This window comes from Streptomyces galbus, assembly GCF_005280195.1.
In the GTDB taxonomy this organism is placed as follows: domain Bacteria; phylum Actinomycetota; class Actinomycetes; order Streptomycetales; family Streptomycetaceae; genus Streptomyces; species Streptomyces galbus.
The window spans coordinates 227,071-272,797 of sequence record NZ_SZPR01000012.1 but is presented as its reverse complement, the minus strand read 5'-3'; the positions used below and the strand labels follow the sequence as shown (position 1 = coordinate 272,797).

Genomic DNA, 45,727 nt, shown 5'->3' with positions numbered 1-45,727 from the left:
CGGCGTTCCGAAAGTCCCCCGGCCCCCGCCGCGGTCACGTGACGGTGCACGGGGCGCCGTTCAGGGTGAACGAGGTGGGGGCGGAGGTGTTGCCGGTGTGGGTGGCCTGGAAGCCGATGCCGACGGACACGCCGGGGGCCAGGAGCGCGTTGTGCGAGGCGTTGCGGGCCGTCACCCGGCCGGAGGCGGGCGCGTAGGTGGCGTTCCAGCCCGAGGTGATGGTCTGGCCGCCGGGCAGGTCGAAGACCAGGGACCAGCCGTCGACGGGAGCGGTGCCGGTGTTGGTGACGGTGATGTTCGAGGTCAGGCCGGTGTTCCAGGCACTGACGGCGTCGGAGACCCGGCAGCTCGACGTCTGCGGCGGTGGGTCGGAGGTCTGGAACTGCGTGAAGAACGTCCACACCAGTTGCGGCACCCAGGTCCTGCCGCTGTCCCCCGGGGCCCCGTCCTGCGGAGCGGCGATGTGTCCCTCGTCGAACGCGGCCCAGGCGACCGGGTGTCCGGCCGAGCAGCCCGCGTAGGAGGTGACCCGGTGGGTCAGGCTGCCCTGCGCCGGCTCCGGCGGGTTCTGGGGGGTGCAGCCGTTGTTCCGGACGAACCGGTCGCGCATCGCCCGTCCGCCGGAGATCCCGAGGACGGTGTCCCTGAGGCCGTGCACGCCGAGGTAGGCGACGGGCTGGGTGCCGCCGCTGCAGCCGCTGAGCTCGCCTCCGCTCTGGACGGCGACCGCGCGGAACACGGTCGCCCGTGAGCAGGCGAGCGCGTACGACATGGCGGCGCCGTAGCTGAAGCCCAGGGCGAAGCGCTGGGTGGTGTCGACGCACAGGTCGGCCTCGATGCGCCGGATCAGGTCGTCGACGAACGTGACGTCCTCGCCGCCGGTGTTGGCCCAGCCGTTGTCGAGGCCCTGGGGCGCCACGAAGATCGTGCTGTCGCCGGCCAGCCGCTGGAGACCGTAGTAGGCCCAGGTGCCCGTCTCCACGGTGCGGCCGGTGGCGACGTCGGTGGAGGTGCCGCCCCACCAGTGGAACCCGAGGACCAGCCGGTGGGCGCGGTCGCGGTCGTAGCCGTCCGGGATGCGCAGGATGAAGGTGCGGTTCCTGCCGCCGCTCTGGATGGTCTGCGTGCCGCTCGTCAGCGTGGGCGCCTTGCCGCACCCCGAACTGGCGGCCGCGGTGGAGGCGGACGCCGCCGTGGTGCGGGCGGCGGTCGTGGGCGGGGCGGCGTCCCGGCCTTGGCCCAGTGCCGTGCCGGCCATGCTCAGGACGGCCAGTACCGCGACCAGGGCGGGCCACAAGAGGCGTTTCGGCCTTGTCATCGCACTTCCCTTCGGGAGGGTGGAGGGTCAGGTGACGGCGCGGGTGAACCGCCACCAGTCGACGTTGAGCAGGTAGCCGCTGCCGCCGGCGAACCGCAGGTACAGGTCCTGGGTGCCCGTCGCCCCGCTGACCGGGCAGGTCACCGTCGTCCAGCTCTGCCACCCGCCGGTGCCCGGCACGGCGCAACGGCCCACGAGGGTCCCGGTCGGGGAGCCCAGGCGCAGTTCCACGGTGCCGCCGGCGCTGCCCGAGGCCACGCGCGCGGTGAAGGAGGTCGCGCCCGCGTTGAAGGCGACGCCCTTGACCTTGACGTGGTCGCCGTTGTCGATCCAGCCGACGTCCCTGCCGCCTTCGCTCGCCGGCTCGGTCTCGATTCCCGACTCCCAGGCCATCGTCTCGGCCTCCTGGCGGACGTACGGGTCGAGCGTGCCGACCTGGGGGGCGCCGCCGCTGGTCATGGTGATCAGCGGGAGCGTGCCGTCGGCGTTGTAGGAGAACCTCTCCACCGCCACCGAGCGGGTGAAGCCGCTGCCGCCCGGCAGGGCGCCGTTGTGGTAGAAGAAGTAGGAACCGCCCTTGAAGTCGACGACCCCGGGGTGGTTGGTGAAGCTGCTGCCCTGGGTGGGCATGACGGTGCCGCGGTAGGTCCAGGGGCCGGTCGGGCCGGGTGCCGTGGAGTAGGCGATGAACTCCGAGCAGCACCTGGCCGCGAACACCAGGTAGTAGAGGCCGTTGCGCTTGTAGACCCAGGGGCCTTCCTCGTACAGCGTGGGGCGGTCGGGGTCGCCGGTGCGGGTGCCGAACCCCGCGGTGGTGAGCGGGATCCGGTTGACGCCGCCCGAGTAGGAGGTCATGTCGGTGTTCAGCCGGACGTACGACAGGTTGGGGTTGCCCCAGTACAGGTAGGCCTGCCCGTCGTCGTCGATGAAGACCGTCGGGTCGATCTCGCCGTTCTCCACGAGCGGGTGGCCGAGGGCGTCGCGGAACGGGCCGGTGGGGCTGTCCGACACCGCCACGCCGATGGCCATCCGGCCGGTCGCGCGGTTCTTCACCGGTACGTACCAGTAGAACCGGCCGCCGCGCTCCACGGCCTGTCCGGCCCAGGCGTCGGCGGACGCCCAGCCGAAGGTGGCCAGGCTCAACGGCGAGCCGTGGTCGGTCCAGTTCACCATGTCGGCGGACGACCACACCCGCCAGTCCTTCATGGTGAACCAGGTGGAGCCGTCCTCGTCGTGCCCGGTGTAGAGGTAGACCCGCCCGTCGTGGACCAGGGGCGCGGGGTCGGCGGTGTAGACGTGCTGCACCACGGGGTTGTCCGCTCGCGCCGCGGTGGGCTGCAGTGCGGCCGGCACGACGGCGCACGCCAGCAGCAAGCCGGCGGTCCACGCGACCGCGCGGCGCACGCGCCTCACGCCCGGATCCTTCTGTCGTCTGCCTGATCGTCGGTGCACGGCGGCTCCCAGGGCTGCTCGAAAGTTTCGTTCGGAATTCCGAACACTGTTCGCACTGCCAGGCTCCACGGATGATTGGGGAGCGGAGTGGGCATGTCAACACCCCGCGACGACACGGCACTTGACGGTGCCTGCGCCACCGGCGCGCGAGGTCACCTCGTCCACCCCACTCCCCCGCCCGGAACTTCTCGGTGTGAACGGCGAATCATGCGCGGGTCATTGACGGGCTCCCCGGTTCGCCTACGATCCGAAATGCTCGACGCACCGATCGCCGTTCGGCATATCGAACTTCCGGTCACTCAGCGACCGGGTCGGTCTTCCAAGGAGACGACGCTCATGGGCATGTCATGGCCTCATCACCAGCCGAACCGCCGTCAGGCGCTGGCCGCCGCGTCCGGCCTGGTCACCGGCGCCCTGCTCCCGCTGGACGGAGCCGGCCGCGCCACCGCCGCGCCCGCCACCGCCGAGGGGGCGGCGCTCGCGGCGCAGTACACCAACCCCGTGATCTGGCAGGACTTCGCGGACATCGACGTGATCCGCGTGGGCGCGACCTACTACGCCTCGGCCTCGACGATGCACTACTCGCCGGGCGCCCCCGTCCTGCGCTCCTACGACCTGGTGAACTGGGAGATCGCGGGTCACTCGGTGCCCGTCCTGGACTTTGGGGCCAAGTACGACCTGAACGGTGCCCGGGGTTACGTCCGGGGCATCTGGGCGTCGTCGCTGGCGTACCGCCCCAGCAACCGGACCTTCTACTGGCTCGGGCAGATCGACTTCGCCAGGACGTACGTCTACACCGCCACCGCGGCCGAGGGGCCGTGGAGCAGGCTCACGACGATCGGCACCCCCTACTACGACGCCGGGCTGCTCGTCGACAGCGACGACAGCCTGTACGTGGCGTACGGCAACACGACCATCAGCGTGGCCCAGCTCTCGCCCGACGGCCGCACCCAGGTCCGTACGCAGCAGGTGTTCACCACGCCGTCGAGCATCGGCACCCTGGAGGGCTCGCGCTTCTACCGGATCAACGGGCAGTACTACATCTTCCTCACCCGCCCCGCGAACGGGCAGTACGTCCTGAAGTCGTCCGGCGGGCCGTTCGGTCCCTACACGCTGCGCCAGGTCCTGCTCGACCTGCGCGGACCGGTCGCCGGCGGTGGCGTCCCGCACCAGGGAGGGCTGGTGCAGACCCAGGGCGGCGCCTGGTACTACCTGGCGTTCGTGGACGCGTACCCCGGTGGGCGGGTGCCCGTCCTGGCACCGGTCAGCTGGACCGCGGACGGCTGGCCCGTGGTGCAGCTCGTGAACGGCGCCTGGGGGACGTCCTACCCGAGCCCGGCCGTGCCCGCCCCGCCCCGCCAGGTCACCCCCATGGTCGGGACCGACACCTTCGACGGTACGACCCTGAAGCCGCGGTGGGAGTGGAACCACAACCCGGACAACACCAGGTGGTCGGTCGGCAACGGCCTGACGCTGCGGACCGCGACCGTCACCGACGACCTGTACTGGGCCCGCAACACGCTCACCCACCGCATCCAGGGACCCACCTCCACCGCCACCGCCCAGCTCGACCACTCGGCGATGCGCAACGGGGACCGGGCCGGACTGGCGCTCCTGCGCGACTCCTCCGCGTGGATCGGGGTCCGGCGCGACGGGGACACGACCCGCGTGGTGATGACCAACGGGCTGACCATGGACAGCAGTTGGAACACGACGGGGAAGGGTACGGAGGTCGCGAGCGCAAGCGTGTCGGGCAGCAGCGTCTGGCTGCGGGCGACCGCGGACATCCGGCCCGGCGCGGTACGGTCCGCGGCCTTCTCCTACAGCGTCGACGGCACCACGTTCACCCGCCTGGGACCGGCGTTCCCGCTGGGCAACGACTGGCGGTTCTTCATGGGGTACCGCTTCGCCCTCTTCACCTACGCCACCCAGGCGCTCGGCGGCGCGGTCCGCGTCACGCGGTTCGACCTGTCGACGCCCTGACCCGCCGCCGCCCCGTCATCCGTTCACTTGCCGAGGAGTCCCGAGGGGAGCAAGGTCTGCGGCGAGGTGGCCGGGTGGCCGATCTCCAGCGATCCCAGCAGGTTGTTGAGGAGGGCGGCCCCCGGGGCCCCGGCGGACGGACGGGGCAGCGGGGCCGCCTGAGCGGCGGAGACGGCGGGAGCGGCGAGGACGGCGGTGGCCATGACGGAGACGCAAGCGATGTTCCTGATCATGTCCGCCCTAACGACAGCCGGCCCGGCAGGACACGCTCACCGTCCCACCGGCGGTGCCACGCCCTCCGTGACGGCCCGGCTTCTGGCTGCCTGCGACGGACCCCACCATGGTTCTGGTGGAAGAGGTCGCCGACGGCGGCTGGGGCATCTCCGGCAACGTGCTGACCCTGGCCATCCTCGGCGAGGCGACACCGTCCGACACCAGCGGCGCCTGACCCCTCCTCCGGACGTGGCCGCGATCGCGGCCGGAGGGCCTGCTTGCCGTCGGGCGTCCTTCGCCCGAAGATCCGCGACGCCATCCGCGCCGGCGCCTCACCCCGCCACGTCCCCGACGACATCCTGGAGGCGCCGGGGATTCCGCACACCCGCACCGGCAAGAAGCTGGAGGTCCCGGTCAAACGCCTGCTGCAGGGCGCCCCGGTGGAGCAGGTCGTCAACGCCGCGGCGGTGGACGCGCCCGGCCTCATCGACTACTACGCCCGTCTGGGCGCCGAACGCCGGGACCGGTCGGCATGACGACCGCACCGACCACCCCCGGCGTCCCACGGCCTCAGCCGCGCAGAGTCGTCACCGCGCTGTTGTACGCCTGCGCGGTCAGGACCGGGCGCCGTGACGTCGAGGCCGTCGACGGCCAGGACACGGTGACGCGGCGGGATTCGCCGGGCAGCAGCCACAGGTAGTTGTCGCTGTACAGCGTCGGCAGCACCCGGCGGCCGCCGTCCCCCTCCAGCAGGGACAGCCGGACCATGGCGGCCACCGACGAGCCGCGGTTGTGCACCGTGGCCGTCAGCTCGTGCCGGTCGCCGGAGCGCGACACCCTGGCGATGTCCCCGGTCAGCTGAACCTTCCTGACCTTGTTCAGCGCGCGCAGGGCCGAGGCGTCGCGGTAGCGCCAGTAGGTGTTCCGTGACACCTCCCGGCCCCCGGCGTCCGTCAGCGTGAGCCGCAGGAGGTGCAGGTCCGGGAGGTCGTCCGTCCAGCCCGCGGTGAACGCCTTCGCGGTGGCCGCGCGCGCGACGTTCACCCGCGCCGTCCTGGTGGAGCCGAGGTGCCGGCCGTCCAGGTCGAAGAGCCGGGCCGTGACGGTGGCCGCGCGCAGGTCGCCCGACGTGTGATTGACGGCCAGGACCTGCCAGTTCACCGGGTCGGCCTGGACGTGCAGCGGTTCGCAGGCCGAACGGGCCCCGTAGTAGGTGCCGTTGACGTCGAAGTCGTAGTCGTAGGTCTGCCAGACCGTACTGTGCCAGGCCGGGTGGGACATCCACAGCATCAGGCCGGAGGCGTTGTCCCACAGGTTGGCGTTCCACGCCTCGAACATGGCGCGGGTGTTCTCGTAGTTGACGAACTGCGCCTTGCCCGCGAAGTCGTCGAGGTCGGTGGCCTCGCCGAGGCGGGCCTCGATGGCCGCCTTGTAGTTCTGCGGCGCCTGGTTGCCGCGTTCGCTCCAGTCGTGGTGGTACCAGGCCGCTCCGATGGGCCACGCCGGCTCGTCGCCCGTCATGGCGCGGACACTGGCCGCGGTGGAGACCACGGGCATACCGATCTCGGTGTGGAAGCCGAAGTCCCTGCTGCCGTACGTCATGGGGTCGAAGTACTTCTCCGGCTCCACCCAGCCGTAGGGGCCGCCGCCGGTGACGATCCCCCCGGCCGAGTTGTTCTGGTACAGCAGGCCGGGCGCCTGGCCCTGCACCGCCTCGCGCATGCCCTGGTCGACGGCGGCCGGGGGGTTGCCCTCGTTGGCGCCGCACCAGACGACCACGCTCGGGTGGATGCGGTAGCGGAGCACGGTGTCCCGGGCGAGCGAGAGGAACGCCTCGTGGTCCGGCGGGTCCATGCCCCACGCGTTGGGGAAGTCGTTCCACACCAGGATGCCGTGCCGGTCGCAGGCGGCGAAGAACTCCTCCCGGTCGCTGCTGCCGACCCAGTTGCGGATCATGGTGAAGTTCATGTCGCGGTGCATGCGCACGGCCGCGTCCATGCGCTCGGGGGGCATCCGGCGCAGCAGTTCGTCCCAGCCCCAGTTGCCGCCGCGGGCCAGCACGCGGACACCGTTGACGCTGATCTTCAGGGGGTCGGGGGCGTTGGACACCGACTTCACGTCGGTCCAGTTCTCGCCGTCGTCGGAGACCTGGATGACGTACGTCTTCGGGTACGCGCTCTCCCAGACGACCGCGACACGGTCGAAGGACCGGGGGGATCCGAGGTCGACCCGGATCCACTGGTGGTCCTCGTACGCGGAGGACCAGCGGGTGCCCGCATCGCCGTCGGTGGCGTGGGACGCGGGGTGCCCGGACTCCTCGGTGGAGGCGGTGGCCGTGCGGTGCAACGCGAGGTCGGTGCCCGGGTCACTGCTGTCGATGACGCTGAAGGTCCACAGGGAGTTGCCCCAACTGGTGTTGCGCAGGCCGCAGTCGAGACGGACCCAGCGGGCCGTGCGCCGGTCGAAGTCCTCGACCCGGAGACTGGCGTTGCCGTTGGTGAACGGCAGCGGCACGGCCCCGTTGTCCACCGACCGCACGTCCGTCCAGTCCGAGCCGTCCGCCGAGACCTGGACCACGAAGGTTCTGGCGTACGCCTGCTCCCAGGTCAGGTCGACGCGGTCGAAGGACTGGGTGGAGCCCAGGTCGACGCGTATCCACTGGTCGTCCTCGTACGCGGAGGACCAGCGGGTGCCGGCGTCGCCGTCGGTGACGTTGCCCGCCGCGTGGTCGGCCTGGTCCGTGCTGGACGCCTCGGCGGGGGCGTGCAGGGCCAGGTCGAGGCCCGGCCGGGCGCTGTCGCCGACGGTGAGGGTCCACAGCGAGCTGCCCCAGGAGGTCGCGCGGGTCAGGCAGCGGATCCGGACGTGCCGAGCCTGCTGCCGGTCGAAGGTCACGGTCTGCGTGCAGGCGTCACCGGACGCGGTGAACGGCAGGGGCGTGTCGTACTCGTAGCCGAACTGCCGGAGTCCGCAGCGCGTGGTGCGCCGGTCGCTCTCCCGGCCGTCGACCGACGCCGTGAGGGTGAGGTCGTACAGGTGGGGTTCGCCCAGGCCGTTGGGCCACCACAACTTGGGGTCGCGCACCCTCAACTGCCTGTGTGCGCCAGGCTCGAAGACGACGTCGACGCTGTCGCCCGCCTTCACGGTGACGCTCCGGGAGACCCGCACGCCGCCGAAGGCCGCGGTGACCGTGGCCCGGTGGTCGGTGTCATCGGCATTGCGCACCGGTACGACGACGGTCACCTCGGCGACCGAGACGTCGGGCAGGTCCGGCAGCACGGTGTCCACCCGGGGGTCGCCGAGGACGACGTGCCCGGTCGACCGGAGCCGGACGTGGTTCCAGATGCCGGCGGCGCGGTCGCGCACGGCGGGCATCCAGTCCCAGCCCGACGAGGCCAGGTAGGTCGGGGAGTTGAGGTTCATCTGCTGTGCGCCGGCGTCGACCCAGGATTCGCCCGCGGGGCCCTTGTCCCCCGGGCTGCCGGGCACCGGCATCGGTGTGATCCGCACGGCGAGCGCGTTCTCGCCCTGCGTGTCGAGGTGCTCGGTGACGTCGACGGCGGCGCGGGCGAACGGGTAGGTGAGGTCGCCGGCCCGTCGGCCGTTGAGCCAGATGTCGGCCTTGTGGTTGACGCCGTCGAACTCCAGCCAGACATGCCGGCCGGCGCCGGTCCGCAGGCCCTTGGGCAGAGTGAAGTCCCGCTTGTACCACCACGAGTGGCGGGACAGGGCCTCCGGGATGTGGAGGTTGTTCAGGCCGGCCACGGGGTCGGGCAGGCGGCCCTGGTCCACGAGGGAGCCGAGGACGGTGCCGGGCACCGTCGCGGGCAGCCAGGTGCTGGTGTCCACCGAGGTCCTCGACAGGCCGGCGCCGTCGTCGCCGGCCCAGTCGTCCATGGTCAGGCGCCAGCCCGATTCCACCGGCACCGTCCCGTCGTCGGCGACCTTCAGGTTCGGCGCCTCGGCGGGGTGGGAGCCCCAGTCCGTCCAGCCGGTCGCCGCGGGGCGGCGGCCCTCGGCGGTGCCGTACACCTCGAAGCCGTTCAGGCCGAGGGGCAGGGGGCTGGAGCGCTGGTGGGAGGTCATGCGCACCCAGCGGGCCCGGGCCGGGCGCGGGAGCGGGACGTCCACCACGCCGCCGGTGCCCGCCGTGGTGCGGTACGCGGTGGTCCAGGACTTGTTGTCGAGGGAGGTCTCCACCACGAAGGCGACGGAATAGCTGGACTGGATCTCCTCCCCGGTGGTGCCGCTGTGCACGTTGCCGCTGGTGGGGGGCGTGTACACCGGGTCGGAGGCAGCGGCCTCGAAGGTCAGCCGGACATGGGTGACCTGGCACGCCGCCTGCAGGTCGATGGCAATCCACTGCGGGTCACCCCCCTCGGCGCGCCAGCCGCTGCCCCGGACGCCCGGCGAGGCGAGGCGGTCGACGACGAAGGAGCCCGGCGTGGCGGCGTAGGCGGTGGAGGAGACCGTGACGGGCCGGTGGAGGGCCAGTTCGCCCGGTGTGGCGGGCGCGGCCGGAGTGCCGGTGGGGGCGGCAGCAGCATGCGACGGGGGAAGCAGGGAGCCGAGGCCGAACCCGGCCAGCAGCGTGGTTCCCGAGGTGACAACGGTCCGTCGCGACGGAAGGCGCGACGGACCCGGCAGATCGGTCATGAGCGTGACGTCCCATCAGAAAGCGCAGGCCGAGCCGGCTCCGCACGCCGACGCGCCGAACCGGATGACAACGTTGCCAAAGGCTGTGCCGCGGAGCGTCCACTGTCAACCCCTGGGGCGCGTCTGACTGTCCCGGCGGCCTGGCGGGTGTTCGCGGATGTTGCTGCAGCGAAGGTCGCGGGCGTTGTCCGGGGGCTCGGGGGTACGGGCTTCTCCCTCTTGCGTGGGCGCGCCCTCAACGCCTTGATCACCGGTCGCAGGCGCGCCAATCGAGCGGACCGTGCAACAGTGTTGCGTGTTACTGGATCCGTTCGATGTGCGGGTGGTCCGGGGAGTTCGGGCAGATGTGGAGCTGGAGCCCGTAGCCGCTGGCGATCACCAGCATGGTGAAGTTGGCCGGGGGCTGGCCGGACAGGGTCGGTGTCGGGTTCGTCTGTTCCTCTTCCGGGATCCAGCTCTCGGTGCCGCCGTCCCATTCGGTGCTGGCGATCGTCAGCAGGGGCACCGCTTCGGCGCCGCACTCCGTGCAGGTGCGGGGCACGGGGTCGGTCAGGCCCCAGCTGGTCCAGCCGCCGACCTTCCAGCCGGGGGAGACGGAGAGCTGGTCCAGGTACAGCTCGTCCGGGGCGACCTCGTAGGAGGCGTCCAGTGCCGGGCCGGCCGCCTGCCAGTTGCTCCAGTCGTTCAGTTGCTCCTGAAGCCCCTTGTCCAGCTCCATGGGGTCGGGGTATTCGGTGACCTGCTCGGGGGCGAGGAGACACGGCTCCGGCAGATAGGCGCCGGACCGCATCGCGGGCGGCTCGGGCGGTGCGGCGAGGACGTCGGTCACGGACGCGGCGGTCCGCCAGAACAGGGCCGTGCTGGGGTGGAGCGGGTGGTCGAAGGGACACCACAGCACCTGGAGCACATCGGACCCGGACCCGCCCGGAGGGCGCAGGAGAGGGACGTCGCGTACGTACAGTTGGGCGACCGGCAGCAGGGCGACCGGGCCCTCGGGCCACGGGCGGCCCGCCGACAGGCGCTTCTCGGCCTCCAGTTCCTCGGGCGTGACCCAGGGCTCCTGCGGGGCGCGCCGCCGCCGGCTCTCCACCGCCGCACGGTTGCGGCGCAACTGCCGCTCGTCCTCCGGTGACAGGGGCGGGATCACCCCGTCCCACGTGTGCGGTCCCGCGCAGTGCGGCCACGGCTCGTCGGCGGGCCAGAGCAGCGGACCGCCGACGGAGCTGTCGTGCGCAGTGGGCGACCCGGGGCGCGGGTGCAGCCGGGTCGCCGTGCGGGCCAGCGGGGCCAGTCGAGGGAAGAGCGCCGTGACGTCGAACGGCCGCGGCGGGGTCGTGAAACTCATACTGGCTCCCGTAGGCGCTGACCGGTGGTGGTGATCGGATCCCGAAGTCGAGCAGCCCCGGTGCCCGCCTTGGTGCGGGGGTCGTACGCGATGGGGAACAGCTACTCGGTCGTCGCGTGCGCGCGTTCGATGGTACCGGTCATCGTGACGCCGGCCGGGATCGTGCTGGTGCGTCACTGCCTTCCGTCAGTGGTGACGCCCACCTGGGGCAACTGCCGCCGATCCGTGCAGCGTTCCGCCTGCGTCAGGCGTCCGTGCGTGCCAGCCGGTACGCCGCGCCGGCCAGTGCCAGTGCCGTCCAGCAGGCGAGGACCAGCCCTCCGGCGCCCGGGGACAGGGCCGTGGCGTCGTGGGTCAGTTCGAACATCGACTCCCCCGCGTTGGACGGCAGGCAGGGGCTGATGTCGTCCTGCCAGGAAGCCGGCAGCAGGGAGATCAGCCCCGGGATGAGCATGAGGGCGGCGACCAGTACCGAGATGCCGCCGGCCACCGAGCGCAGCAGCGCGCCCAGCGCCACGCCGATGACGCCGACCAGGCCGAGGTAGAGGCCGGCGCCCAGCAGGCTGCGCAGGACGCCGGCGTGGGACAGGCCCATCGCCGCGGGTGTGTCCGAGACGATGCCGCTGCCGAGCAGGAAGGCCACGAACGCCCCGAGCGTCCCCACGGCCAGGGCGACCAGCCCGAACACCACCGCCTTGGACCACAGCACGGGCAGCCTGCGGGGCACCGCCGCGAGCGTGGCGCGGATGGTCCCGGTGGTGTACTCGCCCGCCGTGACCAGCACGCCGAGGACGCCGAGGGCGAGTTGGGCGAAGTTCGTGCCGAAGAGGCACAGGCTGACGGCCGTCGAGGCGGCGAAGTGTTCGTCCAGATGGCCGGAGCCGGTCTCGGACCGGTAGCGGCTCGCGGCGATCAGGCCGAACGCCACCAGGAACAGCAGCCCCAGGCCGAGCGTGATCCACGTCGAGCGCAGGGACCACAGCTTGGCCCATTCGGAGGCGAGCACGCGCCGTCCGGTCACCCGGTAGGCAGGGCGAGACGGGGTGGTGCGGGGTTGTTCGGCCGGTGCGGTGAGGGTGCTCATGCGGGCCTCCCGAGGGCGTCGATCGCGGTCGTGGAGCCGTGGTACTCCACGGCGTCCCGGGTCAGGTCCATGAAGGCCTCCTCCAGTGACACGCTGCGTGCGCTCAGCTCGAACAGCGCGATGCCGTGCTCGGCGGCCTTCAGCCCGATCTCGCGGGCGCTCAGCCCCGTCACCTGCAACTCCTGCGAGCCGATCCGGCCGGTGACGTCGACGCCCGGCCCGGCCAGTACCTCCCGCAGCCGGGCCGGGTCCTGGGTCACGACCTTCACCGTGTCCCCGCCGGCCTCGCGGACCAGGTCGGCCACGGTCGTGTCGGCCAGCAGCCGACCGCGTCCCACGACGATCAGGTGGTCCGCGACCAGGGCCATCTCGCTCATCAGGTGGGAGGACACGAAGACCGTGCGCCCCTCGTCGGCGAGCCCTTTGAGCAGGGTGCGGATCCAGAGGACCCCCTCCGGGTCCAGGCCGTTGACCGGCTCGTCCAGCATCACCGTCCGCGGATCGCCCAGCAGCGCCGCGGCGATGCCCAGCCGCTGGCCCATGCCGAGGGAGAAGGCGCCGGCCCGCTTCTTCGCCACGCCGTCGAGTCCGGCCAGGCCGATGACCTCCTCGACCCGGCGCCCGGGGATGCCGTGGGTGAGCGCGAGTGCCCTGAGGTGCTGGTACGCCGAGCGGCCCGGGTGGACCGACTTCGCCTCCAGCAGGGCGCCGACCTCCTGCAGCGGCGCCCGGTGGCGGGCGTAGGGGCGGCCGTTCACGGTGACGGAACCGCTGGTCGGGGCGTCCAGGCCGACGATCATGCGCATCGTCGTCGACTTGCCCGCGCCGTTGGGCCCCAGGAAGCCGGTCACCGTGCCGGGCCTCACCACGAAGTCCAGCCCGTCCACGGCCGTCTTCTCGCCGTACCTCTTGGTCAACCGCCGTGCCTCGATCATCCGCGCTCTCCCTGTCAGGGGGCGGGCGTCCACGGCTTCGGACGCCTCGCCTCACCGGCCACGCTAAGTGCGATATCGCCCGGAATGGACGGTATGGGGGGCCGGAAGCGTGGCGGGCGCACGGCACCGGGGCCGGAAAGAGGGGCGGGCGCGCGGCACCGGGTCCTCGCCGCCGCAGCGTGTGACGCCCGGTATCGCGGGTGCTGCGCGCCGGCACCTCGTTCGCGGTGACCCTGCCCGCCTGGGTGACCCCGCCTCGGCGGCACCGGCGCGTCAGGGCGTGCCGTCACGCTGGACGTCCTTGCGGGAGACGGCCAGGTAGCCCCGGCGGCCGGTGGTGGACGGCCGGCTCGGCGGCGGCCGCCCGGCCGGCCCCCCGGCCGGAGTACGTACCGTACGCAGGAGCCCGCCCCCGCCGATGCCCCCGACCGCAGGAGCAACCACGTGACCAGCCGCGTCACCTTCGTCTCGCCCGCCACGAGCCCGTCGTTGCGGCGGGCCCGGTTCTACGACGGGGACCCGATCGACGACATCGGCGCGAGCCGTGCCCGGGAGGCGGCCGGGTCGCTGCCCGTGGCCGCGCGCGTGGTCGTGTCCCCGACGGCACGCTGCCGGCAGACGGCGGCCGCGCTCGGCCTCGACGGCGGGGAGGCGCCGGAGCTGGGCGGGCTGGACGTGGGCCGCTGGCGGGGCCGCACGCTGGAGGCGGTGACGGCTGCCGAGCCGCAGGCCGTGGCCCGCTGGCTCGGCGATCCGGGCAGCGCACCGCACGGGGGTGAGTCCGTGCGGGTCCTGTGCGAAAGGGTCGCGCGGTGGCTGACGGGAGCGGCGGCGACCGAGGGGCGAGTGGTCGCCGTGGTCGAGCCGGACGTGGTGCGGGCGGCGGTGACCGCGGCGCTGGACGTGCCCGCCGCCCTCTTCTGGCGCCTCGACGTGCCGCCCCTCACGGCGACGGAGCTCAGCGGGCGGGCGGGCCGCTGGAACCTGCGGCTCGGGCGCCCCCTGTCCGGGCCGCAGGCCGACCCGAACCAGCCTTCATCGTACGGCAGGTGACGATGTGACAGATTTGGCGGTCGGTCGTTCTCCTCCCGCCGGGTACCGCGGTCAGTGCGCGGCCGGAGCCGAGCGGCTGCTCGCGTCCCGTGCCGGCCCGGGGTTCAGCAGGCGTTCCGCCAGTTCGCCGAAGAGCAGGCCGAAGCCGGCCCACAGCACGGACTGGATGGCCAGCGCGGACAGCCGGAATCGCCACAGCAGGGTGGCCGGGAAGTCCTTCGGCACCTCGTTGACGGCCGGCAGGAACGCGTAGGCCGCGCCGACGGCGACGGCGAACGCGGCCACCGCGCAGACGGTCGCCCACCAGGTGCCCAGGCCGGGCGCGAGACGCTTGCCCAGGAGGGTGGCCGCGACGGCGAGCAGGACACCGAGCAGCATCATCAGGAAGTACAGCGTGGTCCGCTTGCCGATGGTGTCGGGGTCGCCGACCGACGGCGGGTTGGCCGGGTACTTCAGGAACGGCACGACGTAGACGGCGAGCAGGGCGCAGCCGGACAGCAGCAGCGCCGTGGCGCGCGGGCCGAAGCGGCCCACGCGGCCCAGCGCGACGCAGTACGCGAGGGCAGCGATGCCGCCGAAGGCGACCCCGTGGACGAGGACGCCGGTGGCGAGTCCGGCGGTGGACTGCAGGGAGCGGGAGACGACTTCGCTCTCGTGCGCGTGGGAGTGGCTGGCCTCGAAGGCGATCGCCCGGTCGACGCTCGGCTCACCGAGGAGGTAGGCGGCGACGAGGGCGAGCACGCCGGCGGCGAGGCCGGCGAGCATGCCCCGCACCAGGAGGTTCCGTACGGTTGCGGAGTTCATGGGCGGTGCGGCGTCCCCGGGTCAGTGGCAGGGGAAGCCGAGCAGGTGGCGGGCGTCGTGCACCCACTCGTGGACGTCCGTGCCGTTGACCACGGAGGTGGCGCCCTGTTCGGCGCCCACGAAGTAGAGCAGGACCAGCATCAGGACGCCGAAGAAGACCGCCCAGGGCGCGATGGCCCGCAGGGGCAACGTGGCGGGAACGGCAGGGGCATGGGCTGTCGGCCGGGCGACGGTCTGCGCCATGGCTGAACCTCCTCGGGGAGCTCGCGTCCCCACTCGGTGGTGCACAGGACGACGGCCACGGGTCTGACTCGCGCACCCCCCGGGGGAGATGCGCATACAGTGGCGCGACCGTGCCGGATTCCCACCGGCTTCCGTCTCGCCGTCGTCGATTCGGACGAACCGTACCGCGTGACGCGCACGTGGCCAAGACCGCCTCCCCGGCCGGAAGTCGGGGAGGCGGTCTGGGCCGGGCGCGCTCCTCACGGGCGCGGGGCGCGCCGTGGCGGGGTGAAGACGTGGAGGCCGAGGACGTCCGGGAGCGGGGCCACTCCGGGGCCCCCGGCGCGTACCCAGGTGACGATGTCCTCCGTCGCCCCCGCGTCGTTGACGAGCCCGAGCCACACCGGCCGGCCGCCCGCGGCACGGCCCGCGGCGGACGGCTGTACGACGATGACGTTGGCCTGGTCGCACACGTCGAGGCAGTCGGAGATGCGGGCCGGCACCTGAGCCCGCAGCCGCGCGCTCTGGGCGGCGTGGTCCACCCCGGCCACCTTGGGGCTGCCGCAGCAGCAGTCCCGGCACACGACGACCCGGCAGGGCGCAGGTCCGCCGGGTGCTCTCTCCCTCGGTTCGTCGGGCATGCCGCGTCACTCCCCTCCCGGGGAGATCCGCCCCGGTGTCGTGCGAGGAGGCGACCGCGTGAGTCTCCTGGCTCCCGGCTCGCCCCTCCCCCGCCCCGGCCTGGGCGGGGGTCCCTCGGGGCGGGCTCACCGGTCACAGTGGCGGGACCGCGCCGGATTCACACCGGCTTCCTCGGACCGCCGTCGCCTTTGTCGCGGACATCCTCCCATCGGACCTTGATAGCCGGGGAATTGGGCCTCGCGTGACCGGCGAACCGCCTTCTGGCGACCGCCGTTCGGCCTCGGACGACCGGCGCATCAGCCTCAGGCGCCCGACGAGTGGCCTCAGGCGACCGGCGCATCGACGTCAGGTGACCGAGCCGGTGACCGGCGTCCCTCCCACGTCCTCCTCGGGACTCCCGGTGTCCTCGTCCGGGACGGCGGTCCGCCGGGGCATGAAGGCGGCGGCGAGCAGCGCGGCGAGCAGCGAGATGCCGGAACAGACGAACAGCAGGGTGTGCATGGCGGTCATGAACGCGTCCCTGACCTCTTCGAGCAGCGCCGGGTCGCGGAGCTCGGCGGCGACGGCCACGCCGGCGGAGACGCTGCGTCCGGCGGCGTCCGCGATCCGCTGCGGGGTGCCCGCGAGGTCGAGGTGGCCGCGGTAGGCGGAGTTGGCGACGGCACCGAGCACCGCGACGCCGATCGCGCCGCCGACCTGACGGAGCGCCTGCACCACGGCCGAGCCGACGCCGCTGCGTTCCTCGGACAGGGAGTTGAGGGCGGCCGCCATGGAGCGGGTCATCGCGAGGCCCAGGCCGGCGCCGATGACGACGAGCCAGATGGCGACGTACCCGTAGCCGGAGTCGGTCCCGGTGGCGGTGCCCAGGAACAGGCCCGCGCTCACCAGCAGGAAGCCGAGGGCGGGGACGGCGCGCGGTCCGAGCCGGGCCGGCATCTTGTTGATGACGCCGGCGCCGGCGAGCAGGCCGCCGATGAGCGGCAGCAGCCGCAGGCCGGTGCCGAGCGCGTCGGCGCCGAGGACCGCCTGGAAGTACTGCGGCAGGGCGAAGAGGAGACCGAACATCGCGAAGCTGACGAGGGTGCTCAGGGCGGAGCCCCAGACGAAGCCCCGGCCGCGGAAGAGGCCGAGGTCGACGAGCGGGTCCCGGCCCGCCGCGGTGACACGCAGCTCCCACAGGACGAACAGGCCGGTGAGGGCGGCGCCGGCGAGCAGCGGCACCACCGTCCCGGTGCTCTCCCAGCCCTTCTCGCCCGCCTCGATGGCACCGTAGGTGAGCGCGGCGAGGCCGGCGCTGGAGAGCGCCACGCCGCCCAGGTCGATGGTCACGCGCTCGCCGCTGCGCGACTCCGGCACGAGCTTCGCCACGGCGAGGACACCGAGCAGCACCAGGGGAACGTTGATGAGGAAGACCGAGCCCCACCAGAAGTGGTCGAGCAGGGCGCCGCCCACGATGGGGCCGAGCGGCAGGCCGAGCATCTGGGAGACGGCGACGACGCCGATGGCCTTGGTGCGTTCCGCCTCGGTCCCGAAGAGGTTCAGCAGGGCGGAGGTGGACAGCGGCACGACGAAGGCCGCGGCCAGGCCGAGCGCGGCCCGCGCGGCGATGAGCTGTCCGGCGGAGCCGGAGAAGGCGCACAGCACGGAGGCCGCGCCGAACAGGACCAGAGCTGCGACCAGGAGCTTCTTGCGGCCGAACTTGTCCCCCAGCAGGCCGGCGGGCAGCAGGGCCGCGGCCAGGACCAGGGTGAACGCGTCGACGATCCACTGGAGTTGGCTGGTGGATGCGTCGAGGTCGGCGCTCACGGTGGGGAGCGCCACGTTGAGGATGGTCGCGTCCACGCCGACCGCCAGCAGGCTCAGGCCGATGGCCCCCAGGGCCCACCACGTACGGCTCTGCTCATCGTTCATAACGGGTCCCCGTCCCCCTTGTTCGAGTCCTTCGAGCCCTTCGAGTCCTTCACGTGCTGCGAGTCCTCCGGGCCGTGCGCCCCGTCGCCGGCGCTGACGGCTTCCCAGCGCTGCCACAGGGGTCCGGCCTCGGCATCCAGCCAGGTGAACATGCGGTGGGCCTCGCGCATCCGGGTCGCGCGCACCTCGTCCTGCGGGAGCAGCCGCAGTCCTTCGGCGGTGATGTCCACGAAGGAGGTGAGGCTCTCCAGGCGCCGCTTGAGCACGCCGGACCACGCGTCGTCCGCCATCCGGTAGTACGTGGCCCGCTCACCGGCGCGCGTGACGACCTGCACCATGCGGGCCTCGGTGAGCAGCCGGAGGGTCGTGGTCAGGGACGCGCGGCTGGCCCGCACCGCCTCGGCCATCTGTGCGGCGGTCTGCTCCGGCGGCTCGCTGACCATGAGCCACGCCATGGTCCTGCCCATGATCGGCGGCCAGCCGGCCTGCTGCATGAGCCAGGCCGTGACCCGCTCCATCCAGGCAGCGATCCGCTCCTCGTCGGGATCCCGCGCGGTCCCGGCGTCGTCCGTCGATGACATACGGGAGCACCACCTGCGCCTTCAACGCGTTACAGACGTTTCAGTCATGACTGTAACGACTGAACGAGGACGGGGGAAGGGTGGCCGTCCGCCGTCGGGCCGGGTACGGACGTGCTGCCGTACGCGGCCGGGAGATACAGTGCGCGGGACGGCAGCCTGGTCAGGGAGGAACACGTGACCGACACCAGCAGCACCGGGCAGGCCCGGGGTGAGGCGCCGGCGCCGCGCCGCAGGACGCTGCACCGCCTGATGCGCTACCTCCCCCTGGTCGCCCCCGTCCTGCTGTGGGCGGTGCCCTGCTGGGTTCTCCTGTACGCCGGCCAGCACTGGCCGCTGCCCGTCACGGTGGGCGGCACCGTCCTGTTCGTCCTCGGTCTGGTCGCGATGCCCCTCGGGATGGCGCGCGGTCACGGCCGGCGCCAGCAGGACGCGGCGGCGATCGTCGGGGACACGCTGCTGGGCGCCAGTTGGGTCCTGTTCACCTGGTCCGTGCTGCTCGGCGTACTCCTGCGGCTCGCCCTGGTGGTGGCCGGGACGGGCGACGGCCAGGACCGGGCCCGCATCGTCACCTGGGCGGTCCTCGGCGTCAGCGCCGTCCTGCTCGCCTGGGGGTACGTCGAGGCCCGCCGCGTCCCCCGCGTGCGCCGGCTCGACGTGCGGCTCCCCCGGCTGGGCGCCGGGCTGGACGGCCTGCGGGTGGTCCTCGTCACCGACACCCACTACGGCCCGCTCGACCGCGCCCGTTGGTCGGCCCGGGTGTGCGAGACGGTGAACACCCTGGAGGCCGACCTGGTCTGCCACACCGGGGACATCGCGGACGGCACGGCCGAACGCCGCCGCGCCCAGGCGGCCCCGCTCGGCACCGTGCGGGCGACGCACGCCCGGGTCTACGTCACCGGCAACCACGAGTACTACAGCGAGGCCCAGGGCTGGGTCGACCTGATGGACGAGCTGGGCTGGGAGCCGCTGCGCAACCGCCACCTGCTGCTGGAACGGGGGGGTGACACCCTGGTGGTGGCCGGCGTGGACGACGTCACCGCCGAGGCCTCCGGCCTGCCGGGCCACGGCGCCCACCTCGCGGGAGCCCTGGACGGCGCCGATCCCGGCCTGCCCGTGCTGCTCCTGGCGCACCAGCCCGCGTTCGTCGACCGGGCCGCGGCCGCCGGGGTCGACCTCCAGCTCTCCGGGCACACGCACGGCGGGCAGATCTGGCCGTTCCACCACCTGGTCCGCCTCGACCAGCCCGCGCTCGCCGGCCTCAGCCGCCACGGTGCCCGCACCCTGCTCTACACGAGCCGTGGCACGGGCTTCTGGGGTCCGCCGTTCCGTGTCTTCGCGCCCAGTGAGATCACCCTGCTGGTGCTGCGCGGCGCGAACTGAACCGCGCGGCGCGGTCGGTCACGCGCGGGCGTGACCGACCGCGGGGCTCAGCCGCCGCTCTTGCGCCGGAACGACCGCTGGCTCGCCGCGGGGCCGTGCGCGGCACGCACCTTCGAGGCGTCCGGGCCGGCGGCCGCGTCGGCCGCCGCCGCCTGTGCGCCGCGCTTGCGCGCCAGGGCCTCACGGAACTTGCGCTTCAGGTCGTAGGTGCCGTCGTCGTCCGGTGCGAGCGCGGACGTGTCGGGGGCGGCCGTCTCCGAACCTTCCGGGGTGGCGGGCTCTGCGGTCATGGTGACCTCCTGGTTTCGGGGGTGGGCCGGGCAGGCACAGCTTGTCATGCCGGGCCCGGTGCGCAGCGCCGACTCCGTCATCCCGCCCGGTTGCGGCGCACCAGCGCGGCCTTGCGGGCCTCGGCGAGCTTGCGGGCCTCGCCGGCCTTCCGGGACCTGCCGCCGGCGCCGCGGGAGGGGTCCTTGGTGGTGCCGAGGCCGCGGAACGGGGCGTTGGTGTTCTTGGGCCGGCCGGTGTCGCTCGCGGCGTCCAGCGGGACACCGGAGGGTGTCCGGGCGCCGGTGATGCGGCTCAGCTCCGCCTCGCCGGAGCGCACCTTGGTGACGGTCGCCTCGACCCCGGCCTCGGCCAGCACGCGGCCGGTCTCACGGCGCTGGGCGGACAGCACGAGCGTGACGACGCTGCCGGAACCACCGGCGCGGGCGGTGCGGCCCGCCCGGTGCACGTAGTCCTTGGGGTCGGTGGGCGGGTCGACGTTGACCACGAGGTCGAGGTCGTCGACGTGCAGGCCGCGGGCCGCGACGTCGGTGGCCACCAGGACGCGGATCTGCCCGTCCTTGAACTGGGCCAGCGTCCGCGTGCGCTGCGGCTGGGACTTGCCGCTGTGCAGGGCCCCGGCGTGCACCCCGTTGGCCCGCAGGTGCCGGGTGAGCTGGTCGACGGCGTGCTTGGTGTCGAGGAACAGCAGGACCCGCCCCTCGCGGGCGGCGATCTCCGTGGTGACGGCGTACCGGTCGGGACCGTGGACGACCAGCACGTGGTGCTGCATCGTCGCGACCGCGCCCGCCGACGGGTCGACCGAGTGCACCACCGGGTCGTGGAGGTGGCGGTGGACGAGCTGCTCGACGTCACGGTCCAGGGTGGCCGAGAACAGCATGCGCTGGCCGTCCGGGTGCACCTGGTCGAGCAGCTCGGTGACCTGCGGCAGGAAGCCGAGGTCGCACATCTGGTCGGCCTCGTCGAGGACGGTGGTCCGCACCCGTCCCAGCCGGCAGGCGTTGCGCTCGATCAGGTCGTGCAGGCGGCCGGGGGTGGCGACGACCACCTCGGCTCCCGCGCGCAGCTCGGCGATCTGCCGGCCGATCGACAGGCCGCCGACGACCGTGGCCGTCCGCAGCCGCAGCGCCTCGGCGTAGGGCTGCAGCGCCTGGGTGACCTGCTGGGCCAGTTCCCGGGTGGGTACGAGGACCAGCGCGAGGGGCTGCTTGGGTTCGGCGCGCCGCCCGGCCGTACGGGTCAGCAGCGGCAGGCCGAAGGCGAGCGTCTTGCCCGACCCGGTGCGGCCGCGCCCCAGGACGTCGCGTCCCTTCAGGGCGTCGGGCAGGGTGGCGGCCTGGATGGGGAACGGCTCGCGCACCCCGTGTGCGTCGAGCGTCCGCAGCACCTCCGCCGGCAGTGGGAGGTCGGCGAAGGAGGCGGCCGGGGTGGGGGCCGGGGGCGTGGCGTCGGACCGGGCGGGAACCCCGTGGGGGGCGGTGCCGGAGTCGTCGGGGTGCTTCATGAACTGCCTTCCGCAGGGGGGAACGTACCGAGGAAGGCCCGGCAGGTCGGTGCGGTGCGCACCGGTGGAACCGAGCGGACGGAACGGCCCACCGCGACGACCACGCAAACCCCTGACGCTAACACACGTGCGGCTCCCGTACGAAGCGGCCTCGTGGGTCCGCGGATCACCTCGCGCGTGCGGCGCTTCGCAGGTGGTGCCGGGTGACCTTGGTGGCCTCGTGCCAGAACGGGATGGCGGTCACGTACAGCCCGAGCGCGCTGAGGATGCCCAGGGAGACGTCCACGCTGATGCGGCCCTGCTTGGCCCAGTACACGTCCTTCAGGTCGAGCAGGAGGGCGAACTCGTCGGCGATCAGTGCGGTGCCCGCGCCGTACAGGGCGCCGATCCCGGGGTGGCCCACGACGTCCTGGTCGCCCCGGACGGCCACCAGTCCGACGCCCGCGAGCGTGGCGATGCCGAAGTTGTAGTGGTGCAGGTGGGTCCGGCCGGCGGAGATGTTCCCCCAGGGCAGCCAGCCGCCCCGGATGCCGTGCGTGATCAGCCGGGCCGTGCCGAAGGTGCACCCGAAACCGAGCCAGGCCGCCATGAGCGAGCGCTGCGCGGGCGCGGTGTGCTCGTCCAGCGCCCGGCGCCAGCGGTCCCGCAGGGCGGGGCGCCGGGAACCGTTCGCGCGCCGGAGGTCCGGGTCTGCGGGCATGGTCGCTCCTCGTCGCTGGCCTGGGTGCCGGGGGCCGCTGCCGCGCCCGGACACCGTTCAGGCCTACCACCACGGCCCCGCACCGAAGCGGACGCGTCACCCGGATGACGGGGGGTGCGGGAGCACCGGTGCTGTCTCATCGCGTACCAGAACGTGGGACGCCTGTTGGTGTGGGGCCGCCGCTGCTGTACAACTGTGCCTCATGAACCCCGAGCCCCTCGTGCGACGCCTGGTCATCGACCTGTGCCGACGCCCGGGCTCGTGTTGTCGCTGATCCCGGCACTCTCCCCTTCGCGCCCTGCCGTGCGGTGACGTCACCCGCACCAGGACGCCTCCCACCCCTGTCCTGGCCCGGGGCCGCCCGCCCCGTTGTCGGTCGACCGCTGCCGCGTGCCGTCGACGTCCCCTGGAGAACCCGCTGTGTCCACGACTCCCTCCCTGGCGAAGCCGGCCGCGCCGGCCGACGCCCCGCCGCCCGGCCGCCGCCCGCCCCGGCACCGCGTCCGGACCCGGGTGCGTCATGTCGCGCTGCCGCTCGGCTCGTTGCTGCTGTTCCTCGTCCTGTGGCAGGCGCTCGCCGCGAGCCACACCTGGAGCGAGACGCTGGTCCCGCCGCCCGCGAAGGTGTGGGACGCGTTCGTCGACGTGTCCACCACGCACGACGGCGTCCGCGGCTACAACGGCACGACCCTGATCGAGCACTTGGGCATCAGCCTGCGCCGCATCGCCTTCGGGGCCGGTCTCGGCATCGCGGCCGGAGTGGTGTTCGGGCTGCTCATGGGCACCGTGGGCTGGCTGCGCTCGCTGTTCGAGCCGTGGATCACCTTCCTGCGCACGCTGCCGCCCCTGGCGTACTTCTCGCTGCTCATCATCTGGCTCGGGATCGACGAGGAGCCGAAGGTGACGCTGCTGGCGGTGGCCGCGTTCCCGCCGGTGGCCGTGTCGACCACCACGGCCGTCGCGGCGGTGCCGAAGAGCCTGGTGGAGGCCGCCCGCGCACTCGGTGCGTCGCGGTGGGACACCGTCCGGGACGTCGTGGTGCCGTCCGCCCTGCCCGAGACGCTCACCGGGATCCGGCTCGCCGTGGGCGTGGCCTACTCCTCCCTGGTCGCCGCGGAGTTGGTGAACGGCCTGCCCGGCATCGGCGGCATGGTCAAGGACGCGGCCAACTACAACAACACCCCCGTGGTGCTGGTCGGCATCATCGCCATCGGCGTCTCCGGGCTCGTCATCGACGGCCTGCTGCTGCGGCTGGAACGCGTGGCCGTGCCGTGGCGCGGCCGCACCTGAACCGCGCCGCCCCTCGTCACCTCCGCCTTCTCCGCTCGCACCCCCCGCCTCCACCCCTCGCATCGTCAGCCCGCAGACAGAAACGGCTCCGTCATGTCTCCTGCCTCCCGCGGCCCGTCCCGCCGTCTCCTCCTCGCCGGTGCCCTGGCCGCCGTGTCCGCGGCCGTCACCGGCTGCTCCTCCGACAGCGAGGCGGCGTCGTCCGGTGGCGCCAAGCGGCTGCGCATCGGCTACTTCGCCTTCCCCAGCGGTGACTTGATCGTGAAGAACAGGAAACTGCTGGAGAAGGCCCTGCCCGGCTACAAGATCTCGTGGATCAAGTTCGACTCCGGAGCCAGCGTCAACCAGGCGTTCCTCGGCAAGTCGCTGGACATCGCCGCGCTGGGCTCCAGCCCGTTCGCCCGCGGGGTGTCGGGGAGTTCACCCATCCCGTACAAGGTCGCGTGGATCCTGGACGTCGCCGGCGAGAACGAGGCGCTGGTGGCGCGCAAGTCGACCGGGATCACCGACGTCGCCGGGCTCCGCGGCAAGAAGATCGCCACGCCCTTCGCCTCCACCTCGCACTACAGCCTCCTCGCGGCGTTCGAGTCGGCCGGTCTGAGGCCGTCCGACGTGCAGCTCATCGACCTGCAGCCGCAGCCGATCCTCGCCGCCTGGCAGCGCGGGGACATCGACGCCGCGTACGTGTGGCTGCCGACCCTGGACGAGCTGCGCGCGACGGGCACCCAGCTCACCAGCAGCAAGGAGATCGGCGCGGCGGGCAAGCCGACCCTCGACCTGGCCGTCGTGTCCGACGAGCTGATCGCCAGGGACCCGGCGGCCATCGACGCCTGGCGCAAGGCGGAGGCCGAGGCGCTGCGGCTGTTGAAGTCCGACCGCGACGGCTCGGTGAAGGCCGTCGCGGCGGAACTCGGCATCAGCGCCGAGGACGCCGCGGCGCAGCTCGAACAGGGGGTGTTCCTGACCCCGGAGCAGGTCGTGTCCGCCGACTGGCTGGGCACGGAGGGCAGTCTGGGCAAGCTGCTCACCTACGTGTCCGACACCGCCGCGTTCCTGGCGGAGCAGAAGCAGATAGACGCCGCACCGGCGCAGGACGCCGTCCGCAGGGCCTTCTACTCGAAGGGGCTGTCCGATGTCCTCCAGTGAGGTCACCGAGGCCGCCGGGGCCACCGCGGAGGTGGACACCTCGGCCGCCGGTTCCGTCCGCATCGAGCACGTCACCCATCGGTACGGGCGCGGCGGCGAGGAGTTCACCGCGGTCGGACCGGTCGACCTGAGCGTCCCGGCGGGCGAGTTCCTGGTGCTGGTGGGTGCCTCGGGCTGCGGCAAGAGCACGCTGCTGCGGCTGATCGCCGGCTTCGAACGGCCCACGCGGGGCGCGGTGCGCGTCTCCGGCGCGGAGCCGCGCCCGGGCGAGGCGGCCGGTGTGGTGTTCCAAACGCCCCGGCTGTTCCCGTGGCGGACCGTGCGGGGCAACATCGACCTGGCGCTGCGGTACGCGGGCGTCAGCCGCGCCCAATGGCCCGGGCGGCGCGCGCAGTTGCTGGCCCGGGTCGGCCTGGAGGGCACCGAGCGGCGCCGCGTGTGGGAGATCTCCGGTGGCCAGCAGCAACGCGTCGCCATCGCCCGGGCCCTCGCCGCGGAGAATCCCCTCCTCCTGCTGGACGAGCCGTTCGCGGCGCTCGACGCGCTGACCCGGGAGCGGCTCCAGGAGGACGTGCGCCGGGTGACCCGGCGGACCGGACGCACCGCGGTGTTCGTGACGCACTCGGCGGACGAGGCGGTGTTCCTCGGCTCCCGCATCGTCGTGCTGACCAAGAGCCCCGGCACGGTCGCCCTGGACCTGCCCATCCCCCTCCCGCGGGACGACGTCGACGCGGAAGAGCTGCGCGGCTCACGGGAGTTCGCGGAGCTGCGCGCCCAGGTCTCGCACGCCGTGAAGGCCGCCGCGGCGGCCTGAACCCCAGAAAGGAAACACGCAGGTGAGCATCCTCAGCGAACGGCCGGCCCCGGCCGCCCTCCCGGTCACCGCGCTCGGCCCGCACTTCGGCGCCGAGGTCCGCGGTGTCGACCTCGCCCGCCTCGACGACGCCGGGGTCCTCGCCCTGCGCGAGGCACTCGTCGCGTACAAGGTGCTCTTCGTCCGCGACCAGCACGGTCTCGACGACGCCGCGCAGATCGAGTTCGGCAGGCGCCTCGGCGAGGTCACGGTCGGTCATCCGGTCCACGACTCCGGCGACGTGGCCCCCGAGGTGTACGCGCTGGACAGCCAGGACAACGGGTTCGCCGACGTGTGGCACACGGACGTGACGTTCGTCAGGCGGCCGCCGGCGATCTCCGTCCTGCGGGCGGTGGTGCTGCCGCCCCACGGCGGCGACACCAACTGGGCGGACAGCCAGCTTGCCTACGAGTCGCTGTCGCCGGGGCTGCGGGCGTACGTCGACACGCTCACCGCGGTCCACGACGGCACCCGGGAGTTCGGCTACTACCTCGCCCAGCGGCGTCAGGGCCGCGGGAACGTCTGGGAGGGCGAGGTGTTCACCGAACTGACCCCGGTGGAGCACCCCGTGGTCCGGGTCCACCCCGAGAGCGGCCGCAAGGGCCTGTTCGTGAACCCCGGCTTCACCTCGCACATCGTGGGCGTCTCGGAGTACGAGAGCCGGGGCCTCCTCGACATCCTGTACGCCCACCTCACCAAGCCCGAGCACGTCGTACGGCACCGCTGGCAGCCGGGTGACGTCGCGCTGTGGGACAACCGCAGCACGGCGCACTACGCCAACCGCGACTACGGCGACCAGCACCGCGTCATGCACCGCATCACCCTGCGCGGGGACACACCGGTCGGGCCCGCGACGGTCCGGGCCTGACGGACCCGCGACGGTCCGGGCCTGAGGAACCCGGACCGGACCTCCTACACCCCCACGGCGACCTCCGGCGCGTCCGGCCGCCCGGACTCCCCGGGCTGCTCGAACTGCGCCCGGTACAGCTCCGCGTAACGGCCGTCGGCCGCCAGCAGCTCCTCGTGGGTGCCCTGTTCGACGATGCGGCCCGCCTCCACGACCAGGATGCGGTCGGCCGTGCGCACCGTGGACAGGCGGTGGGCGATGACGACGGCGGTACGGTCCGCCAGCGCCTCGGCGAGCGCCTCCTGCACGGCCGCCTCGGAGGTGTTGTCGAGGTGGGCGGTGGCCTCGTCGAGGACGACCACGCGCTGGCGGGCCAGCAGCAGCCGGGCGATGGTCATGCGCTGGCGTTCCCCGCCGGACAGCCGGTAGCCGCGCTCGCCGACGACGGTGTCGAGGCCGTCGGGCAGCGAGCGGACGAGGTCGTCGAGGCGGGCCCGGCGCAGCGCGTCCCACAGGTCGGCCTCGACGTCGGCCGGTGCGCTCCCCCCGTCCGGGCGGGCCATGACCAGGTTGGCCCGGACCGTGTCGTGGAAGAGGTGGCCGTCCTGCATGACCATGCCGACCGTGGCGCGCAGCGACCGGGCGGTGAGGTCGCGGACGTCGACGCCGCCGATGCGGACCGCGCCGGAGTCGACGTCGTACAGGCGCGGCAGGAGCTGGGCGACGGTGGACTTGCCGGCGCCGGAGGAGCCGACGAGGGCGACGGTGTGCCCGGGTTCGGCGCGGAACGAGACACCGTGCAGGACCTCCTCGCCGCCCCGGGTGTCGAGGGAGGCGACCTCCTCCAGGGAGGCGAGGGAGACGCGGTCGGCGGACGGGTAGGCGAAGCGGACGTCGTCGAACTCGACGGCCACCGGGCCGTCCGGCACGTCACGGGCGTCCGGCTTCTCCTCGATGAGCGGCTCCAGGTCCAGCACCTCGAAGACCCGCTCGAAGCTGACCAGGGCGCTCATCACCTCCACGCGCGCCCCGGCGAGCGCGGTGAGCGGTGCGTACAGGCGGGTCAGCAGCAGGGCGAGCGCCACCACCGCGCCCGGCTCCAGGGTGCCGTGCAGGGCGAGCCGGCCGCCGAGGCCGTAGACCAGGGCGAGGGCCAGGGCGGAGACGAGGGTGAGGGAGGTGAGGAACACCGACTGGGCGGTGGCCGTGCGGATGCCGATGTCGCGGACGCGCGCGGCGCGGGCGGCGAACTCCGCGGACTCCTGCTCGGGCCGGCCGAACAGCTTGACCAGGGTGGCGCCGGGCGCGGAGAACCGCTCGGTCATGCGGGTGCCCATCGCGGCGTTCAGCGTGGCCGCCTCGCGCTGCATGCGGGCCATGCGGCCGCCCATCCGGCGGGCGGGCACCACGAACACCGGCAGCAGGACCAGCGCGAGCAGGGTGACCTGCCAGGACAGGGTGAGCATCACGGCGAGGGTGAGCACCAGCGTCACGATGTTGCCGACCACGCCGGACAGGGTGTTGCTGAAGGCGCGCTGGGCGCCGATCACGTCGTTGTTGAGCCGGGAGACCAGCGCGCCCGTACGGGTACGTGTGAAGAACGCGACCGGCATGCGCTGCACATGATCGAACACAGCCGTCCGCAGGTCGAGGATGAGTCCCTCGCCGAGCGTCGCCGACAGCCTGCGCCCGAGGATGCCGAGCGCCGCCTCCAGCAGCGCGATCAGCGCGATGAGCAGGGCCAGCCCGACGACCGTGCGCTCCTGCCCCCGCGACACGATCGCGTCGACGACGCGCCCGGCGAGGACGGGCGTGGCCACGGCGAGCAGCGCGGTCACCGTCCCCAGCAGGACGAAGACGGCGATGCGGCGGCGGTGCGGGCGGGCGAAGGCGCCGATGCGGCGCAGTGTCGCGCGGTCGAAGGGGCGGCGGTCCTGCTGGGCGGTGAGGACGCTGTGCAGCTGCATCCACGCGGTGGTCTCCATGCTCATGTTCAGGACGGTAGGACCTCGACCATCGTTGAGGTCAAGGCACGGTCGGTGCCCGTCCGTAAGCCGCCGTCCGCGATCCCGCCACCCGGTGTTGGCGCGGCGGGGAGAACCTTCCGTGGTGTGACCGCGGTAACCCTCCCCGAAGGGCCCCGTCCCCCGGGCCCGCTCCGCTCCCCCGTCCGGTCCGCGCGGCTCCCCCGTGCGCGGTACCTCCCCGTGCGGCAGGCCCGGCACGTGCTGTGCCTGCTGCCGGTCCTGCTGGTCGCCGTCGTCGCGGTGCGCCACCGCTGCGTCCTCGCCGAGGGCCTCGTGCACCTGCGGTCGGCGGAGTGGCCCTGGCTGCTGGGTGCCGTCGGCGCGACCTGTCTGACCTGGGTGGCGGCGGCCGTCACCCGGCAGGGCGCCGTGGTGCAGCGGCTGCCCGGACGGCGTCTGCTCGCCGCGCAGTTCGCGGCCGGTGCGGCGAACCACCTGCTGCCGACCGGGCTCGGCGCGAGCGCGGTCAACCTGCGCTTCATGACCGTGTGCGGGGTGGAGCCGGCCCGCGCGTCGGCGGCGCTCGGGCTGTACCTGCTGGCGGAGGCCGTGGCGCGGCTGGGCCTGCTCGCCGCGCTGCTGGTGGCCTTCCCGCACGCCCTGCGGCCGGGCACGCTGGTGCCGTCCGGCGCGGCGGGTCCCCTGCTGGCCGGGCTCGCCGCTGCGGCGCTCGTCACGGCGCTCGTCCTGCTCCTCGTACGGCGGCTGCGCGCGGCCGTGTCCGGTTTCCTGCGCGCGGCGCTCGGCGAGGCGCGCGCGGTGCACGCCCGTCCGGTCCGCGCGCTGGCGCTGTGGGGCGGGGCGCTCGCGTTCCCGGCGCTGCAGGCGGCCGCTCTGGCGCTGGTGGGGCGGGCACTGGGACTGCCGGTGCCGGCCGCGCACCTGGCGGTGGCGTACCTGGCGGCGACCGCGGCGGTCGCCCTGGTGCCGACGCCGGGCGGGATCGGCTCGGTGGAGGCCGCGCTGGTCGCGGCCCTGGTGGCGGCCGGCGGTCCGGTGCCGGCGGCGACGGCGGTGGTGCTGGCGTACCGGATCGTCACGGTCTGGCTGCCGCTGGTGCCCGGGGCGCTGACGCTGGGCGCGCTGGTGCGGTGGAAGGTGATCTGACGGCGCGCCCGTCCGGGCCCGCCCGGCCCGGCCGCCTCAGTGGTGCCAGGCCGTGCCGCCCGTGTTGTGGATGAAGCGCTGGAGGACCTTGAGGGTCGTCAGGTACTCCTCGTCGGAGATGCCCGCGTGCCGTTCCTCGTGCAACTGCTGTTGGACGGCGGCCGCCTTGTCGAGGAACGCCCGGCCCTCGGGCGTCAGGTGCAGGCGGCCCGCCGCGTCCTGGTCGACCCAGCCGCGGGCGATGGTGTGGTCGATCTCCTCCTCCATGACCTCGGGGCCCGTGTTCAGGTAGTTCCGCAGCAGCCGCGACACCTCGTCCCGGCTCCTGGCCGGGTCGGCGCCGGCGACCTGGCCGAGGACCCACCACTGCGGCTGGGTGGTCCCCAGCTCCGCCAGGGCGGAGCGGATGCGGGTGACGACGGCGTCGTAGGCGGCCCAGCTCCAGTAGCCGATCGGCTGCCGCAGCAGGTCCGCGTCGCTGTGCGAGTACTCCATGGCCGGTGCCTCCGGGGTGCGCCTGGGTGGTTCGGACGCCACCGACGCTAGGAACTCAACCGGGCTTGAGGTCAAGATCTAAGGCGTGTCGCGCAGGTGGGCGAGCACCGCGTGGGCCGCCCGGGCACCGGCGCGGGCCGCGGCCGCGGCGGAGGCGGTGGGGCGCACGAGCGCACCCGCGGCGAAGACGCCCGGGCGGGAGGTGCGCAGGGCCGGGTCCACGGCGGGGCACCGGGTGCCGGCGGCGAGGGCGAGGCCGCCGCGCCGGGCGAGCGCCTGGTCGGGGACGAAGTCGCCGGTGAGGACGACCGTGTCGCAGGGCAGGACGGCCGTGCGTCCGTCGCGGTGGCGGACCCGTACGCCCGACAGGCGGCCGTGGCCGAGGAGTTCGGTGACCGTGGCGCCCGTCAGGAGCGGGACGCCCGGCCACGGACGGGGGTCGGCGACCGGGGCGCGGCCGGTCCGGGCCCGCGGGAGGCCGGCGACCAGGGCGACGACGGTGGCGCCCGAGGCGCGGACGGTGGCGACGGCCGCGTGTTCGGCGTACGCGGCGGCCGTGGTGTCGTCCACGCCCCTCGCGGTCCGCGCGCCGGTCGCGTCCCGCGGGCACGCCGTGCCTCCGGCGCCGACGATCACCACCCGGGCCCCGATGTGCTGCCCGAACCGGTGCACCGCCCGCTGGAGTTCACCCGTGGTGTAGATCCCGGCCGGGCGGGTGCCGGGGATCAGGCGGGCCGCGCGCGGGCGTTCGCGGGCGCCGGTGGCCAGGACGACCGCGCGGGCGGTGACGGTCTCGACGCCGAGCGGTCCGACCGTCTCCAGGGCGAGGGGGCCCGCCCAGTCGAGTGCGGTCACACCGGTGCGTACGACCGCCCCGGCGCGCTCGGCGGCGGCCACGAGCCGGTGCGCGTACGCCGGACCGGTCACCACGCGCGGCCAGGTGCCGTAGCCGCGGTGCGCGCCGTGGCGGGGCGCTCCCCCGGCCCCCTGGTCGCCGTCCAGCACCTCGACGTGGCCCGCCCCGAGGGCGGCGAGGCGGGCGGCGGCCGCCAGTCCGGCGGGCCCCGCCCCGACCACCAGGACGTCGGTCTCCCGCGCCCTCACCGGCGGGCCTGCTCGAACAGCTCGCGCACGGCCGCGCCGCACGTGTCGCCCTGGCAGCGGCCGGCCCGGGCGCGGGTGCGGCGGCGCAGCCCGTCCAGGGAGCGCGGCGGGATCGTCGCCGCGAGCGCGTCGCGGATCTCGCCGCGCGAGACCTGCTCGCAGGGGCAGACGACGACGCCGTACTCGGGGTCGGCCGCGACCCGCTCGGGGACGCGGCAGGGGCGGGGGGACGTGCGGCCCAGGCGGGGCACACGGACGGGTTCGAGGTCGCGGGCGGGCCCGAGGTCGAGGCCGGAGTCGGCCAGCAGGTCGCGCACGTGCGCGGCGATGGCCAGGGAGGCGGTGAGGCCGGTGGAGCGGATGCCGCCGACGGTGACGTACGCCTGCCCGGGGTGGGCGGTGATGCGGTAGTCGTCGTGCTCGGTGGCCGCGCGCAGGCCGGCGTAGACGGCCGTGACCTCCTCCTGGAGCAGCGCGGGCAGGACCCGGCGGCCCTGCTCGCGCAGGCCGGCCAGGCCCTCGGCGGTGGTGCCGGTGGCGGTGCGGTCGTCGAGGTCCTCGGCGGTGGGCCCGAGCAGGACGTTGCCGTGGACCGTGGGCGCCACCAGGACTCCCTTGCCGAGGGCGGTGGGCACCGGCAGCAGGATGTGGCGGACGAGGTCGCGCGCGAAGGTGTCGAAGACGAGGAGCTGGCCGCGGCGCGGGGTGACGGTGAAGTCCTCGTGGCCGCGCATCCGGTCGAGGGTGTCGGCGTGCAGCCCGGCGGCGTTGACCAGCCACCGGGTGTGCAGGGGCCCGCGGGTGGTGCCGAGCACCTGCGGGTCGCCGCCCGTGCCGTCGCCGGCCACCGACTCCACCCGGCAGCCCAGGTGCAGGTCGACCCCGTGCCGCACGGCCTGTGTGGCGTACGCCAGGGGGGTCGTCCACGGGCAGATGACGCTCTCGCCGGGCACGTGCAGGGCGCCGAGCGCACCGGGGCCCAAGTGGGGCTCCCGGGCGTACAGTTCGGCCGCGTCCAGCGGGCGGACGCCGTCGTGGGCGTTGCGCCGCGCCTTGTCGGCGAGGCCGGGCAGGGCGGCGAGCTGGTCCTCGTCCCAGGCGACGAGCAGGGCACCGACCGGTTCGAGGGGGATGCCGGCCTCGGCCGCGTACGCCGACAGCAGCCGGTGGCCCTCGCGCACCAGCCGGGCCTCCAGGGAGCCCGGTACGGCGTCGAAACCGGTGTGCAGGATCGCGGTGTTGGCCTTCGAGGTGCCCTGGCCGACGTCGTCCTGCGCCTCGACCAGGGCGACCCGCAGGCGGGGGTGGCGGGCGAGTTCCCGGGCGAGGGCGGTGCCGACCACCCCGGCGCCGACGACGGTGACGTCGTAGGGCCGCGCGGGCAGCGGACCCGCGACGGTCACGGAGCCCTCGCGGGGGCCGGCGGCGGCCACGGAGCGCTCGCCGGGGTCCGCGACGGCAGGAGCGCCCTCGTGACAGCCCGCGGCCACGGAGGCACCCTCTCGCGCGCCGGGAGCCGTCATGCGGCGCTCCCCTCCAGCAGGGCGTCCACGGCCGCCCGGAAGCGGCCGAGGCGCTCGGCGGCCTCGTCGGCCGTGAGGCGCGGCTCGTACACCGCGGCGGGCTCCGCGTCCGGGAGGGCGGCCTCGACGCCCAGGCCGGGATCGGCGCCGAGCCGGGCCAGCGCGCCCACGCCGAGAGCCGTCGCGTCGGGCAGGGCGGACACCTCCACGGGGCGCTGCAGCAGGTCGGCCTGGGTCTGCATGAGCAGCGCCGAGCGGGTCAGGCCGCCGTCGACGCGCAGGGTGGTCAGCGCGGTGCCGAGGTCGGCCTCCGCGGCGTCCGCGAGGGCGACGACCTGGGCGGCGATGCCCTCGCACAGGGCGCGCACCAGGTGGCCCGGGGTGGTGTCCAGGCCGAGCCCGGTCAGGGAGCCGCGCAGCTCGCCGCGCCACCAGGGGGCGGCGAGTCCGGCGAGGGCGGGCACGAAGGTGACGCCGCCGCTGTCGGGCACGCCGCCGCCGACGGCGTCGAGGTCGGCGGCGTCGCGCAGCACACCGAGGTCGGTGAGCCAGCGCACGGCGGACGCGGCGGCGAACACCTGGCCGTCGAGGCAGTAGCTGGTGCGGTTTGCCAGCCGCCAGGCGACGCAGGACACCAGCCCGGAGGTGCCGCGCCCGGGGCTCTCCCCGGTGTGCGCGAGCAGGAACGCGCCGGTCCCGTAGGTGCACTTGGCGGTGCCCGGGGCCGTGACGCGCTGGGCGAGCAGGGCGGCCTGCTGGTCGACGGCGAGCCCGGTGAGCGGGATCTCCGGGTGCTCGGGTCCGAAGGCGCGGGTGGTGCCGACGACCCGGGCGTTGTCGACGACGTCGGGCAGGCGCTCGCCGGACAGGCCGTACAGGTCGAGGGCGCGCGGGGACCAGGCGGCGCGGTCGAGGTCGAGGAGCTGGGTGCGGCCGGCGGTCGCCACGTCCGTGACGAAGGCTCCGGTCAGGCGCCGCACGAGCCAGGCGTCGCTGGTCGTGACGACGCCCTCGCCGGTCAGCCGACGGCGGATCCAAGCCATTTTCGGCGCCGCGAAATAGGGGTCGACGGGCAGGCCGGTCAGTTCGCGCAGTTCGTCCGCGTGCGGGGCGAGTTCGGCGCAGACGTCCTCGGCGCGCCGGTCCTGCCAGACGATCGCGTCGGTGAGCGGGCGTCCGGTGGCCGGGTCCCAGGCGAGGACGGTCTCCCCCTGGTTGGCCAGGCCGAACGCGACGACGGGTTCGCGGGCCTCGGCGAGGGCGCGCCGGCCGGCCTCGACGACCGATCCGTACAGCTCGGCGGGGTCGGCCTCGACCCGGCCGCCGGGCAGGTGACGGGGGCGGACCGCGGCGAACCCGGTGCCGAGGACGCCGCGTTCGGGGCAGACCACGAGGGCCTTGGTGCCGGAGGTGCCCTGGTCGACGGCGAGCACGGGACCTGTCATCGCGCCCTTCCCCGCGGCCGCCCGCGTCCCGTTGATCACGGGCCGACAGCCTGCCGCCGGGCCCCGCACCGCGTCAAGCACCCCGTTTCCGCGCCGACTTCGCCCCGCCACCAGCGAAGATGGTTGAACGATAACGGACTTGAATTGCTTCGTCCGGTCGTACGACCCCCTCTATAGTGACCGCCGACCGACGTGATCTCCTCATCAACCGCCCAGAGGAGGGCTGTTGTTACTCCATCCCGCCGACCTGCCCCTTCGGCACCCCCGCGCGGACGGCTGATGGCACGCGAAGGAGCACGGCCGGCCTACGACCCCGCCGGTCCCGACGACGCCCTGCGCTCCGCCCTGCAGGAGCTGCGCACCGGGCGCTGGCTGGCGATGCGCACCCTGCTGGAGGACACGGCGGGCTGGACGGCCTGGACGCGGCGCACCCAGGTGCTGGCCACGGCGGCCGCCGGGACCGACGTGGTGCGCGCCTGGCTCGCCGAGGAGCCGCACAGCGTCCCGGCCGTGGTGATGCGTGCCCGGGTCGGGGTGGAGCGCGCCCTGCGGGCGCGGCGCGAGGGCCACCGCCGTACGCACGAACTGTGGATCGAGGCCTGGGACATGAGCCAGGAGGCCGCCCGGCTCGCGCCCCCGGACCCGGTGCCGTGGGTGTGCCTGCTGGCGCTGGCCCAGCTCGACCGCCGGCGGCTGTGGGACGAGCACCGGGTGGCCGCCCCGGAACCGACGCTGCCGCCGGGGCCGTGGGGACTGCTCGCCGAGGCCGACAAGCGCGACCCGGGCAACCGCGAGGCACACCACCGCATGCTCCAGTTCCTGTACGCGCACGCGGCCTCCCCGCGGCCCGCGGAGGCGGAGGCCTTCGCCCAGCTCGCCGGCCAGGCGGCACCGCCGGGCTCCGCGCTGCATCTGCTGCCCCTGTACGTACGGGTCGAGCGCTACCGGCGCGAGGGCGGGCGGGACACCGCCCTCGACCTGTTCTGGGTCGCCGAGGACGCCGCCCGGGAGGCGCTGCGGGCGTACGAGGCGTGGTTCGAGCGGTCCGACCCGGCCGAGCGCTCCCCGCTGGACCTCAACCACCTCGCCCACGCGCTGTGGGGCGCGCAGCGCTTCCCGCAGGCGGCCCGGGTGTTCGGCGCGATCGGGCCGTACTACACGCCCGTGCCCTGGACGGGCCGTGCCGGGCGGCCGGGCGAACCCGCCGAGGCGGTGGAGGTGTTCCTGCGGGCCCGCGCCCGCAGCGGCGCCACGCCCTGACCCGGCCCCGCGCCTCTCCCCCTGCTCCCCCGTTTCCCCACCCCCTCTCCCCCCGGAGGTCTCCGTATGTCCCGCACCCCCGAGCCACCGGCTCCCGTCGAGGTCCCCCGGCCGGACGAGGAGCAGCGGCTGCGCGAACTCGGCTACCGGCCGGTGCTGGCCCGCCGCATGGGCGGCTTCGGCAACTTCGCGATCAGCTTCTCCGTCATCTCGATCCTGTCGGGCTGCATGACCCTGTACGGCTTCGGCATGAACGCGGGCGGCCCCGCCGTCATGCTGTGGGGCTGGGCGGGGGTCGGGCTGTTCGTGCTGTGCGTGGGCCTCGCGCTGGCGGAGGTGACCAGCGCCTACCCGACCTCGGGCGCCCTGTACTACATGGCCGACCGGCTCGGCGGGCGGCGCTGGGGCTGGTACACGGGCTGGCTGAACCTGCTCGGCCTGCTCGGGGCGATCGCCGGCATCGACTACGGCGCCGCCCTGTTCGCGGGCGCGTTCGCCGACCTCCAGTGGGGCTTCACGCCCACGCCGGAGAAAACGATGCTGATCTTCGTGGCGATCCTGCTGCTGCACGCCGTGCTCAACCTGTTCGGCGTACGGCTGGTCAGCGTGCTCAACTCGATATCCGTGTGGTGGCACCTGGCCGGTGTCGCGGTGATCGTGGGCGCGCTGTGGATCGTGCCCGACCACCACCGCTCGCCGTCCTTCGTGTTCACCGAGTTCGTCAACAACACCGGCTGGCACAACCCGGTCTACGTCGCCGCGATCGGCCTGCTGCTCGCCCAGTACACCTTCTCCGGCTACGACGCCTCGGCGCACCTGTCGGAGGAGACGGCGCACGCCTCGGTGTCGGCGGCCCGCGGCATCGTGCGCTCGATCTGGGCGTCGTGGCTGGCGGGTTTCGTGCTGCTCGCCGGTCTGACCTTCGCCATCCAGGACTACGACGGCACGCTCGCCACCGCGACCGGGGTGCCGCCCGCGCAGATTTTGCTCGACGGGCTCGGCACGGACGGCGCGAGCGCGCTGCTGCTGGTGGTCATCGTGGCGCAGCTGTTCTGCGGGAACGCCGAGGTGGCCGCGGCCAGCCGCATGGTGTTCGCGTTCAGCCGGGACCGGGCGCTGCCGGGCTCGCACCTGTGGCGCAAGGTCAGCACCCGCACCCAGACGCCGGTGGCCGCGGTGTGGCTGTCGGTCGCCGTGGCCTGTGTGCTCGCCCTGCCGTCGCTGTACTCGGCGACCGCGTACGGCGCGGTCACCGCGATCAACGTCATCGGGATCACGCCCGCCTACGCCATCCCGGTGTTCCTGCGGCTGCGCGCGGGTGACCGGTTCACGCCGGGTCCGTGGAGCCTGGGCCGGTGGAGCAGGCCGATCGGCTGGATCGCGGTGGTGTGGGTGGCGTGCGTGACGGTGCTGTTCTGCCTGCCGCAGTCGTCGCCGGTGACGGCGGACACCATGAACTACGCCTCGGTCGCGCTGGCCGTCGTGCTGGTCCTGGCCACCGTGTGGTGGTTCGTCGCCCGCCGCTCGTACGGGACGCCCACCACGGCCGCGTACGGCTCGGACCGGGAGCAGGCCGAACTGGCCGAAGGCATCGTGTGAGCGACCCGGCCGGGTACGAACTGCCGTCCGGAATGCGGCAGGATGAGTGATCGCGCGGGCCGGCCGGGCCCAACACCCCGGCCGGGCCCGCGTGATCGCACTTCCCGGAACCGAGCAGTGGACCACGTGACGACATTGCACATCCGGCCGTCGGCGGCCCCCCGGGCCGCGGATCGTCTCCCCGGAGGTGACCGGTGAACCGCGCGCTGACCCTGGACGACTCCGTCCTCGCCGGCATCGCCCTGGCCGCGGGCCTGCTGGCCGCCTTCCTCTCCCGCGGGCTGCTGCGCTGGCTGGCCAAGCACGCCAAGCGCACCAAGTGGGGCGGCGACGACGTGCTGGTGGACGCGCTGCGCACGGTCGTGCCGTGGGCGGCGATCGCCGCCGGCGCGGCGGCCGCGGCCGCGGTGCTGCCGCTGACCCGGGCCGTGCAGCGCACCGCCAACCAGTCCCTGACCGTGCTGCTGATCTTCGTCGTGACCCTGTCGGCGGCGCGGGTGGTCGCCGAACTGGTCCGCAGCGTGACCCACTCGCGCTCCGGCGTCGCCGGATCGGCCACGATCTTCGTCAACATCACCCGGATCCTGGTCCTCGCGATCGGCTTCCTGGTGGTGCTGCAGACGCTCGGCATCTCCATCGCGCCGCTGCTCACCGCCCTGGGCGTGGGCGGTCTCGCGGTCGCCCTCGCGCTGCAGGACACGCTCGCCAACCTCTTCGCGGGCATCCACATCCTCGCCTCCAAGACCGTCCAGCCCGGCGACTACATCAAGCTGAGCAGCGGGGAGGAGGGCTACGTCGAGGACATCAACTGGCGCCAGACCACGGTGCGGGCGCTGTCCAACAACCTCATCGTGATCCCCAACGGGCAGCTCGCCAAGGCGAACATGACCAACTTCATGCGCCCCGAGCAGCGGCTGACGATCCTGGTGCAGGTGGGCGTCGCCTACGACAGCGACCTGGAGCACGTGGAGAAGGTGACCACCGACGTGGTCGCCGAGGTGATGACCGAGATCAGCGGCGCGGTGCCCGACCACGAGCCGGCGGTGCGCTTCCACACCTTCGGCGACTCCCGGATCGGCTTCACCGTGATCCTGGGCGTCGGCGAGTTCAGCGACCAGTACCGGATCAAGCACGAGTTCATCAAGCGCCTGCACAAGCGCTACCGCGCCGAGGGCATCCGCATCCCGGCCCCCGCCCGCACCGTCACGCTCCAGCAGGGCGCGGTCCCGTCCATCCCGCACCAGCGCACCGGCGACGGCCTGACGGCGGACCCCGCGCTCGGGGGCTGACCGATCCGCGGCGACGGCGCCGTACGCTGGGAGGACCATGAGCCCCGCCCCCGACGTGCCGCCGCCCGCCTCCCCGTCCTCGGTCCGCGCGCTCGACGAGCGGCTGGACGCCCTCGCGCGCCAGCCGTTCCGGGCGCGGTTCCGGCTGGCCGGGCGGGAGCGGGCCCTCGCCGTGGAGCGCGGGCCCGCCACGATCCGGTGGCACGCCTACGACCTGCTGGCCCGCCGGCTGGCCCCCGCCGCGCCGTACAAGGACGGCAAGCAGACCCCGTACCGCGGGCACCCGGTGTTCGTCGCCCAGCACGCCACCGCGACCTGCTGCCGGAGCTGCCTGCAGCGGTGGCACGGCATCCCGAAGGGACGGGAGCTGAGCCGCGCCGAGCACGTGTACGCGGTGCACGTGATCTGCCGCTGGGTCGAGCGGGAACTCACCCGGGGCGGGGCCGGCGGCGGGGCGGACGGGGTCCGACCCGCCCGCCCGGTGTGACCGGCTCAGGTCACAGCGTCGCCGAGTGGTCGTGGGGACGCGTGTCCCGGCGGCCGTGCGGCGTGGCCAGGGACGGCGTGACCGGCGTGACCGTCCAGTCCGGGTGGCCCGGCATGCGCGGCGTCGTCGTGCCGTACAGCCAGTCCTTCAGGAACCCGGAGACGTCCTGGCCGGACACCGCGCTCGCCACCGCGATGTAGTCCTCCGTGGACGCCGACGCGTTGCGGTACCGGTCCAGGAAGGCCCGCTCGACGGCGTGGAAGGCGTCCTCACCGATGAGCTGCCGCAGCGCGTACAGGACGAGCACGCCGCCCAGGTAGCGCTGCGCCTCGAAGAGGTTCGCGGCGTTCGGTGCGGCGACCGGCCCCCAGTCGTGCCGCCACTGGTCGCCGCGCGCGTAGGTGTCCTTCATGCGGGCCTCGAAGCTGGTCAGGCCCAGGGAGTCCGGCCAGCCGCGCTCGTAGCGGTACAGCAGCCCGTAGAAGTCGGCGTGGCCCTCGTTGATCCACAGGTCGGCCCAGGTGGCGGGCGAGACGCTGTTGCCGAAGTAGGAGTGGACCAGCTCGTGCATCATGTGCGAGCCGATCTTCTTCTCCTCCTGCAGGAGGAAGTTCGGCCGGTAGATCGTCAGGGTCTGGGTCTCCAGGCCGGTGAAGTCGAACGGCTCCGCCAGGTCGGAGTTGCACGGCAGCAGCCCGTACGTCTCGAACGGGAACGCGCCGAGGCGCCCCTCGATCCACTCCACCAGGCCGGGCGTGAGGGACAGCGCGGGTTCCAGCGCCTCGGCCCGCGCCCTCGGTACGACGTCCCGCAGCGGCAGCCCGTGCGGCCCGCTCCGCTCCTTGACCACGTAGTCGCCGACGGTGATCTGCACCAGCTCCGTCGCGATCGGCGAGCGGGACCGGTAGGTGACGGCCGTACGCCCGCCCGGCAGCGGCTCGGTGCGCACCCGGGTGCCGCTCGCGACGGCGGTCAGACCGTCCGGGACGGTCAGGCGGAAGGTGAAGTGCGCCTTGTCGGAGGGGTGGTCGTTGCAGGGGAAGACGGTGTGCGCCAGGTTCGGCTGGCAGGCCACCGCGAAGCCGTCCGGGGTCGGCACCCAGCCGGTGTACGGCAGGACGCGGCGCGGGTCGGCGCCGTACGCGACGCGGAGGGTGACGTGGGCGCGGGCGGGCAGCCGGCGCTCGGGGGTGATCCTCAGCTTCTCGTCGGCCTGCTCGAAGGCGGCCGTGCGGCCGTCGACGCGCACCGACCGCACGTCCAGGCCGAGGGCGTCCAGGGAGAGCCGGCTGAGCGCCCGGGTGGTGCGCACCCGCAGCGTCGCCGTGGCCTCCACCAGGGCGGTCGCGGGGTCGTAGACGAGGTCGAGGTGGTAGGCGCCGACGCGGTAGCCGTCGTTGCCGAGGGCGGGGTAGACGGGGTCGCCGAGGGTCTCCGGGCCCGGGGCGGGGCCGTCGCCGGTCCCCGCCGCGTACGCGTTCCTGCCCCCGGCCAGGACCGCGGTGGCGCCGATGAGGGCGGCCGCCGGTCCGGTCACTCTGCTGCGATATCTCATGGTCCGCTTCCGTCGGGGCGGCCGGGTGGTCACGCCGGCCGCCGTCCACTGGTGACGATCACCCTCCATGACCACCGGGGAGGGCGGTCCGGTTGCACCCCACCCCTGTCGAGCGGACCCCGGTCACGAGATATCTTGATGTCGAGCAATGTTGCAGACGTGGAGCGGAGCACCCGGTGACTGACTCGACCATCATCTATACGCACACTGACGAGGCCCCGGCCCTGGCAACGTATTCCTTCCTGCCGGTGGTCAAGGCGTACGCGTCGCAGGCGGGTGTCGCCGTGGAGACGCGGGACATCTCGCTGGCCGGGCGCATCATCGCCGTCTTCCCGGAGTACCTGACCGAGGAGCAGCGCATCCCGGACGCCCTGCACGAGCTGGGCGAGCTGGCCAAGACGCCGGCGGCCAACATCATCAAGCTGCCGAACATCTCGGCGTCGATCCCGCAGCTCAAGGCCGCGGTCGCCGAGCTGCAGGCGCAGGGCTACGCGCTGCCGGACTACCCGGACGAGCCGAAGACCGACGAGGAGCGCGAGATCCGCGCCCGCTACGACAAGGTCAAGGGCTCGGCGGTCAACCCGGTCCTGCGCGAGGGCAACTCCGACCGGCGCGCCCCCGCCTCGGTCAAGAACTACGCCAAGACCCACCCGCACCGCATGGGCGCCTGGACCGGCGAGTCCAAGACCAGCGTCGCCACCATGGGCGAGAACGACTTCCGCTCCACCGAGAAGTCCGTGGTGATCGCCGAGGACGGCGCGCTGCGCATCGAGCTGGTCGCCGAGGACGGCACCACGACCGTGCTGCGCGAGTCGGTACCCGTCCTCGAGGACGAGGTCGTCGACGCCTCCGTGATGCGCGTGGCCGCGCTGCGCGAGTTCCTCGCCGCGCAGGTCGCCCGTGCCAAGGCGGACGGCGTGCTGTTCTCCGTGCACCTGAAGGCCACGATGATGAAGGTCTCCGACCCGATCATCTTCGGCCACGTGGTGCGCGCCTTCTTCCCGAAGACGTTCGAGCAGTACGGCCAGGTCCTGGCGGCCGCCGGCCTGTCCCCGAACGACGGCCTGGGCGGCATCCTCAAGGGCCTGGAGTCGCTGCCCGAGGGCGACGCGATCAAGGCGTCCTTCGAGTCCGAGATCGCCGAGGGCCCGGCCCTGGCGATGGTCGACTCCGACAAGGGCATCACCAACCTGCACGTGCCGTCCGACGTCATCGTCGACGCGTCCATGCCGGCCATGATCCGCACCTCCGGCCACATGTGGGGCCCGGACGGCCAGGAGGCCGACACCCTCGCGGTGCTGCCGGACTCCTCGTACTCCGGCGTCTACCAGGCCGTGATCGACGACTGCCGGACGCACGGCGCCTACGACCCGTCCACCATGGGCTCGGTCCCCAACGTCGGCCTGATGGCGCAGAAGGCCGAGGAGTACGGCTCGCACGACAAGACCTTCGAGATCCCGGCCGCCGGGACCGTCCGCCTGGTCGACACCGCCGGCAACGTCCTGATCGAGCAGCCGGTCGCCGAGGGTGACATCTTCCGCGCCTGCCAGACCAAGGACGACCCGATCCGCGACTGGGTCAAGCTCGCCGTCACCCGCGCCCGCGCCACCGGCGACCCGGCCGTGTTCTGGCTGGACGAGACCCGCGCCCACGACGCGGTGCTCATCGAGAAGGTCCGGCGCTACCTGCCCGAGCACGACACCGAGGGCCTGGACATCCGCATCCTCGCCCCGGTCGAGGCCACCAAGCTGTCGGTGGAGCGCATCCGCCGCGGCGAGAACACCATCTCGGTGACGGGCAACGTCCTGCGCGACTACCTGACCGACCTGTTCCCGATCCTGGAGCTGGGCACCAGCGCCAAGATGCTGTCGGTCGTCCCGCTGATGGCGGGCGGCGGCCTGTTCGAGACCGGCGCCGGCGGCTCCGCGCCCAAGCACGTCCAGCAGCTCGTCAAGGAGAATTACCTGCGCTGGGACTCCCTCGGCGAGTTCTTCGCCCTGGTGCCGTCCCTGGAGCAGTACGCCGAGGCCACCGGCAACAGCCGCGCCAAGGTGCTGGCCGACGCCCTGGACCGCGCCACGGCGACCTTCCTCAACGAGGACAAGTCCCCGACCCGTCGCGTCGGCGGCATCGACAACCGCGGCAGCCACTTCTACCTGTCCCTGTACTGGGCCCAGGAGCTGGCGCGCCAGACCGACGACGCGGAGCTGGCCAAGGCCTTCCAGCCGCTCGCCGAGGCGCTCGCCGCCAACGAGGAGAAGATCGTCGACGAGCTGAACGCCGTCCAGGGCCAGCCGGCCGACATCGGCGGCTACTACCAGCCCGACCCGGCCAAGGCCGCCGCGGTCATGCGCCCGTCGGCGACCTGGAACGAGCTGCTGGCGTCCCTGAGCTGACGCCGGCGCCCCGCGGCGCCCGCGGTACGCCCCTCGTGCCCGCCCCGGCCGGACCTCCCGGCCGGGGCGGTCGCGCGTCCGCCCTCCCCGTCCCCTCCCCCGGAGCCCCCGTATGAGCCCTGCCGTGCCGTCGTTCGAGCTGCTGCCCGGAGCCGGGACGTCACCCGTGATCCTGCACGTCCCCCACGCGGCGCGGGCGGTGCCGCCCGAGGTGCGCGCCGGGATCGTGCTCGACGACCGCGCGCTGGAGCGGGAGCTGGACCACATCGTCGACGCGCACACCGCCGAGCTGGCGGAGCGGGCCGCCGGACGGGCGCGGGTGGCGCCGTGGCGGTTCGTGAACCGGCTGTCCCGGCTGGTCGTCGACCCCGAGCGCTTCCCCGACGAGCGCGAGGAGATGCGCGCCGTCGGCATGGGGGCGGTGTACACGCGGACCACGCACCGGGAGGTGCTGCGGGACCCCGCGACCGACCCGGAGCCGCTGCTCGAACGGTACTTCCGCCCGTACGCGCGGGCCATGACCGAGGCGGTGGCCGACCGCCTCGCGGCGACGGGCCGCGCCGTGATCGTCGACGTGCACTCCTACCCGACCCTCCCGCTGCCCTACGAGCTGCACGGACAGGGCCCGCGGCCCGCGGTCTGCCTGGGCACCGACCCCTTCCACACGCCCGGGCCGCTGCTCGCCGCCGCCCGGGAGGCGTTCGGGGCGTGGGGCGACGTGGGCCTGGACAGTCCGTTCAGCGGGACGTACGTACCGCTGGAGTACTACGGGTCGGACGCCCGGGTGCGGGCCCTGATGGTGGAGATCCGCCGCGACACCTACATGACCGAGCCGGGCGGCCCGCCGGGCCCGGGCCTGGAACGGCTCGCGGAGTCCCTGGCGGCACTGGTCGACGCGGCCGGGGCGTCGTAGGGCCTTCCGGCCGGGGCCGGGGCGACGACACGCCCGACGACCTCTAGTCGGCCGGCACGGCGAGCAGCACGGTGTCGCCGCCCGTCACGGCGAAGGTGCCGTTCTTGCCGGCGGCGACGGTGCCGCTGTGGACGACCGTGCCCGACGCGGTCCTCTCCGTCAGGGTGAGGGTCCGGTTCGTGAGGTTGGTGACCGCGAACTGGGTGGCGCCGGCCTGGACCCCGTCGCCCTGCTCGGTGACGCCCGGAACGAACACGAAGGTCTGCACGCTCACCAGATTGCCGGTGCTGCCCTTCTGGACGATCAGCACGTCCCCGGTGGCCGCCGCCGCGGGGCCCGCCGAGGCCGCGACGGCGCCGGCCCCCGCCAGCAGTGCGAGGACGGCGGCGATCGCGGTGCGGTGTCTGCCGGTCGTGTTCCCCATGGTCTTCCCCTCCCTGGTCGTACCGGGCCCCGGGAGGACGCCGGCCGTGGCGCCGAGCCTCGCGTGGCGACGACGGTTCACGGAAGGGGCGCAACGGGGGCGTGCGCGGGCACGAGGGGCGTCACGCGGTCCGGTCACCGGGTGAACCGCCCGCCCGGCCGAGGGAGTTGTCAGTGGCACCTGGCAGGCTGCGGGCATGGCGGACCTGAGTGACGACTGGCGGCCCTTCCTGCGGCGGTGGAGCGCGGAGTGGGCCGACGCGAGGGAGGCGGACGGCGGCGGGGACCCGCGCGAGGAGGCACTGCGCCGCGCCCGGTGGCTGGGGTTCCCGCCCGCACCCGAGGAGCGCATCCGTGCCCTGGAGGAGCGGCTCGGACACCGGTTGCCGCCCTCGTACCGCTCGTTCCTGGCCGTGACCGACGGCTGGCGGCACGCCGGTGTCTTCGTCTGGCTGCTGGCGGGCACGGACGGGATCCGTCCGCACGAGGACGCGGCGGGCCTGTCCGAGGACTTCGCCGACGGCCTGTACGACGCCCCCGTCGAGGAAGAGCTGTTCGCCGGGATGTGGCACCGGGCGCTGCAACTCGACGTGGAGTCCGACGCCGTGTACGTCCTGATCGACCCCGGTGACGTCGACGGATCGGGCGAGTGGGCCGTCTACACGTGGGCACCGTGGCGAGCGAGCCCGCCCGAGCGGTACCCGTCGTTCCGCGCCTTCATGGAGGCGATGTACGAGGAGTTCCGCCGTATGCGGACGGGCCCGGCACGGTAGTCCCGGGTCATCCGTCTCAGGCGCGCAGCCACTCCGTCACGACGACCTCGTCGCCCGTGCGCAGGCGCAGCGCGAACGGGCCCGCCGGTGGGGGGTCGCCGATGAAGCGGCCCAGGTCGTCGGCCGTGAGGCGGGCGCCGGCCCGGGGGCCGCTGAGCACCTCGATCGACGCCTCCTGCGGCGGCAGCAACTGGCCCATCAGCCCGTGCGGGGTGACCTCCACGTCGACGGTCAGCTCGCCGGTGTGGAAGGTCAGCATCCGCGGCGGGTCGGCCACGCCCCGCACGGGGATGGCGTCCACCAGCGAGTCGAAGGTCAGCTCCGCGATCCGCGCGTCCAGGTCGTGCAGCGCGTACGCCTCCACGGCGATCCGGCGCAGCTCGGCCGGCACCGGGTCCAGGATGGCGGCGGCCTGGCGCAGCTCGTCCTCCGTCCGGCTCTGCTCGCCGGCGTCCTCGTCGGTGCCCCGGTCGAAGGGCCCCTCGTCGAAGAGCTCGCCGGACCCGCCGGCCTCGTCGTCGTCCCTCATGTCCTTCACAACGCTCCCCGTGCGATGAGTTTCGCCCGCAGGCGGCGCAGACAGCGCTGCCGCATCGGGCCGATGCTGCCGACGGCGATGCCGAGCGCCGCGGACACCTCCTGGTAACTGGGCGGCGGCGAGGCGATCAGCACCCGCAGCAGCTGCCGGCAGCGCTCGCCCAGCGTCTCGAACTCCTGCCAGAGGAAGCGGACGCGCTCGCTCTGCGCGGCCGCCTCCTCCGAGTCCAGCACCGACTGCTCCGGTGTGCGGTCCTCGCTGACCCGGTCGAGCACCTGGGGGTCGTCCGTGGGGGTCAGCCGCTTGGCGCTCTTGATCACCTTCAGGCATTCGTGGCGCGTGGTGCTCGCCAGCCACGAGCCCGCCTTGTCGGGTTCCCGGATGCGTCCCAGGTGCTGGGCGAACCGGAACCACGCCGTCTGGTAGACCTCGTGGCCGTCGGCGTCGGACAGCCGGTGCGCGCGCACCACCGACCAGACCAGCGGGCTCAGCCCTTCCACCAGCGCTTTCCAGGCCGCCGCGTCGCCGTCGACGGCGGACTGGACGAGCGCGCCGACATCACTACGGTCCACGGCCCCACCCCTCG

Annotated in this window: 39 protein-coding genes, 2 pseudogenes and 2 riboswitches; of the genes and pseudogenes, 17 read left to right on the top strand and 24 right to left on the bottom strand. The window is 73.7% G+C overall.

The genetic code is table 11. The features are described 5' to 3' along the window. Window positions 1–34: 34 nt before the first annotated feature. Together E4U92_RS14225 and E4U92_RS14220 are read right to left on the bottom strand one after the other, a co-directional pair. Window positions 35–1,318: a CE1 family esterase gene (locus E4U92_RS14225; RefSeq protein ID WP_137300740.1), complete on the bottom strand. Its 1,284-nt coding sequence runs from the start codon at window positions 1,316–1,318 to the stop codon at window positions 35–37. Between the two features lie 27 nt (window positions 1,319–1,345). After that, the gene (locus E4U92_RS14220) at window positions 1,346–2,731 is read right to left on the bottom strand and encodes a glycoside hydrolase family 43 protein (RefSeq protein ID WP_174863852.1); all 1,386 of its coding nucleotides are present in this window, start codon (window positions 2,729–2,731) and stop codon (window positions 1,346–1,348) included. 375 nt (window positions 2,732–3,106) lie between these two features. On the opposite strand from E4U92_RS14220, the gene E4U92_RS14215 reads away from it, so the two are divergent. Continuing rightward, window positions 3,107–4,753, top strand: a complete 1,647-nt coding sequence (locus tag E4U92_RS14215; protein WP_137300739.1) for a glycoside hydrolase family 43 protein — start codon at window positions 3,107–3,109, stop codon at window positions 4,751–4,753. 23 nt (window positions 4,754–4,776) lie between these two features. Here the strand turns inward: E4U92_RS14215 and E4U92_RS14210 are convergent, their stop codons facing one another. Beyond that, on the bottom strand, window positions 4,777–4,956 hold the full coding sequence (locus tag E4U92_RS14210) for a hypothetical protein (RefSeq protein WP_229862024.1): 180 nt from the start codon (window positions 4,954–4,956) through the stop codon (window positions 4,777–4,779). Window positions 4,957–5,078: 122 nt separating this feature from the next. On the opposite strand from E4U92_RS14210, the pseudogene E4U92_RS14205 reads away from it, so the two are divergent. Both E4U92_RS14205 and E4U92_RS14200 read left to right on the top strand, forming a co-directional pair. Continuing rightward, window positions 5,079–5,201, top strand: a pseudogene (locus E4U92_RS14205) (4-oxalocrotonate tautomerase); the annotation flags it as partial. 58 nt (window positions 5,202–5,259) lie between these two features. Then, window positions 5,260–5,502, top strand: a pseudogene (locus E4U92_RS14200) (acetoacetate--CoA ligase); the annotation flags it as partial. A gap of 34 nt (window positions 5,503–5,536) precedes the next feature. Here E4U92_RS14200 and E4U92_RS14195 read toward each other — a convergent pair. The 4 genes from E4U92_RS14195 to E4U92_RS14180 form a co-directional block, all read right to left on the bottom strand. Next, window positions 5,537–9,622 (bottom strand): discoidin domain-containing protein, encoded by a 4,086-nt coding sequence (locus E4U92_RS14195; protein ID WP_137300737.1) that lies wholly within the window; start codon window positions 9,620–9,622, stop codon window positions 5,537–5,539. 298 nt (window positions 9,623–9,920) lie between these two features. After that, on the bottom strand, window positions 9,921–10,967 hold the full coding sequence (locus E4U92_RS14190; protein WP_137300736.1) for a hypothetical protein: 1,047 nt from the start codon (window positions 10,965–10,967) through the stop codon (window positions 9,921–9,923). A 244-nt stretch (window positions 10,968–11,211) separates the two neighbouring features. After that, window positions 11,212–12,051 (bottom strand): ABC transporter permease subunit, encoded by an 840-nt coding sequence (locus E4U92_RS14185; protein WP_137300735.1) that lies wholly within the window; start codon window positions 12,049–12,051, stop codon window positions 11,212–11,214. Further along, window positions 12,048–12,986: an ABC transporter ATP-binding protein gene (locus tag E4U92_RS14180; RefSeq protein WP_137300734.1), complete on the bottom strand. Its 939-nt coding sequence runs from the start codon at window positions 12,984–12,986 to the stop codon at window positions 12,048–12,050. Before E4U92_RS14180 ends, E4U92_RS14185 begins: the two co-directional genes overlap by 4 nt. A 444-nt stretch (window positions 12,987–13,430) precedes the next feature. On the opposite strand from E4U92_RS14180, the gene E4U92_RS14175 reads away from it, so the two are divergent. After that, the gene (locus tag E4U92_RS14175; protein ID WP_137300733.1) at window positions 13,431–14,039 is read left to right on the top strand and encodes a histidine phosphatase family protein; all 609 of its coding nucleotides are present in this window, start codon (window positions 13,431–13,433) and stop codon (window positions 14,037–14,039) included. 51 nt (window positions 14,040–14,090) lie between these two features. On the opposite strand, the gene E4U92_RS14170 is transcribed toward E4U92_RS14175, so the two are convergent. From E4U92_RS14170 to E4U92_RS14150, 5 genes are all read right to left on the bottom strand, one after another. Further along, entirely contained in the window at window positions 14,091–14,843 is a 753-nt protein-coding gene (locus E4U92_RS14170; protein ID WP_137300732.1) for a CbtA family protein, read from the bottom strand. Between the two features lie 21 nt (window positions 14,844–14,864). Continuing rightward, window positions 14,865–15,086, bottom strand: a complete 222-nt coding sequence (locus E4U92_RS14165) for a CbtB domain-containing protein (protein WP_137300731.1) — start codon at window positions 15,084–15,086, stop codon at window positions 14,865–14,867. 37 nt (window positions 15,087–15,123) lie between these two features. Further along, window positions 15,124–15,264: riboswitch (cobalamin riboswitch) on the bottom strand. A 61-nt stretch (window positions 15,265–15,325) separates the two neighbouring features. After that, window positions 15,326–15,706: a hypothetical protein gene (locus tag E4U92_RS14160; RefSeq protein WP_137300730.1), complete on the bottom strand. Its 381-nt coding sequence runs from the start codon at window positions 15,704–15,706 to the stop codon at window positions 15,326–15,328. A 61-nt stretch (window positions 15,707–15,767) separates the two neighbouring features. After that, a riboswitch (cobalamin riboswitch) is annotated at window positions 15,768–15,879 on the bottom strand. 173 nt (window positions 15,880–16,052) lie between these two features. Beyond that, entirely contained in the window at window positions 16,053–17,618 is a 1,566-nt protein-coding gene (locus tag E4U92_RS14155; protein ID WP_137300729.1) for a DHA2 family efflux MFS transporter permease subunit, read from the bottom strand. Beyond that, on the bottom strand, window positions 17,615–18,199 hold the full coding sequence (locus E4U92_RS14150; protein ID WP_137300728.1) for a GbsR/MarR family transcriptional regulator: 585 nt from the start codon (window positions 18,197–18,199) through the stop codon (window positions 17,615–17,617). Before E4U92_RS14150 ends, E4U92_RS14155 begins: the two co-directional genes overlap by 4 nt. 174 nt (window positions 18,200–18,373) lie before the next feature. Between E4U92_RS14150 and E4U92_RS14145 the strand changes: the two genes are divergently transcribed. Continuing rightward, the gene (locus E4U92_RS14145; protein WP_137300727.1) at window positions 18,374–19,579 is read left to right on the top strand and encodes a metallophosphoesterase; all 1,206 of its coding nucleotides are present in this window, start codon (window positions 18,374–18,376) and stop codon (window positions 19,577–19,579) included. Between the two features lie 47 nt (window positions 19,580–19,626). Here the strand turns inward: E4U92_RS14145 and E4U92_RS14140 are convergent, their stop codons facing one another. The 3 genes from E4U92_RS14140 to E4U92_RS14130 all read right to left on the bottom strand — a co-directional run bounded on the left by E4U92_RS14140 (window position 19,627) and on the right by E4U92_RS14130 (window position 22,071). Continuing rightward, window positions 19,627–19,869 (bottom strand): DUF5302 domain-containing protein, encoded by a 243-nt coding sequence (locus E4U92_RS14140; RefSeq protein WP_137300726.1) that lies wholly within the window; start codon window positions 19,867–19,869, stop codon window positions 19,627–19,629. 77 nt (window positions 19,870–19,946) lie between these two features. Continuing rightward, window positions 19,947–21,371: a DEAD/DEAH box helicase gene (locus E4U92_RS14135; RefSeq protein WP_137300725.1), complete on the bottom strand. Its 1,425-nt coding sequence runs from the start codon at window positions 21,369–21,371 to the stop codon at window positions 19,947–19,949. Between the two features lie 166 nt (window positions 21,372–21,537). Further along, entirely contained in the window at window positions 21,538–22,071 is a 534-nt protein-coding gene (locus tag E4U92_RS14130) for a hypothetical protein (protein ID WP_137300724.1), read from the bottom strand. Between the two features lie 420 nt (window positions 22,072–22,491). Here E4U92_RS14130 and E4U92_RS14125 point away from each other — a divergent pair, with 420 nt between their 5' ends. From E4U92_RS14125 to E4U92_RS14110, 4 genes are all read left to right on the top strand, one after another. After that, entirely contained in the window at window positions 22,492–23,361 is an 870-nt protein-coding gene (locus E4U92_RS14125; RefSeq protein ID WP_206666470.1) for an ABC transporter permease, read from the top strand. Between the two features lie 93 nt (window positions 23,362–23,454). Beyond that, window positions 23,455–24,507 (top strand): taurine ABC transporter substrate-binding protein, encoded by a 1,053-nt coding sequence (locus E4U92_RS14120; protein ID WP_137300723.1) that lies wholly within the window; start codon window positions 23,455–23,457, stop codon window positions 24,505–24,507. After that, a complete protein-coding gene (locus tag E4U92_RS14115; RefSeq protein WP_137300722.1) occupies window positions 24,494–25,321 on the top strand; it encodes an ABC transporter ATP-binding protein in 828 nt (275 codons plus the stop codon). Before E4U92_RS14120 ends, E4U92_RS14115 begins: the two co-directional genes overlap by 14 nt. Window positions 25,322–25,343: 22 nt before the next feature. Further along, the gene (locus E4U92_RS14110) at window positions 25,344–26,228 is read left to right on the top strand and encodes a TauD/TfdA dioxygenase family protein (RefSeq protein ID WP_137300721.1); all 885 of its coding nucleotides are present in this window, start codon (window positions 25,344–25,346) and stop codon (window positions 26,226–26,228) included. A gap of 44 nt (window positions 26,229–26,272) precedes the next feature. On the opposite strand, the gene E4U92_RS14105 is transcribed toward E4U92_RS14110, so the two are convergent. Beyond that, a complete protein-coding gene (locus E4U92_RS14105; RefSeq protein WP_137301104.1) occupies window positions 26,273–28,192 on the bottom strand; it encodes an ABC transporter ATP-binding protein in 1,920 nt (639 codons plus the stop codon). A gap of 222 nt (window positions 28,193–28,414) precedes the next feature. On the opposite strand from E4U92_RS14105, the gene E4U92_RS14100 reads away from it, so the two are divergent. Then, window positions 28,415–29,341, top strand: a complete 927-nt coding sequence (locus E4U92_RS14100; protein WP_229862022.1) for a lysylphosphatidylglycerol synthase domain-containing protein — start codon at window positions 28,415–28,417, stop codon at window positions 29,339–29,341. A gap of 36 nt (window positions 29,342–29,377) precedes the next feature. Here E4U92_RS14100 and E4U92_RS14095 read toward each other — a convergent pair whose 3' ends face one another. From E4U92_RS14095 to E4U92_RS14080, 4 genes are all read right to left on the bottom strand, one after another. Further along, a complete protein-coding gene (locus tag E4U92_RS14095; protein WP_137300719.1) occupies window positions 29,378–29,836 on the bottom strand; it encodes a MarR family winged helix-turn-helix transcriptional regulator in 459 nt (152 codons plus the stop codon). 78 nt (window positions 29,837–29,914) lie between these two features. Further along, complete coding sequence (locus E4U92_RS14090; protein ID WP_137300718.1) at window positions 29,915–30,940, bottom strand: NAD(P)/FAD-dependent oxidoreductase; 1,026 nt, start codon at window positions 30,938–30,940, stop codon at window positions 29,915–29,917. Beyond that, window positions 30,937–32,463 carry an FAD-dependent oxidoreductase gene (locus tag E4U92_RS14085; RefSeq protein WP_137300717.1) on the bottom strand — a complete coding sequence of 509 codons (1,527 nt, stop codon included), beginning with the start codon at window positions 32,461–32,463 and terminating at the stop codon, window positions 30,937–30,939. The genes E4U92_RS14090 and E4U92_RS14085 overlap by 4 nt, the downstream gene beginning before the upstream one ends. After that, on the bottom strand, window positions 32,460–33,908 hold the full coding sequence (locus tag E4U92_RS14080; RefSeq protein ID WP_137300716.1) for an FGGY family carbohydrate kinase: 1,449 nt from the start codon (window positions 33,906–33,908) through the stop codon (window positions 32,460–32,462). The genes E4U92_RS14085 and E4U92_RS14080 overlap by 4 nt, the downstream gene beginning before the upstream one ends. A 279-nt stretch (window positions 33,909–34,187) precedes the next feature. Here E4U92_RS14080 and E4U92_RS14075 point away from each other — a divergent pair, with 279 nt between their 5' ends. The 4 genes from E4U92_RS14075 (at window position 34,188) to E4U92_RS14060 (ending at window position 38,543) form a co-directional block, all read left to right on the top strand. After that, the gene (locus E4U92_RS14075; RefSeq protein ID WP_137300715.1) at window positions 34,188–35,168 is read left to right on the top strand and encodes a hypothetical protein; all 981 of its coding nucleotides are present in this window, start codon (window positions 34,188–34,190) and stop codon (window positions 35,166–35,168) included. Window positions 35,169–35,234: 66 nt separating this feature from the next. Next, window positions 35,235–36,767 (top strand): amino acid permease, encoded by a 1,533-nt coding sequence (locus E4U92_RS14070; RefSeq protein ID WP_137300714.1) that lies wholly within the window; start codon window positions 35,235–35,237, stop codon window positions 36,765–36,767. A 194-nt stretch (window positions 36,768–36,961) separates the two neighbouring features. After that, a complete protein-coding gene (locus E4U92_RS14065; protein WP_168725112.1) occupies window positions 36,962–38,056 on the top strand; it encodes a mechanosensitive ion channel family protein in 1,095 nt (364 codons plus the stop codon). 37 nt (window positions 38,057–38,093) lie between these two features. Beyond that, window positions 38,094–38,543 (top strand): DUF4186 domain-containing protein, encoded by a 450-nt coding sequence (locus E4U92_RS14060; protein WP_137300713.1) that lies wholly within the window; start codon window positions 38,094–38,096, stop codon window positions 38,541–38,543. Between the two features lie 10 nt (window positions 38,544–38,553). Here E4U92_RS14060 and E4U92_RS14055 read toward each other — a convergent pair whose 3' ends face one another. Next, window positions 38,554–40,098: a M1 family metallopeptidase gene (locus E4U92_RS14055; RefSeq protein WP_137300712.1), complete on the bottom strand. Its 1,545-nt coding sequence runs from the start codon at window positions 40,096–40,098 to the stop codon at window positions 38,554–38,556. A gap of 176 nt (window positions 40,099–40,274) precedes the next feature. Here E4U92_RS14055 and E4U92_RS14050 point away from each other — a divergent pair, with 176 nt between their 5' ends. Together E4U92_RS14050 and E4U92_RS14045 are read left to right on the top strand one after the other, a co-directional pair. After that, window positions 40,275–42,494 (top strand): NADP-dependent isocitrate dehydrogenase, encoded by a 2,220-nt coding sequence (locus tag E4U92_RS14050; RefSeq protein WP_137300711.1) that lies wholly within the window; start codon window positions 40,275–40,277, stop codon window positions 42,492–42,494. A 112-nt stretch (window positions 42,495–42,606) separates the two neighbouring features. Then, on the top strand, window positions 42,607–43,407 hold the full coding sequence (locus tag E4U92_RS14045) for an N-formylglutamate amidohydrolase (RefSeq protein WP_137300710.1): 801 nt from the start codon (window positions 42,607–42,609) through the stop codon (window positions 43,405–43,407). Between the two features lie 43 nt (window positions 43,408–43,450). On the opposite strand, the gene E4U92_RS14040 is transcribed toward E4U92_RS14045, so the two are convergent. Further along, entirely contained in the window at window positions 43,451–43,831 is a 381-nt protein-coding gene (locus E4U92_RS14040) for a hypothetical protein (RefSeq protein WP_137300709.1), read from the bottom strand. A 196-nt stretch (window positions 43,832–44,027) separates the two neighbouring features. Between E4U92_RS14040 and E4U92_RS14035 the strand changes: the two genes are divergently transcribed. Then, the gene (locus E4U92_RS14035; RefSeq protein WP_137300708.1) at window positions 44,028–44,603 is read left to right on the top strand and encodes an SMI1/KNR4 family protein; all 576 of its coding nucleotides are present in this window, start codon (window positions 44,028–44,030) and stop codon (window positions 44,601–44,603) included. A 16-nt stretch (window positions 44,604–44,619) separates the two neighbouring features. Here E4U92_RS14035 and E4U92_RS14030 read toward each other — a convergent pair whose 3' ends face one another. Next, window positions 44,620–45,132 (bottom strand): hypothetical protein, encoded by a 513-nt coding sequence (locus tag E4U92_RS14030; protein ID WP_137300707.1) that lies wholly within the window; start codon window positions 45,130–45,132, stop codon window positions 44,620–44,622. Window positions 45,133–45,137: 5 nt separating this feature from the next. Then, on the bottom strand, window positions 45,138–45,713 hold the full coding sequence (locus E4U92_RS14025) for an RNA polymerase sigma factor (RefSeq protein ID WP_137300706.1): 576 nt from the start codon (window positions 45,711–45,713) through the stop codon (window positions 45,138–45,140). Window positions 45,714–45,727 lie beyond the last annotated feature (14 nt).

Excerpts from the sequence above, each read along its gene's own strand:
- E4U92_RS14115 (WP_137300722.1), top strand. The coding sequence starts at position 24,494 with ATGTCCTCCAGTGAGGTCACCGAGGCCGCCGGGGCCACCGCGGAGGTG.
- E4U92_RS14195 (WP_137300737.1), bottom strand. The coding sequence starts at position 9,622 with ATGACCGATCTGCCGGGTCCGTCGCGCCTTCCGTCGCGACGGACCGTT.
- E4U92_RS14055 (WP_137300712.1), bottom strand. The coding sequence starts at position 40,098 with ATGAGATATCGCAGCAGAGTGACCGGACCGGCGGCCGCCCTCATCGGC.
- E4U92_RS14095 (WP_137300719.1), bottom strand. The coding sequence starts at position 29,836 with ATGGAGTACTCGCACAGCGACGCGGACCTGCTGCGGCAGCCGATCGGC.
- E4U92_RS14225 (WP_137300740.1), bottom strand. The coding sequence starts at position 1,318 with ATGACAAGGCCGAAACGCCTCTTGTGGCCCGCCCTGGTCGCGGTACTG.
- E4U92_RS14105 (WP_137301104.1), bottom strand. The coding sequence starts at position 28,192 with ATGGAGACCACCGCGTGGATGCAGCTGCACAGCGTCCTCACCGCCCAG.
- E4U92_RS14210 (WP_229862024.1), bottom strand. The coding sequence starts at position 4,956 with ATGGCCACCGCCGTCCTCGCCGCTCCCGCCGTCTCCGCCGCTCAGGCG.
- E4U92_RS14040 (WP_137300709.1), bottom strand. The coding sequence starts at position 43,831 with ATGGGGAACACGACCGGCAGACACCGCACCGCGATCGCCGCCGTCCTC.
- E4U92_RS14035 (WP_137300708.1), top strand. The coding sequence starts at position 44,028 with ATGGCGGACCTGAGTGACGACTGGCGGCCCTTCCTGCGGCGGTGGAGC.
- E4U92_RS14140 (WP_137300726.1), bottom strand. The coding sequence starts at position 19,869 with ATGACCGCAGAGCCCGCCACCCCGGAAGGTTCGGAGACGGCCGCCCCC.
- E4U92_RS14120 (WP_137300723.1), top strand. The coding sequence starts at position 23,455 with ATGTCTCCTGCCTCCCGCGGCCCGTCCCGCCGTCTCCTCCTCGCCGGT.
- E4U92_RS14045 (WP_137300710.1), top strand. The coding sequence starts at position 42,607 with ATGAGCCCTGCCGTGCCGTCGTTCGAGCTGCTGCCCGGAGCCGGGACG.
- E4U92_RS14085 (WP_137300717.1), bottom strand. The coding sequence starts at position 32,463 with ATGACGGCTCCCGGCGCGCGAGAGGGTGCCTCCGTGGCCGCGGGCTGT.
- E4U92_RS14185 (WP_137300735.1), bottom strand. The coding sequence starts at position 12,051 with ATGAGCACCCTCACCGCACCGGCCGAACAACCCCGCACCACCCCGTCT.
- E4U92_RS14190 (WP_137300736.1), bottom strand. The coding sequence starts at position 10,967 with ATGAGTTTCACGACCCCGCCGCGGCCGTTCGACGTCACGGCGCTCTTC.
- E4U92_RS14165 (WP_137300731.1), bottom strand. The coding sequence starts at position 15,086 with ATGGCGCAGACCGTCGCCCGGCCGACAGCCCATGCCCCTGCCGTTCCC.
- E4U92_RS14155 (WP_137300729.1), bottom strand. The coding sequence starts at position 17,618 with ATGAACGATGAGCAGAGCCGTACGTGGTGGGCCCTGGGGGCCATCGGC.
- E4U92_RS14075 (WP_137300715.1), top strand. The coding sequence starts at position 34,188 with ATGGCACGCGAAGGAGCACGGCCGGCCTACGACCCCGCCGGTCCCGAC.
- E4U92_RS14135 (WP_137300725.1), bottom strand. The coding sequence starts at position 21,371 with ATGAAGCACCCCGACGACTCCGGCACCGCCCCCCACGGGGTTCCCGCC.
- E4U92_RS14060 (WP_137300713.1), top strand. The coding sequence starts at position 38,094 with ATGAGCCCCGCCCCCGACGTGCCGCCGCCCGCCTCCCCGTCCTCGGTC.
- E4U92_RS14080 (WP_137300716.1), bottom strand. The coding sequence starts at position 33,908 with ATGACAGGTCCCGTGCTCGCCGTCGACCAGGGCACCTCCGGCACCAAG.
- E4U92_RS14180 (WP_137300734.1), bottom strand. The coding sequence starts at position 12,986 with ATGATCGAGGCACGGCGGTTGACCAAGAGGTACGGCGAGAAGACGGCC.
- E4U92_RS14215 (WP_137300739.1), top strand. The coding sequence starts at position 3,107 with ATGGGCATGTCATGGCCTCATCACCAGCCGAACCGCCGTCAGGCGCTG.
- E4U92_RS14130 (WP_137300724.1), bottom strand. The coding sequence starts at position 22,071 with ATGCCCGCAGACCCGGACCTCCGGCGCGCGAACGGTTCCCGGCGCCCC.
- E4U92_RS14150 (WP_137300728.1), bottom strand. The coding sequence starts at position 18,199 with ATGTCATCGACGGACGACGCCGGGACCGCGCGGGATCCCGACGAGGAG.
- E4U92_RS14070 (WP_137300714.1), top strand. The coding sequence starts at position 35,235 with ATGTCCCGCACCCCCGAGCCACCGGCTCCCGTCGAGGTCCCCCGGCCG.
- E4U92_RS14160 (WP_137300730.1), bottom strand. The coding sequence starts at position 15,706 with ATGCCCGACGAACCGAGGGAGAGAGCACCCGGCGGACCTGCGCCCTGC.
- E4U92_RS14030 (WP_137300707.1), bottom strand. The coding sequence starts at position 45,132 with ATGAGGGACGACGACGAGGCCGGCGGGTCCGGCGAGCTCTTCGACGAG.
- E4U92_RS14170 (WP_137300732.1), bottom strand. The coding sequence starts at position 14,843 with ATGAACTCCGCAACCGTACGGAACCTCCTGGTGCGGGGCATGCTCGCC.